Raw genomic sequence first — 57,021 nt, forward strand, 5'->3', positions numbered from 1 at the left:
TCGCCGCCTAAGGCGCACAACAAAATAGAAATGGGTTGGGTCATGGCAAATCTTGAAGGGTCTTTAAGCCGGTTGAAGCACGCGCACCACTTGGCCGCGCACCGAGGCCATGAAGCGTTCCCACAGCGACGCGTTTTGCACCACTTCTGCGCGGTAGAACGAGGGGCACAGCGTGGCCGCATGGGCGTTTTCGCCGCACAAGCCACAGCCCACGCAGCCGTCGATCACGGTGGCGACGGGGTCGACCTTGAGCGGATCGGGGTTGTCTTTGAGGGTCAGCGTGGGGCAGCCCGACAAGCGGATGCAGGCGTGGTCGCCGTTGCACACGTCTTCGTCCACACCGTATTTCACGCGTTGCACGCGCTCGCCTTTTTTGAGCAAGCTGGCAATCCACGGCTTGATGCGACGCTGGCGCTCCAGCTGGCATTCGCCCTCGGCGATGATGACTTTGAGGCCTTGAAAATCGGAGGTAAAGGCGTCGACCAAGGTCTCGCGCACTTTGGCCACTTCGTAGGTGTGCACCGTGCGCATCCACTTCACGCCCAAGCCTTGCAGCGTGCGCTCAATGGTTTGGTTGGTGTGGGCCAAGCTTTGCCATTTGTCGGCCGCGGCGAGTTTAGCTGCGTCATCGGGGGTGGAGATGATGTCTTGGGTGCCCGTGGCCGAGGTGTAACCGTTTTTGAAAATCAGCAGCACCGCGTCGTCACCGTTGAACAGCGCGCTTTGCACGCCGGTCAGCAAACCGTTGTGCCAAAACCCACCGTCGCCCATGATGGACAACACCCGCCGTTGCATGGCGGGCGAGACACCTGCGCGGCTGGCCAAGCTCATGCCGTAGCCCAAGATCGTGTGGCCGGTAGAGAAGGGCTCAAACGTGCCCAGCGCGTGGCAGCCAATGTCGGCGGCCACATGCACCGCGCCAATGTCTTGCTGCGCGAGTTTGATCGCCGAGAACACGGGCCGCTCGGGGCAGCCCACGCAAAAACCGGGCGGGCGCGCTGGCAGGGTTTGGCCCTTGTCGCTCAAGGTTTGGGTGACGGCGGTGCGGCGGTCACGGTTACCTTGCAGCCATTGCTGCACGCCGGAGGTGGCGGTGGCCGTGGTGTTTGCTGCGCTGGCTACCGAGGCATTGGGCGCCGAGCCATCACTTGCCGCTGCGGCCAAATACTGGTTCACAAACTGCAACAAGCCCTGCGCCATCACCTCGGCGGTGTACTCGCCGCCTTGGGGCAACCAGTCTTTGCCGTGCAAGGGCGTGGGCAGGTCGCGGCGGCGCAGCAGGGTGGCAATTTCTTGCTCGATGTACTCAGGTTGGCCTTCTTCCATCACCAACACGCCGCGTTTGCCAATGCAGAAGTTGGCAATTTGGTCGGGCACCAAGGGGCAGGTGACGTTGAGCACCAGTAGCGGAATTTTGGATTCGCCAAACGCGTCGGCCAAGCCGAACTGTTGTAGCGCACGAATCAGCGTGTTGTAGAGACCCCCTTGCACGATGATGCCGAGGTCGGCGTGCTCACCGTCAAAGTGCTCGTTCAACCCATGCGCTTCGATGTAGGCGCGTGCCGCGGGAATGCGCTCTTGGTGCTTGAGCTTTTCGTGGCCAAAGGTGACGGGCGGGTGGGCGAGTCGGCTGTAGTCAAACTTGGCCGGCTCGTTCATCAGATGCAGCGCTGAGATTGCTGGCGCTTGGTTGTCCTTGGCCACAAAGCTGCCACGCACATGGCAGGCGCGGATGCGCAGCTCCATCAAGGCGGGCATGTTGGACGCTTCGGACAGGCGAAACCCGTGCTCCACCATGTCCACCATGCGGCTCAGGTCGGGGCGGGGGTCGAGCAGCAACATGCCCGACTTCAGCGCATAAGCATGGGTGCGTTCTTGGATGACCGAGGCGCCCTCGCCGTAGTCTTCACCCACCACCACCAGCACGCCGCCTTTGACCCCAGGCGACGACAAATTGCTCAGCGCATCGGCCGCCACGTTGGTGCCGACGATGGACTTCCAGGTCACCGCGCCGCGCAAGGGGTAATGGATGGAGGCGCCCAGCATGGCCGCCGCCGAGGCTTCGTTGGCGCAGGCTTCGACGTGCACGCCCAGCTCTTGCATGTAGTCTTTGCCTTGCACCATCACGTCGAGCAAGTGCGACACCGGCGCGCCTTGGTAGCCGCCCACGTAGGCCACGCCCGACTGCAGCAAGGCCTTGGTGATGGCCAAAATGCCCTCGCCGTGAAACGTTTCGCCCGCGCCCATGCGCAGCATTTCCACTTCTTGGCTGAATGAAACTTCCACGGTGTGTCTCCTGTTATGACGCCAGTGTGCGTGGGCTTGGGTCATTCATCCATACAATGAAGTGACTAAGCATTATTAGTTTTATGCATATTAAAGACGTCGACCTCAACCTGCTGCGCCTGTTCGATGCGGTGTACCGCACCCGCAGCGTGAGCCGTGCCGCGCAAACCTTGGGCTTGACGCAGCCCGCTGCCAGCCAAGGGTTGACGCGTTTGCGCCTGCTCATCCAAGACCCGCTGTTCACCCGCGCCCCCGGCGGCGTGCAGCCAACGGCCAAGGCCGATCGCTTGTCGGCGGCGGTGGCCTCGGCCTTGACCACCTTGGAGCTGGCGCTCAACGAATCGGCCTCGTTTGAGCCGGCGGTGTCGGCTCAAACCTTTCGGTTGCATCTGAGCGACATTGGCGAAGCGCGGTTCTTGCCCGCCTTGATTTCGGCGGTCCGTCGCCAAGCGCCCAACATAAGGGTGGAGTCAGCGCCCTTGCCGCATGACGACATCGCCGCAGCCCTCAACAGTGGGCGTTTGGATGTGGCGATTGGCTTTTTGCCTACCGTCCAAGGCACACGCCAACACGCTTTGCTGCAAGACCGCTACATCGTGTTGCTGCGCAAAGACCACCCGTGGCTGAGCGCCTCAGACGCGCCGCCCACTGCGACGGGGGCGCCCATCACGCCCCTCTCGCGTTTGCGCCAACTCGACTACGCCGCCGTGCGCTCGCACGCCGAAACCTTGCATATCCTGCAATTGCTGCAACTCGAAGACCGGCTGCGCCTCACCGCTGCCCACTTTTTGGCCCTGCCCGACATCGTGCGCGACACCGATTTGGCCGTGCTCATGCCCCGCAACATCGCCCAAGGCTTTGCGCAAAGTGGCGACTATGTCGTGGTCGAGCCTCAATTGCCTCTGAGTGATTTCACGGTTTCGCTGCATTGGAGCGCGCGCTTCGAGAACGATCCCGCCAACCGTTGGCTAAGGGCGTGGGTCACCCGCCTGTTTGACGCGACGCTGGAACGCTCGACCGCGTTGTAGCCTTGGCGACGCTAGGGTGTTTCCCTAGAAAGGCAAGGACGTTGGGGCCGCATTAACATGCAGGCCAACTGCAATTGACCTTTAGGAGTTCTCTCATGGCCCACGCCGCATTCAACTGGCAAGACCCGTTTTTGCTCGACCAGCAACTGACCGACGAAGAGCGCATGATCCGCGAAGCCGCGGCCGCTTATTGCCAAGACAAGCTGCAACCCCGTGTGCTGAACGCGTTTCGCAACGAAAAAACCGACATCGAGATCTTCCGCGAGATGGGCGAGTTGGGCTTGTTGGGCCCCACCATTCCCACCGAGTACGGCGGCCCTGGCCTGAATTACGTGGCTTACGGCCTGATTGCCCGCGAAGTCGAGCGCGTCGATTCGGGCTACCGCTCGATGATGAGCGTGCAGTCGTCACTGGTGATGGTGCCGATCAACGACTTTGGCACCGAAGAGCAAAAACACCGCTTCTTGCCCAAGCTCGCCACCGGCGAGTGGATCGGCTGCTTCGGCCTGACCGAACCCGACCACGGCTCTGACCCTGCCAACATGGCCACACGCGCCCAAAAGGTGGCCGGCGGCTACATGCTCAAGGGCAGCAAGATGTGGATCTCCAACAGCCCCATCGCCGATGTGTTTGTGGTGTGGGCCAAAGAAGTGAGCGAAGGCGGCCAAGTGGGCCCCATCCGCGGCTTCATTTTGGAAAAAGGCATGAAGGGCTTGAGCGCCCCCGCCATTCACGGCAAAGTGGGCTTGCGCGCATCGATCACCGGCGAAATCGTGATGGACGGCGTGTTTGTGCCCGAAGACAACGCCTTCCCCGAAGTGCAAGGCTTGAAAGGCCCGTTCACTTGTTTGAACAGCGCCCGCTACGGCATCGCCTGGGGCGCTTTGGGTGCCGCTGAAGACTGCTGGCACCGCGCCCGCCAGTACACGCTGGACCGCCAACAATTCGGCCGCCCTCTCGCTGCCAACCAACTCATTCAAAAGAAGTTGGCCGACATGCAAACCGAGATTTCGCTGGGTCTGCAAGGCTGCTTGCGCTTGGGTCGCATGAAAGACGAAGGCACCGCCAGCGTCGAGATCACCTCCATCTTGAAGCGCAACTCCTGCGGCAAGGCGCTGGACATTGCCCGTATGGCCCGCGACATGATGGGCGGCAACGGCATCAGCGATGAGTACGGTGTGGCGCGTCATTTGGTCAACCTCGAAGTGGTCAACACCTACGAAGGCACACACGACATTCATGCCCTCATCTTGGGCCGTGCACAAACGGGCATTGCTGCTTTCGCCAACTGAGTGAGCACTTCACGTGAGTTGACACTCACGTGACCCGAATGCGGCGCGAGTGGGTGTTCTCACTAGGTGTGTTTAGCCGCAAATCGATTAATGTGTGGCTTTAGAGATTTTCTGGAGCCACACCTTGACCGACACATCTAAACCCAAAGCCTCGCTTGATCTGACACGTCGCCAAACGCTGCAAGGCCTTGCCGGTTCTTTGGCCAGCTTCGCAGCGCCTGCGTTCGTCAGCAGCGCGGCTCTGGCGCAAGACAAGTTCCCCAACAAACCCATCACCCTCATCGTGCCTTGGACGCCTGCCGGCCCCAGCGACGCGGTGTTGCGTGCGTTTGCCGAGAGCGCTAGTCGCATCTTGGGCGTGTCGGTGATTTGCGAAAACAAACCCGGCGCAGGCGGTGCTTTGGGCGCAGCGGCCATGATGAGTGCGCGCCCCGATGGCTACACGCTGACGCAATTGCCTTTGGGCATTTACCGCCAGCCGCACATGCAAAAAACCACGTATGACCCGATCAAAGACATCACGCACATCGCGTGCTTGACGGGCTACACCTTCTGCATCGCCGCGTCGCTGGACGCACCGTTCAAGACGCTCAAAGAAATGGTGGCCTACGCCAAAGCCAACCCCGGCAAGCTGGAGTACGGTCACACCGGCACGGGCACCACGCCGCATTTGGCGATTGAAGACTTCAGCCAAAAAGCGGGCATCGAGCTCAACCCCATTGCCTACAAAGGCGCCTCTGAAATCGTGCAGTCCATCTTGGGCGGTCACATTCGCATGGCCAGCAGCACCACCGAGATCATTCCCTTGGTCAAAGACGGCAAGCTGCGCCTGTTGGCAACCTTGGGCAGCAAGCGCACCAAAGCGTTTCCCGATGTCGCCACTGTCAAAGAAAACGGCTGGGACACCATTTCTGAATCGCCCTTTGGCATCGGCGGCCCCAAGGGCATGGACCCAGCCGTGGTGCGGGTGCTCAACGACACGTTCAAGAAAACCTTGGACGACCCCAAAGTCATCGAAACCTTGGACAAGTTCTACCAGCCTGTGATTTACATGAACAGCGAGGACTACACCAAGTACGCCATCCGCACGTTCGAGGCCGAAAAGTCCACGGTTGAGCGTTTGGGGTTGGCGAAAAAGGCCTGATCAGGCCTTTTTGTTCACCAACACGATGCCCGCCGCCACGGCCACCAAGGCGGCCAGCGTGAGGGCGGACACCGTTTCGCCCAACCACAGCGCGCCAAACACCATGGCAAACACAGGCGTCAAAAACACGAACGAGCCCAGGCGCGTGGCGGGGTAGTGGCGCAGCAGCCACATCCAGACCAAGTAGCTGGCAAACGCGCCCGCCACGGTTTGAATGGCCAGCGAGCCCCATGCAAAGGCGCTCAGGTTGAATTGCCACACCTCGCCCAATGACGACGATGCAAAAGGCAGTAAGACCGTGCTCATGGCCACTTGGTAGTACAGCAGCTTTTCAGGGCTGATGCTGGCCAGCCGCGTGGTGCGAATCACCACCGTGGTCAAGGCCCACAGCACGCCTGAGGCCAAAGCCAAAGCATCGCCCAAGCCAATGACACCCGTGGCGTTGTTGACCTGCAAGCCGTCTTGCAAGGCAAACGCCACGGCGGCGAATGCCAGCCCCAAGCCCGTCCATTGCACGGCCCGCAGACGCTCTGTCGGCACAAACAGGGGCAGCAGCAGCGACACCCAAAACGGTGAGGTGTACAAAAACAGCGTCAAGCGCGAGGCCGTGGTGTGTTGCAAGCCCACATAAATGCACACAAACTCCCCGCAAAACAACACGCCTGCCAGCAGCCCGGCCAGCAGCGTGCCATCACGCTCAAACAGCGCTACGCCGCGGTAGCGGCACCACATCCACAACAGCACCGTGGCGCCCATGAACCGAATGGCAGCTTGGAGCAAGGGCGCAACTTCGGGCAGCGTGGCTTTGACCAGCACTTGCTGAAAGCCCCAAAACAGGCAGCAGACCACCAGCAGCACAATGGCCAGGGCATCCAAATGGTCGCGACGTTGGGGCATAGGGGTCCTTCGAGTGTTCAGCTTTGAACTTAACATGCCGCATGTGTTTCCTGGCTGACAAGATCTATTTTTCATGAACCGACGCGACTTCAACCTTCACCTGCAACGCACCGCCATGGCGTTGGCCATGGCACCTTGGCTGACCCCCCTTGCAGCTCAGCCAAGCGACCCGACGCGTCGCTGGCGTGCCAACCCTTTCTCGTTGGGTGTGGCCAGCGGTCGACCCCGGCCCGACAGCGTGGTGCTCTGGACGCGATTGGTCATCGCTGACGACGATCGCGCCTCTAGTGCCCCTTATGCGTTGAGCGTGCAAGTGACGGTGTTTGCCGACGCAACCCTCAAACGTCGGGTACAAAAAATGGACGTGGTCACCGATGCCAGCCGAGGCCACAGCGTGCATGTGCATCTGCAAAACTTGCAGCCCGCCACCGACTATTGGTACCGATTCAGCCAAGGTGACGCCGTCAGCACTGTGGGCCACACCCGTACAGCACCTGCTGCTAACGCCGATGTGCAGCAACTGCGCATCGCTTTGGCGTCGTGCCAGCATTACGAGCATGGGCAATACATCGCGCACCAAGAAATTGCCCAGCAGTCGCTGGACTTCGTGCTGTTTGTGGGCGACTACATCTACGAAAGCACCAACCCCCAATTCATGGTGCGCCAACACAGCGGCGGCGAGCCCAAAACCTTGCCGCAATACCGCGAGCGTTACGCCCAATACAAACGCGACCCCCACCTGCAAGCCGCGCACGCCGCCCACCCGTGGGTGTTGATGTGGGACGACCACGAAGTGGTCAACGACTACGCCAACGACCAAGACCGCAACTACACCGACCCGCAACAGTTTTTGTTGCGTCGCGCCGCTGCCTACCAAGCCTACTTTGAGCACCAGCCGGTGTTGATCGGCCCCGACCCGCAGAGCCCGCAGCAAGCCTCGATGCGTTTGCACGAGCAATTCAACTGGGGCAAGCTGGCCGATCTCTGGACTCTCGACTGTCGCCAATACCGCAGCCCCCAAGCCTGCCGCGACCCCATTCGCGGCGGTGGTCGCATGGTGACGCAGTGCGACGAGCTCGACGACCCCAAGCGCAGCATGCTCGGCGCCGAGCAAGAGCGTTGGTTGGATCAAGGCTTGGCCGCCTCTAAACGCACCTGGCGTTTGCTGGCGCAAGCCACCTTGATTGCGCCCACCAGCATTCCTGCACCTGTGGGCCGCGCCTCCTATAACGACGCGTGGGATGGTTATGGCCCTGCGCGCCAACGTCTGCTGCAAAGCGTGATGGATCACAAGTTGAACAACGTGGTCACCTTGGGCGGCGACGTGCACATGAACGTGGCGTCGAACCTGCGCTTGGTGCCCAACGATCCGCAGTCGCCCATCGTGGCCAGCGAGTTTGTGACCACCTCCATCACGTCGCGTGGCATGGGCGACAAGGTGTTGGGCGTTATCAAAGCCAACAACCCCGATTTGCTGCACGCCCGCGCCGATGAGCGGGGTTACAGCTTGCTCACCGTCACGCCAAGCAGCGTGCGCTGCGATTTCAGAAGCACTGCGTTTCCTGCAGGCAAAGAGGCGGGGCTAAAGACGCAGGCGAGCTATGTGGTGCGCAGTGGCAAGGCGGGGCCAACGCCGGTTTAAACCACCACCGAAATTTTGGCCGCTGCGGCCCGAGCGCGCGCCAAGGCGTTGCCGTTCTTAGCCAGTGCCACCGCCATGCGGCGGTAGGGGCGAGTGGTCGGTTTGCCGAAGATGCGCACGTCCACATCGGGCTCGCTCAAGGCCTCGGCCACGCCGGTGTACGTGGGGTTGACGCCGTCTTGTGTGGCCAGTACCACGGCGCTGGCACCTTCGGTGCACACGATGTTGGCAATGGGCAAACCCAAAATGGCGCGGGCGTGCAAATCAAACTCGCTCAGGTTTTGGCTGATCATCGTGACCATGCCGGTGTCGTGCGGACGTGGGCTGAGCTCGCTGAAGATCACTTCGTCTTTCGTCACGAAAAACTCCACACCAAACAAGCCTGCGCCGCCTAAGTCGGCCGTCACTTTTTCAGCCATGTCTTGCGCGGCTTTAAGGTAACTCGGCAGCATGGGTTGCGGTTGCCAGCTGTATTGGTAATCGCCGCGTTCTTGCACATGGCCGATGGGCTCGCAAAACAAGGTGGGGCCCTTGCGTTGGCGGATGGTGAGCAGGGTGATTTCAAACTCAAAGTTGATGAACTCTTCGACGATCACTTTCTTGCGGTCACCGCGCATGCCCGCGCACGCGTAGTCCCAACTGGCTTGAATGTCGGCGGCGGTTTTGGCCACGCTCTGACCTTTGCCCGACGAGCTCATCACGGGTTTGATGACCACCGGGAAACCAATCGTTTGCGCCTGAGCCAACAGTTCGTCGGCCGACTCGGCGTAGTTGAACTTGGCGGTGCGCACGCCCAAACCCACCGCCACATCGCGGATGCGGTCGCGGTTCATGGTGAGGTTGGCCGCCTTCGCGCTGGGGATGACCTCAAAGCCTTCTTGCTCCACCTCTAACAACACCTCGGTGCGAATGGCTTCAATTTCCGGCACGATCAAATCGGGTTGGTGTTGTGCAATGGCTGCACGCAAAGGCGCCTCATCCAACATGCTGAACACACACGATTCGTCGGCCACTTGCATGGCGGGTGCGCCCGCATAACTGTCGCAGGCGACGACGTAGCAGCCCAAGCGCTTGGCGCTGATGACGAATTCTTTGCCCAGTTCACCTGAGCCCAAAAGTAAGATTTTTTTCATGCGTGACCCCGTGTGTGTCTAAATTTGGCGTGCTCGAATTGTCCCTGTTCGGGCACGGGTGGCGTATACAAACCTCGCACATCACGGCCTTATAGATTGATGACAAAAGGCACACGTATGCATACAATCGCTGACATGAAGCCATTTCGCTGGAACGCAGACAAAAACGAAACGCTCTTAAAAGAGCGGCATGTCTCTTTTGAAGCGATGGTGGTGGCGATAGATGCGAACGGATTGTTGGACGTGCTGGCGCATCCAAATCCAAAGAAATATCCGAACCAACAAATACTGGTGATTGCGCGAGATGGTTATGTGTATCTGGTTCCGATGGTTGAAGAGCAAGACTATTTCTTTCTCAAAACCATCATTCCCAGTCGCAAAGCAACGCGCGATTATTTAAACCCTGGAGTGCTTGATGAAAAAACTTGATGCTGACGAAGATGAAATTCTGAGTGCCTATGAAGCAGGCAAGTTGAAATCTGTTGCCAGTAAGTCGGAGCTTGCTAAGTTCAAGGCAGCAGCGCGAAGCACAGCGGTGAAGGACAAACGCGTCAACATTCGTTTGTCGTCGGTGGACTTGAGCGACATTCAAATTAAAGCGCTGGAAGAAGGCGTGCCATATCAGACGCTGATCGCCAGCGTGCTTCACAAATACGTCACAGGTCGCTTGTCAGACAAGCGAACCTGATTCAGATCACACCGGCGCGATCACACCGCGATCCAGCGCATAGCGGCGGTCGCTCACCCAGTTGGCGAAGTGGGTGTTTTGCTCGGACAGCAGCACGCTCACACCTTGGGCTTTGAGAGCCAAAATCATCTCGCCCATTTGCTCCACGATCACGGGTGCCACGCCCTCAGACGGTTCGTCGAGCAGCACCATGAGCGGGTTGCCCATGAGGGTGCGAGCCACGGTGAGCATTTGTTGCTCGCCACCGCTCATATGGCTGGCGGGGCGTTGTTGCATGTCCGCGAGATTGGGGAAGAGGGCAAATACTTGGTCGAGTGACCACTGTGGCGCGGGGCTGCCATCGGCAAAGCGGCGGGCGGCTTGTTGGCCGATGGTGAGGTTTTCCAGCACCGTCAAGTCGGTGAAGATGCGGCGGTCTTCCGGCACATAGCCCAGTCCCAAGCGTGCGGCTTGGTAAGGCTCGGTATTGGAGATGTCTTGCCCCGCAAACACCACGCGGCCCGTGCGACGTGGCATGAGGCCCATGATGGCCTTGAGCGTGCTGGACTTGCCCGCGCCGTTGCGCCCGACGAGGGCCACCACTTCGCCACGCTGGACGTGCAGTTGCGCATCGAACACGACTTGCGCAGCGCCATACCAAGCGTTGAGGCCTTGCACATCGAGCAGTGGCAACGTCGAGGCAGTCGGCGCAAAGGGTGTCGATGCTTGTTTCATGGCGCTGCGCCTGTTGTTGGGGCTGTGGCAGTTGTTGCATCAGCAGAAGCAATCGCCTGGGTCGTCTCTGAGGTCCGCGGTGCTGAGGCCTTGCCAAAGGTCTTGCCGCTGCCAAAGTACACGGCTTGCACCTGTGGGTCGGCTTGAATTTGTGTGGGTGTGCCTCCGGCAATCAGTGCCCCACGCGCCATCACCAGCACGCGGTCGGCATGCTCGAACACCACGTCCATGCTGTGTTCGGTGAAGAGCACGGCCACGCCGCGTTGGGTCACCAAGCGGCGGGTGAGGTCCATCAGCGCGTGCCGTTCGTCGGGCGCCATGCCTGCGGTGGGTTCGTCCATCAGCAACAGGCGCGGTTGGTTGGCCAGTGCCATCGCCAGCTCTAAGCGCTTTACGTCGCCGTAGGCGAGGGCGTTGCAAGGGCGTGATGCTTGGTCTTCTAAATGCACTTGGGCCAGCAAGGCCAGGGCCTCGTCGCGCCGATAGCGCGTGGCCCGTTGCCAAGGCGAAAGCGATTGGCCGTCCGCTGACAGCAGCGCCATTTGCACGTTCTCGGCCACGGTGAGCGAGCCAAACGTTTGTGCGATTTGAAAGGTGCGGCTCACGCCCATGCGCCACAAGTCATGCGGTTGGCGCCCCAGCAGCGACACGCCGTCCAAGGTGATGCCGCCGCTGTCGGGGGCGAGTTGGCCGTTGACCAAATTGAAGGTGGTAGATTTGCCTGCTCCGTTCGGGCCTATGAGCGCGAGCAGTTCGCCCGCTTGCAAATTGAACGACACATCGTTGACGGCTTGGTTGCCGCCAAAGGCTTTGTGCAGGTGACGAACTTCAAGCAACATATCGTCTCCAGGCCTTTTGTACCGACCCCGCAATGCCTTGCGGAAACACCAGCACCATCAACAACATGCTGCCGCCCAACACGGCGCGCCAATAGTCGGTGCTGCGGGCCAAGCTGTCTTGCAGCGCCGTGAAGGTCACCGCGCCGACCAAGGGGCCGACCAGCGTGTGCACGCCGCCCAAGAGCACCATCACCAAGCCATCGACCGACTTGCTCACACCCAACACATCGGGTGAGATGCTGCCTTTTGAGAACACAAACAACGCCCCCGCCAATCCCGCAAAACCAGCGGCCACCACAAAGCCTAGCCACTGCACACGCGCCACGTTTAAACCCATCGCTTCGGCGCGGCCCACCGAGTCGCGGCTGGCGCGCAGCGCGTAGCCTAGCGGCGACATCAGCACGCGGCGCAAGGCATACACGCTGGCGCTCACCAGCGCGAGGGTGAGCCAGTAATAAGAAGATTTGTCTTGCCACCATGCACTGGGCCACACGCCGGTGAGGCCGTTGCTGCCGCCCGTGAAGTCGTCCCACTGAAAACAGATGGACCACACAATTTGCGCAAACGCCAAGGTGAGCATGGCCAAGTACACGCCCGACAAGCGCACCGCAAACCACGCGATGGGCGCAGCCACCAAGGCGCTGACCAACGGGGCCAACAGCAACGCAGCTTCGGTGGTAAAGCCGGCACGCAACACCAGCAGCGCCGCTGCATACGCGCCCACGCCAAAGTAAGCCGCGTGGCCAAACGAGTGCATGCCCGCCGGCCCCATGATGAAGTGCAAGCTGGCGGCAAACAAGGCAGCCACCAGCAAGTCAATGCCCAGCACCAAGGTGTATGAGGCGTCACCAGTGACCAGCGGCAAGGCTAACAAGGCCGCACCGAGCACCAGCCACAGTCGCTGCGTGCGAGCGCCGCCCAAAGCAAACGGCGCCTCTTGTTCGGTGTTGGCACGAGGCGCGCTTTGTGGTTTACCCAACAAACCCCAAGGCCGCACCATCAACACCGCCGCCATCACCAAAAATTCGGCGACCAGTGTGAGTTTTGAAAACGCAAACGACACACCCAACATGTCGACCGTGCCCACTGCAATGCACAGCGCTTTGATTTCTGCAATCAAAAGGGCCGCGACAAACGCCCCGGGGATGGACCCCATGCCGCCCACCACGACCACCACAAACGCGTCGCCAATGGTTGCCATGTCCAGCCCCAAGTGCGCGGGCTCGCGGGGCAGTTGCAGTGCACCGCCCAAGCCTGCCAACGCGCAGCCCAGTGCAAACACGGCGGTGAACAAGTGGCGCTGGTTCACCCCCAGTGCGCCCAACATCTCGCGGTCTTGCGTGGCGGCGCGCACCAGCACACCAAATCGCGTGCGCTGCAAAGTCCACCACAGCATGGCCAACACCAGTGGGCCGATGGCGATCAACAACAAATCGTAGGTGGGGAAGCGACGGCCCAAGATATCGACCGCGCCGCTCAGACCCGGTGCGCGTGGCCCCAGCAAGTCTTCCGCGCCCCACACCCACAGCGTGCCGTCTTGGATGACCAAGACCAAGGCAAACGTCGCGAGCAGCTGAAACAATTCGGGCGCTTGGTAAATGCGGCGCAGCAGCAGCACTTCGACCAACGCACCCAATGCGCCGGTGACGAGCGCGGCGCACAGCAACAGTAAAAAGTAAGCGGCGGTTTGGCTGGCCGCATCGCCAAGCACAAGGCCCAACGCTGAAGAGACTGCTGGCGCGGCGTGCGACACCAGCGCATAAGCCACATAAACACCCAACATGAAGAACGAGCCGTGTGCAAAGTTGACGATGCGCGACACCCCAAAAATCAGCGACAGGCCTGCTGCCACTAAGAACAAAGACGACGCGCTGGCCAGCCCGTTGAGGGCCTGCACAAGAAAGCTAGCGATGTCCATGGGGTGTTTGAGGGCTCAAATTAAAACGCCCGCAAGAGGCGGGCGTTGTGTTGGGGTTGGAACGGCGCTTAGTTGGTCGGCCGGAGTTTCTTCACAACGTCATCGTTGGGTTGCACCGTGGCGCCATCGATGTAGCGGTAGTCTACCAACACGCCTTTGCCATTGTCGTTTTTGGTGCGACCCAAAAACGCACCCATGGTGGACTGGTTGTCTTGTTTGCGGAAGGTGGCATTGCCAAACGGCGTGCTGAAACTCAAGCCGCTGAAGGCAGTGATCAGCTTCTCAGTCTCGGTGCTCTTGGCCTTGCCAATGCCTGCGGCCAAAGCCTGAATCATGCTGTAACCCACGACCGAGCCCAAACGGGGATGGTCATTGAACTTGCGGTGGTAGGCCAAGAAAAAGGCTTTGTGCTCCGGCGTTTGCACGCCGTACCACGGGTAGCCGGTGACGATCCAGCCGTTGGGCGTTTCGTCTTTCAGCGGCTCTAAATACTCGGGCTCACCGGTTAAGAGGCTCACCACCTCGCGGCCTTGGAACAAACCGCGCGTGTTGCCTTCGCGCACAAACTTGGACAGGTCGGTGGCAAACAACACGTTGAAGATGGCGTCGGGTTTGGCATCGGCCAGCGCCTGCGTCACCGAGCCTGCGTCGATCTTGCCCAACGCTGGCGCTTGCTCGCCCACAAACTCCACATCAGGTTGCGCGGCCTTCAGCAGTTGCTTGAAGGTGGCGGCGGCTGATTGGCCGTATTCGTAGTTGGGGTACACCACAGCCCAGCGTTTTTTCTTGAGCTTGGCCGCTTCCGGCACCAGCATGGCCACTTGCATGTAGGTGCTGGCGCGCAGGCGGTAGGTGTAGCGGTTGCCGTTTTGCCAGACCATTTTGTCGGTCAGCGGCTCGCCCGCGAGGAAGAACACTTTGCGTTGCTTGGCAAAGTCGCCCAGCGCCAAGCCAATGTGCGAGAGGAAGGCACCCGAGAGCACATCCACCTTTTCGCGGCTCAGCAGCTCTTCGGCGGCACGTACGGCGTCGCCGGGTGAGGCGTTGTCGTCGCGCGTGATGAGTTGCAGCTGCTTGCCGTTCACGCCGCCCTTGGCGTTGATTTCTTCCACCGCCAATTCCATGCCTTTTTTGTACGGATCGAGGAAGGCAGGCTGGGCTTTGTAGCTGTTGATTTCGCCAATTTTGATGACGTTCTGAGCGAAGGCGGGTAGGGCGGCCATGCTGAAAAGCAGGGCTGCGGTGCGTAGGGCGGAAATGAGGGTGGTGTTCACGAGCGTGGCCTTTGAAAGCGGGTGTTGGCATGGTCTGCCAGCACCTGAAAAATGTGAAGCTTGGATTGTCTTGCAAACCTTGCGCGTGATTGCATACGCTCAGAAAAGCCATAGAAACAGCTGTGCTAGCCTTTGTTCATGCCCATCGTCCGCCGCGTATCGCCCCCAAAATTTGAAGCCCGTTGGCCCGCCACGGTGATTTGGTTGTGCGCGTGGGCCTTGTTGTGGCGTTTGGACGGTGTGCTCAATTTGGGAAACTTGGCGCTTTTGCTGGTGTTGGCCAGCGCCATGGCGGGTGTCTGGCTATCGACGTGGGTGTCTGTGGGCTGCAGTGCGTTGTCGGTGCTGATGTTCAATTGGTTTTTTGTCGAACCGCGCTTGACCTTCAGCGTGCATTTGCACCAAGACATGCTGCTGCTCGTCACCATGATGGCGGTGAGTTCGGTCGTCAGCTATTTGATGGCGCGCTTGCGCATGGCTGCTGCCTTAGAAAGCCAAAATGCCTACGCCTCCGAGCAACTGCGTGTGTTGGGCGAAACCTTGCGCGAAACCCGCGAGCTAACGGCACAAGGTGTTTTGTTGCAATCCGTTTTGGTTGAAAACAGCGGCTCCGATGTCTCGGTGCTGCTCCTTCAAGATGCTGTGACTGCGCCTGCCATGGCGGACGGCCAGTGGGTGGGCCAGCCCCAAGCGCAAGACGTGCAAGGTTTGTGGGCGTGCGCTCAACAGATGGGTGCCATGGGTCCTGGCACGGGGCGGCATGAAAATCAGTCGACGGTGTTTTTGCCCTTGCGTGGCCACGTTCGTGCGTTTGGGGCGGCAGCCTTGCACGGCGCAGGCCCCAAGCCGTTGACGGCCCTACAGCGGGATGTTCTGCAACAGGCGTGTGATGTGTTGGGCCTAGAAATGGAGCGCGCCCAAACCCTGCGACTCGCCCAGCAAGCCAAAGACGACGCGCAAAGCCAAAGCCTGCGCAACACCTTGCTCACCTCTATTTCGCATGACTACCGCACGCCGCTGGCCAACCTCATGGGGGCAGCTTCTGTGATTCACACCCAAGCCCCGCGCTTGAGCACCGACAAAGTGGCAGGCTTGGCCCAAACCATCTTGGATGAAGCGCAGCACCTCAACCGCATGACCACCAACACCTTGCAGCTGGCGCGTTTAGATGCAGCACCTTTGCAGATTCAAAAAGACTGGGAGTCGTTGCAAGAAATTTTGAGTTCTGTGCTGGCCAAAGCCCGTCAGCGTTACCCGCAGCGTGAGATCGTGGTGACGGTGCCCGATGGCTTGCCCCTCATTCACTGCGATGCCATTTTGTTGGTGCAGTTGTTTGATAACTTGATGGAAAACGCCATCAAGTACAGCCCAAGCCACACGCCGATTGAGATTCAAGTGCTGGCCACAGCCAGCGCCCTAGAGGTGCGAATGATCGACCAAGGCACAGGCATTGTGGATGCCTGGAAAGACAAAGTGTTTCAGGCCTTTGAGCGCGTGCATGCTGACACAGCCCAGGCCGATGCCACGGACAACACACAGCTGCGCCGTGGCATGGGCGTAGGCTTGGCTGTGTGTCAGGCGATTGCCAAAGTCCATGGCGCCACGATCTGGGTAGAAGACCACCAGCCGCAAGGCGCGGTGATGTGCCTGTCCTTGCCCGTGGTGCAGCAGCCCGACGTGCGCGTGGAGGCTTGAAGCGTATGGCCCTCAAAGTGTTGTTGGTCGAAGATGACCGTGAATTGCGCCAAACCTTGCGCGATGCCTTGAGCGTAGAGGGCTATGAGGTCGTGGCCAGTGGTAGCGCCGCCGATGCCAGTGCGGTGCTGCGTCACAGCATGGCCTCAGACCGCCCCTTGGACGTGTTGCTTTTAGATTTGGGTTTGCCCGATGGCGATGGTGGCGACTTGTTGCGCACCGTGCGCGCGCAGTACGCCTTGCCCGTGCTGATCATCTCAGCGCGTCATGACGACGCCAACAAAGTCGCCTTACTCGATGCGGGTGCTGACGATTACTTGGTCAAACCCTTCAGCATCAGCGAGTTGCTGGCGCGCATGCGTGTCACGTTGCGACACCGGGGCACGGTTGTGCTGGCGCCGCAAACGCATTACCGCGCCGGTGCGTTAGAGATCGATTTGGCCAAACACGCCGTGCATTTAGCCGGTGAGCCCGTGCATCTGACGCCCACCGAGTTCAAGTTGTTGGCGCGCTTGGTGCGTCAAGCGGGTCAGGTGGTGACGCACCGCCAATTGCTGGTGGATGTGTGGGGCCCTGAGCATGTGGACCAAACCCATTATTTGCGTCTGTATATGGGCCAGTTGCGCGCCAAACTCGAAGCCAACCCGACCGAGCCCGTCGTGCTGTTGAACGAACCGGGTGTGGGCTATCGCCTGACACTTATGCCTTCCTAACACGCTTGCTGGCAGCCTTGAGGCACTTAAACAGGAGTGCTTTATGTCGGCCATAGATTTAGACAATCCCTCGGCGCACATCAAACGCCAGTCAACCGCCGCGTTGACCTTGGGCGCCATTGGTGTGGTGTACGGAGATATCGGGACCAGCCCGTTGTACACGGTCAAAGAAGTGTTCTTGCCCGCCACGGGCGTGGCGCTCACACCAGAAAACTTGATTGGGGCGGTCTCCGCTATCTTTTGGGCGCTCATGCTCATCGTCACCTTGAAATATGTGATTTTGATTCTGCGTGCCGACAACCGTGGCGAAGGTGGGGCGTTGGCGCTGACGGCATTGGCGGCCAATGCCGTGAAGCACAACCCGAAGTTGCGTCATTTTCTGCTCATGCTGGGCTTGTTTGGCGCTACCTTGTTTTATGGCGACAGCGTCATCACCCCAGCCATTTCGGTGTTAGGTGCCATGGAGGGTTTGCAAGTCATTGCCCCTAGCCTAGAGCCTTTCGTGGTGCCTGCTGCACTGGTGGTGCTGGTGATGTTGTTTTTCATGCAGCGTTGGGGCACCCACTTAGTGGGTAAATTTTTTGGCCCCATCATCGTGCTTTGGTTTGTGGTGTTGGGTGCGACCGGCGTGATGCAAATTGTGCAAACACCCGACATCTTGTCGGCTTTGAACCCACTGCGCGGCATGAACTTCTTGATCGACCGTGGCCCCCTTGTGCTGGCTGCGGTGGGCGCGATTGTGTTGGCATTGACAGGTGCAGAGGCCTTGTATGCCGACATGGGCCACTTTGGCCGCAAGCCGATTCAAATGGCGTGGATGGGCTTGGTCATGCCCAGCTTGGCTTTGCACTACATGGGCCAAGGCGCCTTGCTGATGCGTGATGCCAGCGCAATTGAAAACCCTTTCTTTCGCATGTTCCCCGACGAATGGATGATCGCCGCCGTGGTGTTGGCCACGATGGCGGCCATCATTGCCTCGCAAGCGGTGATTTCGGGCGCCTATTCCATGACCAAGCAAGCCATTTTGTTGGGCTTCTTGCCGCGCATGGACATCAAGTACACCTCGGAACAAGAGGTGGGGCAAATCTACATGCCTAGCGTCAATTGGATTTTGCTGGCCGGTGTGTTGATCGCGGTGTTGACTTTCAAAAGCTCATCGGCACTGGCCGGCGCGTACGGCATTGCGGTGACCTTGACCATGGTAATCACGACCGTGATGACCTTTTTTGTGGTGCACGACGCTTGGAAGGTTCGCACCCCTTTGGCGGTGGCCGCTACGCTGTTTTTCTTAACCATCGATGGCTTCTTATTTGCCGGTTGCATCATCAAATTCTTTGACGGCGGCTGGTTGCCGATCGCTATGGGTTTGACGCTTTACATGGTGATGACTACCTGGTCGCGTGGCCGTGAGTTGGTGGTGGACACCATCCGTCGCGATGGCTTGGACTTGGGCTCCTTCATCCAACACATCGACTCGGGTGGTTCACACTTGGCCAAGCGCACCGCCATTTATGCGGTGGCCAACCCCGAAACTGTGCCCCAAGCCTTGCTGCACAACATGAAGCACAACCAAGTGCTGCACGAGAAAAACATCATCTTGACGGTGGAGTTCGATAACGTGCCTTGGGTGTCCGACAAACAACGCGTCCGCGTGGAGCGTTTGAGCGAACACTTCTGGCAAGTCTGGATCAAGTTCGGCTTCATGAACACGCCTGATGTGCCCAAAGCCTTGACCCATTGCCAAGCGCATGGCCTTGAGATTCCTGTGTTTGAAACCTCTTACTTTTTGAGCCGAGAAACGGTGGTTTCAACACCAGGAGGTGGCATGTCGCAGTGGCGAGAAAAACTGTTCGCCGCCATGACGCGCAACTCAGGGGGTGTGGTGGAGTTCTTCCACTTGCCCGACAACTCGGTGGTTGAACTGGGCACGCGGGTGCAAATATAAAAATCCCCCGCAAGCTTTGCAGCTTGCGGGGGATTTCATATCTTGAGTCTTCGCGTGCAGCACCCAGCGTAAGCCAAGTGCTGCTGGGGCCAATTACGCTTCGAGACGCGCAGCCAAAGCCACTTTGGTGGCGGTCATCTCAACGGGCAGGTGGTAAGCCAGTTGGGTGAACAACTCTTCGTGCAGCTTCAACTCCTCCACCCACGCCGCTTTGTCGATGTTGGTGACGGTCTTGAATTGGTCTGCTGTGAAGTTCAAGCCGGTCCAGTTGATTTCTTCGTACGTGGGGCTCACGCCGAACACGTTTTCAGCGCCTTGGGCCTGGTCTTCAAGACGATCAATCATCCATTTCAAGACGCGCATGTTCTCGCCGTAGCCAGGCCACACAAACTTGCCGTCGTCACCTTTGCGGAACCAGTTCACGCAGTAGATCGAGGGCAGCTTGGCTTTGGCGGCTTCTAACTTCTCGCCCATGTTGAGCCAGTGTTGGAAGTAGTCGCTCATGTTGTAGCCGATGAAGGGCAACATGGCGAACGGGTCGCGGCGCACCACGCCTTGTTGGCCAGCGGCCGCAGCGGTGGTTTCAGAGCCCATGGTTGCGGCCATGTAAACGCCTTCGGTCCAGCTGCGTGCTTCGGTCACCAAAGGCACGGTGGTGGAGCGACGGCCGCCGAAGATGAAGGCGTCAATGGCCACGCCGTTGGCGTCGTCCCACTGGCTGTCCAGCGCGGGGTTGTTGGTGGCAGCCACGGTGAAGCGGGCGTTGGGGTGGGCGGCTTTGGCGCCGGTTTCTTTGGCAATGGTGGGTGTCCAGTCCTTGCCTTGCCAGTCGATCAAGTGGTCGGGCATTGAGCCGGTGTCTTTTTCCATACCTTCCCACCACACGTCACCGTCGTCGGTCAGCGCGACGTTGGTGAAGATGACGTTCTTGTCCAAGCTGGCCATGCAGTTGGGGTTGGTGTGGAAGTTGGTGCCGGGGGCCACGCCAAAGTAACCCGCTTCTGGGTTGATGGCGTACAACTTGCCGTCTGCGTTGGGCTTGATCCAAGCGATGTCGTCACCGATGGTGGTGACTTTCCAGCCGTCAAAGCCTTCGGGCGGCACCAACATCGAGAAGTTGGTTTTGCCGCAAGCGCTGGGGAACGCGGCCGCGACGTGGTACTTCTTACCTTGAGGGTTGGTCACGCCCAAAATGAGCATGTGCTCGGCCAACCAACCTTGGTCGTTACCCATGTTTGACGCAATGCGCAAGGCAAAGCACTTCTTGCCCAACAACGCGTTGCCGCCGTAGCCCGAGCCGTAAGACCAGATTTCGCGGGTCTCGGGGTAGTGCACGATGTACTTGGTTTTGTTGCAAGGCCACTTCACGTCGGCTTGGCCAGCGGCCAAAGGTGCGCCCACGGTGTGCACGCAAGGCACAAACGCGCCGTCGGTGCCGATCACGTCGTACACGGCTTTGCCCATGCGGGTCATGATGCGTTGATTCACCGCCACATAAGCGCTGTCTGACAACTCAATGCCGACGTGCGCAATGTGCGAGCCCATGGGGCCCATGCTGAAGGGCACCACATACATGGTGCGGCCTTTCATACAGCCGTCGAACAAAGGGTTCAAGGTGGCGCGCATCTCGGCGGGGGCCATCCAGTTGTTGGTGGGGCCGGCGTTTTCTTTTTTCTCTGAACAGATGTAGGTGCGGTCTTCCACGCGGGCCACGTCGGTGGGGTCAGAGCAGGCTAAGAACGAATTGGGGCGCTTGGCCGCGTTCAGTTTGGTGAAGGTGCCGGCGTCGACCAATTGCTGGCAGAGGCGGTCGTACTCTTCTTGGCTGCCGTCACACCAGTAGACGGTGTCTGGTTTGCACAGGGCGGCCATCTCAGCCACCCAAGCGACCAGCTTGGGGTTCTTCACATATGCGGGTGCATTCACGTTCATCTCAAACTCCTAAGTCAAAAAATTGAGATCAGAGCCCAGCTGCGTTGGCGCGAGGCGCTGACCTCAATGCATTGCCGTGGTGTGACACGGGTCGGCTATTTTAAGAATCGTACCCCTTACACAGCCTTTCAAAGGGGCATAAATATGGGTAATGCATCAAAAAGGTAACAAAAAAGCGCCTGGGCAGGCGCTTTTTTGGGGCGACGCGTCACAAATCGGTGCGCATCGTGATGGCTTAGGCCATGAACACGGCGATGAACGCCAACAAGAAAATCAGCACCGCGCCAGCCGCAGGCAACACGATGGGCATGAGTGGCACGAGGGATTCCACCACGTCTTGTTCGCCGGTGTGGGGGGTGTTGTGCGGATTGGACATGTTCAGTTCCTCAAAAAATTAACTGGCGAAATTTTAAGCTAATTCATGCTCGCCAGTGTCATGGTGGATACGGTCAGTGCCGGGTTGAGGGAAATGCCTTGGCGCGCCAGCTGATTTTTGAGCAAACCTTGGTAGCGCGTGTTGTGCACCGGCGTCACGGAATGGTAGGCGGCGGCACCAAACCAGGTGTAGCCGTGGCGCTCGAGCCCGCGCTTCAAAAACCACGCCGATACATAAGCACCTTTGCACGCGTCAAGCAAATGCTTTTCGGTCACGCCGTAGCGTTGCAACTCTGGCAAATGCATGGAGTTGATCTGGCCAATGCCCAAGTCCACCGTGCCATTTGTGTTTTTGCCCACCGCGCGTGGGTTGAGCCCAGATTCCACTTGCAGCACCGCCAGCAGCAAATGCGGGTTCACACCGTGAAACTCCGCCGCCGACTGCAAGCACGACGGTGCGTTGGTGGCCCAAGTGGCGCGTGTCAAAACCAAAAAAATCAAAGCGAGTAACCATTTAACAGTCATGATTGAATCCAAATTCGTTTATTTAGTAGTACTTTATCACGACAATGTAGTTTTTAATGTCAAAATTAACTGAAATATGAAACCTGAGGATTTTTACTTGTATGGATAACTTTCTGATCTTCGCCTTGGCCATCTTGGGCCTTCAATTGGGCAGCTTCTTGAATGTGGTCATCTACCGCCTGCCCAGGCAGTTGCAGCGGGAATGGCGAGCCGACTGCGCTGCCTATCTAGAAGTGACAGTCCCCCACGAAGAAGCCTCGCCACTCATGAGTTGGCAAACGCGCTCGCAATGCCCGCACTGCGGCACCACCCTGCGCGCCCGCGATTTGGTGCCGGTTTTGAGCTTTTTGGTGTTGCGTGGCCGCTGTGCCCATTGCCAGCACTCGGTGTCTTGGCGCTACCCCGTGGTGGAGTTGGCCGTCATGGCCGCTTGGGGTTTGTGTGCGGCGCATTGGGGGCCAAGTGGCGCGGCCGTGTTGTGGGCCTGCTTTGTCACCACCCTCATCGCGTTGGCCTTCATTGACGCCGACACCCAGCTGTTGCCTGACCAACTCACTCAGCCTTTGTTGTGGGCGGGGTTGATCGTCGCCGCCCTCGGTTGGACGGCGCAGCCCTTTTTTCCCGCTTTTTGGGGTGCCATTGCGGGCTACATGAGCTTGTGGCTGGTGGCCAAGCTCTTTGAAAGGGTCCGTGGCCAACCGGGTATGGGCGCCGGTGACTTCAAGTTATTTGCAGCTTTGGGTGCTTGGTTAGGCGTTGGGGCGCTTCCCTTGCTTGTGCTGGGCGCCAGTGTGTCGGCCGTGCTGGTGGCCGTGGCGATGCGCCTCTCGGGGCGTGGCACTGCCGAACAACGCATGCCCTTTGGACCTTCTTTGGTGCTGGCAGCCTTGGTGATCTTGGGGCTCAACACCCAAGGTTTTGACGTCACAAGGGCTTGGATGGTTTAAAAAAACAACAAACATGAATCATTAAATAAAAACTTTTTGTTAATTTTGTTGAAAAGTAGTACTAAATAGTATTTTTGGTTGTATAGTTCACAACGCATCATTTGATGTACTACTAATTGAAACAAAGGTAACAAAATGAAGATGAATCACCCAATCAAATCACTCGGCAAGCAAGCGGGTTACACCTTGATCGAACTGTCGATCTCCGTCGCCATCATTTCGGTCTTGATCATGAGCGCCTTGTTTGGCGTGCAAAAAATCTTGGAAAACAACAACGCTGACACAACAAGTCAGCAAGTGACCTTGGCAACAGCGAATGTCAACAAGTTCACCACGATGTTGTCTGAATCCAGCTTTCTTGATACAGCCGGTACTGCGGCGACTTTGGGAATCTGGCCTGAGAGCATCGTCTCAAAGGGCGGAACACCGGTCGTCACCACGATCAAGAACCCATTTGGAGGTTTTTATCTCCTCGGAAAAACGTCAGCGACTGCAACGACATACAACATGGGTATTACAAACTTGTCGACCAATGCATGTGTTGCTCTTGGAGCCGCACTGAGCAATGCCGCCCTGACCGTGGGAACGGATGAAGCCACCACCTATCTCGCAGACACGCTCAAGCCAACGACTGCAGTAACCAATATCAAGGCTGTAGGCGCTAAAGCAACGAGTGCTAACTTAGCAACAGCTTGCGCATCGGCGACCAACGCCAAGAAAAACCTTTGGTTGACGTACACCCTGTAATTCAACCGTTTTCTGAATCATCCTTTCTACAACGCCGTTCATGTTTTCATTCAAGGTTGCGTGAAACGGCGTGTAGTTGGGGTGTCAGAAAGCAAAAAACAAAAGTCTCCAGCATGTCTCAATCCAACCGTTGGTGCTGCTTTGCGCTGTGCGCCTTCGCCGCAGCTGCCAGTGCCCAAACTCAAGACCACTCAATTTCTGCAACGCGTGTGGCCCTCGACGTCGAGTGGATTCGCTCCCCGCGTGCCGTCTTGAGTTTGGACCCTGGTCTCACCACCCAGCAACAAGGCGTGGCAGCCACTCATGCAGCCAAACCCGTGATGCTCGAAGCCAACACGCATAACAACACCACCCGCGTCGGTGCGCGTCAGGTGTGGAGCATTGAGCAATCAGAAAAACGTTTGTCCCACGCCTTAGAGCGCTGGGCCCAGCTCGCAGGTTGGCAACTGGTGTGGGAAGCCGAGCGCGACTTTGTCATCGAGTCCAACCTGCACTTGGAAGGCGAATTTTTGAAGGCGGTGGGCACGGTCATGCAATCGCTGGGCAGTACCGACTACCCGCTGCAAGCCAAGGCCAACCGCACGACATTGACCCTGCGCATTTCAAGGTACCAAGATGCTGGCGTTCAATAAGCTTTGCGCTGCCTTGTGCCTCACCCTGTTGACGGGCTGTGCCCAAGAGCTGCACCAAAAAATCTCCAAAGAACAAATGGAGATTCAAACGCGGGGCGAAGTGGCCCAAACGCTGATGCGCAAAAAACAACTGGCCAGCCCTTATTTGGTCGAAGAAAGCCTGCCGCGTTTCACCACCCGTTCGGTGCCCTACGAGCGCATTGACCCATTGCCCGCCCATTTGGGCAGAGTGACCATGCGCGTACCCGGCCGTCACAGCCTGAGCAGCGTGGGCGAGATGGTGCAGCGCTTGATCGACATTCCCGTGGTGCTAACCCCCGATGCTTTGCTCGATGCGGCGCTGTTTGCGCCGGGACAGGCGACCGGTGCAGCCACGCCTGGCGGTGTGATGCAGGCTGGTCTGCCGATCGGCGTCGGTCATGGCGGCTTGCAAACGGGGCTGAATCAGGGTGCAGGCGCTGGCGTTACCAGCAAAGCGATGCAAGATAACCATGACATCAAACAGCGAGCCGTCGACGCGGGGGCCAATCAGCCGGCGTTCACAGACAAAGAACTGAGCAACACGTTTGAGCTGAACTACAGCGGCACCGTCACAGGATTGTTGGACTACATCGCCATCCGCGCAGGTTTGCAGTGGCAGCATCAGCAAGGGCGCATCACGTTCTCGCGTGTGGTCACGCGCTCTGTGCCGGTCAAAGCTTTGGCCGGTGGTTTGAAAACATCGGGCGCTGTCAGCATGGGTGGTGGCATGACTGCCACAGCCGCTGCTGAAAGCGATGTGTGGCCCATGTTGGAAGCCACGTTGAAAAACTTGGTGTCCCCACGCGGCCGCATTCAGGTCGACTCCAAAAACGGCACGGTCACCGTCACCGACGCTTTGCACAACGTGAACACCGTGGCCAAGTTTCTCGACAAACAAAACGACACCATGCTGCGCCAAATCGTGCTCGATGTCGAAGTGCTGCAAATTGACTTGAAGCAAGAACACGCTTCCGGCATCGACTGGAGCGTGGTGAGCCGAGGCTTAGGGGGCGCGTTGAGTTTGAACGCGCCTGGCTCAGTCGGTGTGTTCAGCGGGTCCACGGGTGGGTCTGTCGGCGCCGCGATTTCGCGTAACGACGGTGGCTCGGTCAAGGCCTTGGTGAATGCGCTGGAGCAATACGGCCGCGTCACCTCGACTTACTCCACCGTGGTAGCCACCACCAACCGCCAACCCGTGCCGTTGGGCGTGCAAAGCAGCGAGTCGTATCTGGCGCAAGTCACAGCGGGAGCCAGCAATGCTGTGACTGGTGCGGCAACAGGTGCCACCTTGACGCCAGGCACCGTCAGCACCGGGTTCAGCATGGTGTTGATGCCCGTCATCATGGACTCCAACCGCGTGCTGATTGAAAGCACGTTGCAAGTCAGCGCCTTGCGTGAATTGAAAGACTTCTCCAGCGGCTCGGGCGCGACCCTCAACCGCATTCAGTTACCCAGCGTAGACAGCTACAGCACCATGCAGCGCATCAATGTGGCCTCGGGTGACACGATGGTGATGTCGGGCTTTGAGCGGGAAACCAACCTGCGCGACGAAAACGACATGGTGCGTGGCGTGGTGCCCGGCAGTCGCCGTGGCAAAAGCAGCAAGCAGAGCACCGTGATCTTGATCACGCCGCGTCTTCAGTGAGCACGACGATGTTGGTGAATGGCAAGCATTTGGTGTTCGGCGGGATGTGGACGCCCGCCAGCGAAGGGGCGGGTTGGAAAAAAATCCTGAACACCGCCTTCAACGAGGGCTACACCCACCACGCGCTCAACGAGTACGAGAGCACGGTGGGGCTGTTTGGTGGATTGCCCAAAGACGCTAAAAATACCCACGCCGCAGCGTTGGTGTTCGCGCAGCATTTTTCGGCGGGCGGCACTGAGTTGTTTGTGTTTCAAAGTGGCGAGCAGTGCGGCTTGGTCTGCTTGATGGAGTACGCCCCGATTCCTGGCTACGACGTCATAGGGACGCAAGAAGAGATTCAGCAACTCATTCAAGAGTTCAACGACATCAACACCTCACAACTGGTGCACAGCTACGGTAATGTGAACTGGCTGGCAGGAATTGAACCCCTAGAGCTGCACAAGGTGGCTTACAAGGCCGATGCCAAGTCCAAGCTCAAGCGCATTCCCAACGTCAAGTTGCGCATGGTGATGGGGTCGGTTGGGGCACTCTGCGTCGCAGCCGGTTTGTACGGGTTTCAGCAGTACCTCGATATGCGCCAAGCGCAAGAAGCAGCCATGGCGGCAACGGCACAAAACCCGAACTTGCTGTATGAGCAAACTTTGGCCGTCGCCCTCAAAACCACAGGCGAACCAGGTGGGCGTAACCTGAAGGTTTGGGGTCAGTTTTTTGCCAAACTGCCTTTGAACGTGGGGGGCTGGACGTTTAAAACCCTCGAATGCAAACAGCGGGTGTGCGACGTCGTTTGGTCGCGTTCGTCGGGCACCTTCCAAAGCTTTGAGGCCGCATTGCCAGCCGAATTGAAAGCTTTAACCAGCCTGAAACTCGAAGGTGACCTGGTCAGAGCTGAAGTGCATACGCAGCACAAGCTCAGCGAGCTGTTTGCGCCAGATGCCAAACATGTCATCGACCACAAAGCCTTGCCTGTTGAAAAAGACGTGCAAAAGCTGTGGGGCAGTCAGTTGCAAGACCTCTCGCTGCTGAAAAATTTGAATGTGAATTTGGGTAAATCAAGTTTGTTTGGCGGGCAAGGCAGTGCGCTCGAATTGATGCGCCCCATCGTCAAAGGCGCTTGGAGTATTGACCACGACATTTGGAGTCTGCCCGAACTGCCGATGCCCGACTATGTTGTGCCCGAGAACTTGAAGGTTGCCCTCAGTGACGCGCGCGAATTCCGCTACAAGATGGAAGGAAGCTACTATGCCAAAGCTAAATAAATGCCTCGCCATTTGGTTGCTAGGCACGGTGTGTGCAACTGCCGCCCACGCCCAAATGACCGGCAGCACCCTCGAACAAGCCATTGAAATCGCCCGAGCCAGCAAGTCGGGTGAATTGGGCTTGCGTCCATCCCATCGTGGGAACAACGAGCCCATCGCCTTGCCCAAGCCTGTCCGCACAGAGGTGACGCAACCCAAGGTGTGGAGCATCACCGGCCTAGACCGAGACTTGTCGGTCGAGGTGGTCTATGAAGGCAAGGTGTATCCCTTGTCTGTGATGAGAAACCAACTGCGCGCAGGTCCTTGGATGTTGGTGCGTTTGAGCGCGCATTCAGCTGATTTCGCGTATCTACCCAACGGCCAGCGCATGCGTGAGAAGACCCAAGTGGTGCAAGCCTTCCCGCCTGGATCACACGCGCAAATGCAGGGCTACTTTGACGCACCTGTACTGCTGGCTGCGCCTGTTGCTGGGGCTGTTTCTGGTGCTCATGCGCTAGGCGCTCGACCACCGCTGCCTCCTGAATTAATGCGCCCAGCGATGCAACCATGAGTATCGCCAGCATCATCACCCCGATCAGTGTGACGGGGCAATTCATCAGCAACTTCAAGGATGTGCCTTCGTTCAGTCATTTGCTGACGCACGGGCACGAGGCGATCACCACCGTGCCCAAAGACAAAGAGCGCACTTTGGTGGCGCTGGGCTTGCAAGACAAAGGCTACTTTTTGTTGTGCACGCCTGAAGAGCAAAACAAGGTGGCGTGGTTTGCGTTGCGCGAGCGTTTGAAAGCCCGAGGCTACTCGCCACGTGGCCACGCCACCTGCAGTGAAGAAGTGATGAACGTGCTCTTGCGCGACGTGGGGCGTATCAGCAAAGAAACAGCGCGACAAATGGAGGAAGACGCCGAAGTGCTCAGCGACATCGTCAAGGAGTCGCAGCCCATTGGTTGGTTTCGCGATGTGCTGGCCAGTTGCATCAACTTAGGCGCGACCGATTTGCATTTCGAGCTGCGTGGTAACCGCGCCATGGTGCGCGTGCGGTTGGACGGCTTGATGCGTGTGCTGACTGCGGTGCCGCACCAAATTGCGCTGGACGGTATTTCGGCGGTCTACAACATCATTGCCGAAGAGCGTTCGCGTTCGGAAGGCGTGTTCAACCAAGCGCTGGCGCAGCAAGCCATGATCCCTTTTGTGTTGGGCTCGGAGACGGTGAACCTGCGCTTTCAGAGCCATCCGGCAGTGTCGGGCATGGATGTGATCATGCGGATTTTGCGCACCAACAAAGACAGCAAAAAGAAGCTGAGTTTGGACACCTTGGGCTATACCCCGTCACAAATTGATGCCTTGCAAACAGCGGTGGGCAGCTCGTGGGGCGGCATCTTCATTGCGGGCATCACGGGCTCGGGCAAGACCACCACCTTGAACACCTTGCTCACGCAGCTGGCCCAAGAAGGAAACCGAAAAATTGTGTCCATCGAAGATCCGGTGGAGTACCACGTCAATGGCGTATCGCACCTGTCCATTCAGCGCAGCGTGAATGGCGATGAGTCGGCCAACCCGTTCAAGGGCGCCATGATGGCGTTCTTGCGGATGGACCCCGACGTGGGCATGTTTGGCGAGATCCGCGATGCGTTCTCAGCCGAGATGGCCTTAGGAGCGATTCAAACGGGCCACAAAATTTTGACCACGGTGCACGCCACGTCTGCCTTGGGTGTCGTGGACCGCCTGACTTCCAAGTCGCTGGGGTTGTTGCGCGACAACGTGTGCAACCCTGAGTTTTTGTCAGCCTTGGTCTACCAAGTGCTGACGCCCATCAACTGCCCCGCGTGCAAGGTGCGTGCCATGGATGTGATGTCGCCTGCTGCGTTGATTCCGTATCAAACGATTTTTGGCTTGGATGTGCGCGATATTTATTGTGCGAGCGATTGTGGGTGCGAGGAATGCCTGAAGCCCAATATCGACTATTCCAACAGCAAGCATGCGGGTGTGAAAGGCGTGAAGGTGAGCGCAGAAGTGATCTTGCCGGATGAAGAGATGTTCTTGCTGCTCAAAGACGGCAAAGGCATCGAAGCCCGCAAAGCATGGCGCGCCAAGCGAACGGCCAAATTCAACGAGTCTGACATGACGGGCAAAGAGGCGTGGGGCCATGCGCTCTACGACATGTCGCGGGGCTTGATTGACCCGTATTACTTTGAGATGAACTTCGGCTTGCCCAAGTTGTTTGCGCCCAAGGTGTAACCCAGCATGTTGAATTCGTGGACAGATGCGATCTTGTTGCGCAGCGCGCGCCATGCTTTGCGCGCGCGCCGCGCTGAGTTTTATTACGACTTGGCGTCGTCGCTGACCGACAAAGTGCCGTTGTTTTCAACGCTGAAAGACTACGAAGCCCGTGCCCGCAGGCGTAACCGTGGCGACGCCTTGATGTACTTGGAGATGCTGCAGGCCACGGAGGTAGGTTCGCTGTCGGACGCTTTGATTCCCATTGTGTCGCCCACCGAGTTGATCTTGCTGGATGCGATCCAACGCGGCGGTGATGCCGAGTTGGCCAAGGGTTTGTTTTTCTTGGCTGAAACCGTTCAGAAAATCGACATGATGCAAGCCGCTGCGCGTAAGGCCGTGGTGTATCCCGTGATGTTGCTGGTGGTTTTTTCCATGATGTTGGTGGGCTTTGCTTTGTTTACCGTGCCCATCGTGGCCCAGTTGTTTGACCCTGCTTTGTGGCCGTTCATGGGGCGTGTGTTGTATGGCGTGTCGCAGTACCTCTTGCATTACGGCATCTGCACCTTCTTGGCGTTCCTCAGTTTGGCGACGGCGTTCGCCTACTCACTGCCGCGTTGGCAAGGGCCGGTGCGCCGACGCTTGGACCGTTTCATGCCTTACGGCATGTACCGCGTCTACACGGGTTCGATGTTGATCGTGTCACTCTCGGTGTTGCTCAAGTCGGGGGTGTCCTTGCGCTCAGCCATTGAGCGCGCCATGAAATACAGCAGCCCTTGGTTGCGCTGGCATTTGAAAGAAATTTTGCGTGGTCTTTCCGATCAGAGTGCGGCCAAGTTTGGCACCGCATTTCGCACAGGGTTGTTAACCCAAATGATCGAAGACCGCATTGAAGACGCCGCCAAGCGCCGCGATCCCGTGACCGCCTTTGTGAAGATTGGCGTGGGCTCGATTGACAAAATCGTGCGCAACGTGGAGGACGCATCGAGCAAGGTGAACACCACCATGCTGGTGATGGGTGGCCTGATTCTGGGCGGCATGATGCTCGGTTTCATGCAAACCACCATGGAAATTCAAAGCGCCATCAGACCCACATGACCGCAACACGCATTCCCTCATTTCGCCGCACACAGGGCTTCATCTTGATCGAGGTCATGATCGCCATGGCTATTTTTACGGGCATGGTGACCTATGGGCTGTACTTGCAAAACTTGGCTGTGAAGGGTGAGCAAGGCCGCGCGGTCGGTCAGCAATACGCCGCCATCAACAGCGCAGTGGGTAACTACATGGTGACCCACTATGCGGCGCTGGAGAAACTGCCTGTGGCTTGCAGCACCACCACCTTCAAGATCGGAACATCGGGATCGTTCACGCCGGTGGCTTGTGGTTTGCAGATTTCCAGCACGGTGAGCATGGTCAATGGCATGCAACCCACCGTCGCTGAATTGGTTGCCGCAGGTTACTTGCCTTCCGACAAAGCTGGTGCGGCCGTTGGCGTGCCGTCGCTGCCCATGGACTTGGTGGTGGCCGAGGCCAATGCCAGCACAGGCGCAGCATCAACCACCAAAGCGGTAGGGCGTTTGTTCATCAACATCGACCGCGTGTGCTTGGCGACGCATTCCGCCAACCCTGGCTCGGTGATTGCATCACAGCTTCCCGGTGCGGGTGGTTGCGACCCACAGACCACCACCAGTTTGACCAGCGTGGTGTTCAACACCCAGCCTTACACATTCAGCAGCTCGGCAAACGTGGGCTATGCCAACCGCATCAACGCTGCGTGGCGTGAAATTGGTGCGGATGCGGCCATGTCCAACATCACCAAAGGCGGGGAGTTGAAGGGGGCGAACTTTGAAATTCCTAACCCTGTGCGCAGCGCCACCAACGTGGGGATGGCGGGCATTGTGGCCGTGCGCAATGGCTACGGTGCGTCCTACGCCAACAACCACGCGCGCGTAGATGGCAGCAACCCACCGACCGCAGATTGGAGCTTTGCCAATAACAGCATTTCAGATGTGGGCAAGCTGACAGCTCAGTCGGTGGATGTGCAAACTGTGAAGGCCAACGTCGTCAACGCCCAAGTCCTGAAGTTGGGAGACCGGGTTGAAGGCGATGCTTGTAATGGGAGCAAAGAAAACGTGTCGTATGGCAACGACACAATTTTGATGTGCAAGTCCGGCAAGTGGGCCGCCTTAGGCGCAAAGGGGACGGTGAATGGCCTCGAATACTACGAGTTTGTGCTGAATAAAAACAAAGGTGAATACATGTCGCTTAGCCTCACCCACTGTCCGAAGTCGGGGTGCTCTGTAGGCTATTCATACAGCAATGGTGGCCCCGTTGAGCTCATCACCTCGCTGAAAAAAGACGAATGGCATCCTGTGTTGGTTCGTGTTGTGGATGAACCGAACGGCCCAATTGGCGTGATGCGGGCGAATTACGGGTTTGAGGTGGACGGTTATGGCTATTACAAATTCATGTTTTATTCGGGCGCCGGTCTTCTTTCCCAAATCTTTAATGCCGAATTTGCCTACTTTACTATCCGGTTTTACCGCATCAACCCATGATCAATCACGTTTCATTCGGGCCTTCAAATTATTTGGGCCCCGTCATTAGCGCGCATTACGACCACGTGGAAGTGCTGGCCAACCTACATGCACAGCCCGATACGCAAGGGTTGACGCGTGGCAGTTTTGTGGTGATGGTGCGTCACACGCATGCAGGCACGCCGTTTCAGGAGGCGCTGCAAGCGCCTCACACAGAAGATGTCAGTCGCGCCGAGTTCACCGTGTTGCGTTTGCGTGATGTGAAGTCGACGCTTGAATTGAGCGAGCCCCCCTTGCGCCACTGCCATCGGTTGGTGGCCGCCACGCCGGGTTGCGACGCACTCAGTTTGAGCGTGTTGTCGTTTGAGGTGTTGGGCACTTTGTTGTTGGATGCGACGGGCGCCAATGGCTTTCGTTTTTCTGGCGATTCAGGACGTCTTGGCCATGCCAGTCGTTACTGCGCGTTCATGCCGTGTCAGCTGATGCTCGCCATCATTTTGAATGGCACGGTGCCAAGCGGTCAGCGCATCAACCTCGGTGTGCTGCGAGAGAGCGAGACCCATGTGCACACACAACAGCCGCAGCCGATTTATCTGTCCATGGGCGATGTGCGCGGCAAACGCACAGCCATGTTTGGCAAAACCCGCTTGGGTAAAAGTAACGTGGTGAAGTTGTTGGTGCAGGGCATGTTGGACATCACGGTTCACGACCATTCGGTGGGCCAGTTGATTTTTGATGTGAATGGTGAATACGCCAACGACAACCCGCAAGATGGGGGCTCCATCGCGTCGTCGTACCGTGACCGCAGTGGGGTGTATTTCTTGACGGACCGAGGTGGCAATGCCGACGGTAAGTTGCTGCGCTTTAACTTCTTTGAGCAGACGGACAAAGCGCTTGAGATCATGCGCGAGTTGTTGCCAGAGTCGACGGTGGCCACCGACTATGTGCGTACTTTGCTGAACTGTCGTTTGCCCGAGTTGGTGCGCGACCCGCGCATGAGCGAAGACTTGGCGCTGCGTGTGCTGCGCAAGATCATGTTGTTTTGGACAATCTTGCATGAGGCGGGCTTCGACCACGACGAGTCGCGCTTGCTGCAAATCTTGAACCAGACGGGTTTCAAAAGTTTGCTCAACCCTTGCTTCCCGCAAGCTTTGCGTTTGGCGGCCTATCAAGCGATCAATGGCCAACCGGCACCTGCTCCCCCGAAGTCGTTTGTGGACATGTGCGCCGAAATGCGCGTGATCGCCAAGTTCGCTCTTTCGTATGGCAACGACCCATGCCTGATGCGTAATGGCGTGTTCTTGTTTGAGTTGGACGAAATGATCATGGCGAGGTTCTTGTCGCCCAACACCTCAGATGGCCCGTTTGTGTTGCGTCCTTGTATGCCGTTTCATGCGCCGATGGCCGACGGGTTCACCGACGAAATCTTGCAGGCACTGCATGTGGGCAAAACGGTGATCGTGGACTTGGGCGGAGCGAATGAAAAGATCATTCGTTACTTTGCCAAAACCTTGTCGGTGGCGGTGTTTCATGCGCAAGAGCAAAAGTTTGTGAACAACGCCTTGAACGATCGGTATGTGCAAATCTATTTCGAAGAGGCGCACATGATTTTTCCGTCCAGTGCGTCCAACGTGATCGACGTGTATTCGCGTTTTGCCAAAGAGGGCGCGAAGTTCAATATTGGCATTGTTTACTCCACGCAGTCGCCATCCACGGTGAATGAGGACTTGCTGGCCCAGACTGAAAACTTCTTCATTGGCCACTTGTCCAGCGATCGCGAAGCGGCCCGATTGGCCTCGGTTCAAGTGGCGTTCAAAGGCTGCGAGCAAGACATCATGCGCATGCGAACTCCAGGTTTGATGCGCATGCTGGCGTACTCGAACCGGTATTTGATCCCCGTGCAAGCGGGGCGGTACAACGGGCAAACGCGTTTGGTGGATGCGTCTTGAGCGAAGTCAGACGCTGCTTTAAGCCACCACGCGCAGCACTTCTTCGCCGTAGGCTTCGAGCTTTTTAGCGCCAATGCCGGCAATGCCTTGCAGGCTTTCCAAGTCGTGTGGTGCGGCTTGGGCAATGGCGGCCAAGGTGGCATCGTGAAAAATCACATACGCGGGTAGGTTGTGCGCGCGTGCCACTTCGCCGCGCCAAGCCTTGAGGGCCTCGTAGCGTTGTTGGCCGTCGTCGTCCAATGCAATCGGTGCAGCCTTGGTGGTTCCGCTGGCGGTGCCCTTTGCTTTGCGGTCGCCCTTGCGGTCCGCAGGGGTGGACACCGAGGCGCGCAAGCGCACGCTGACTTCGCCTTTCAGCACGCCGCGTGATGCCTCGGTCAGGTAGAGCGTGTTGAAGGCCTGCGCGTCCACGCCCAACGCACCAATGGCAATCAATTGGCGTAGCACGCCGCGCAATTGCACTTCGCTGAAATGCGCGCCGATGCCAAAGGTGCTGAGTTGGTTGTGGTTGTATTGCGTGACTTTTTCGGTCACCTTGCCGCGCAGGATGTCCATCGCGTGACCCGCGCCAAACGACATGCCGCTTTGTTGCTTGATGCGGTAAATGGTGGACAGCAACATGCGGGCAGCCTCCGTGCCGTCCCAAATGTCGGGTGGGTTGAGGCAGTTGTCGCAGTTGCCGCAGGTGTAGCGGGGTGCACCGTTTTCGGGCGATTGGTAGGTTTCGTCAAAGTAGCCCAGCAAACGAACACGCCGGCAATCGGTGGCTTCGGCCAAGGCCAGCAGCGCATCGAGTTTGCCGCGCATGGCTTGTTTGAATTCTTCGCTCGCTGGGCTTTCGTCGATCATGCGGCGCTGGTTCACCACGTCGTTGAGGCCGTAGGCCATCCACGCGTGCGCAGCTTGGCCATCGCGGCCGCCACGGCCGGTTTCTTGGTAATAGCCTTCAATGTTTTTGGGCATGTCCAAGTGCGCCACAAAGCGCACATCGGGCTTGTCGATGCCCATGCCAAACGCCAGGGTGGCCACCATCACCAAACCGTCTTCGCGCAAGAAACGGTTTTGGTGCGTTTGGCGAATGGCACCGTCCAAGCCCGCGTGGTAGGGCAACGCGGCAATGCCCGCCTCGCACAAATTCTTGGCCACTTCTTCCACCCGCTTGCGCGATTGGCAATAGACGATGCCGCTGTCTTGCCAGTCTGGGCCCGTGTGCTCGCGCTGGATAAAGCGCAGCAGTTGGGTGGACGCGTCTTTCTTTTCAACGATGGTGTAGCGGATGTTGGGGCGGTCAAAGCTGCTGACGAATTGCTGCGCATCTTCGAGTTGCAAGCGCTCCACGATGTCGGCCCGCGTCAGCGCATCGGCCGTGGCCGTGAGTGCCATGCGCGGCACGCCGGCATAGCGCTCGTGCAGCACAGTCAGCGCCCGATATTCGGGGCGGAAGTCGTGGCCCCACTGACTGACGCAATGCGCTTCGTCAATCGCAAACAGGCTGAGCTGGCCTTGCTCGTGCAATGCATCTAATTGCGCCAAAAAGCGCGGCGTGGTGATGCGCTCGGGCGCGGCGTACAGCAGGGTGATCTCGCCACGGCGCAGGCGTTGCTCCACCGCGTTGGCTTCTTCGCCGCTGAGGCTGGAATTTAAAAATGCCGCTTCAACACCGGCTTCGTGCAGCGCGCCCACTTGGTCGTGCATGAGTGCGATGAGCGGTGACACTACGATGGTGATGCCATGGCCCGCCCGCTGGCGTGCAATGGCCGGAATTTGGTAACACAGCGATTTGCCGCCACCCGTGGGCATGAGCACCAGCGCATCGCCACCGTTGCACACATGGTTGACGATGGCTTCTTGGGGGCCGCGAAACGCGCTATAGCCAAACACTTCGCGCAGGATGTCTTGCGGATTCACGGGTGTGGACACGGCAGCTTTCGGCGCGCGCAAATGACGCTGGCGTGTAAATAAGTGGGGATGAACGGAAGCATGAACCGGCTATTGTCCCTGCTTCTTACAATAGACACATGACCCAAGCCTACACACGCGCAAAAGAATTACCCACCATTTTGGCCAACCGTATCGCCATCCTCGACGGTGCGATGGGCACCATGATTCAGCGCTTCAAGTTGACTGAAGCGCAATACAGGGGCGAGCGTTTCAAAGACTTCCACAAAGACGTGAAAGGCAACAACGAGTTGCTCAGCCTCACGCGCCCCGACGTGATTCGTGACATCCACGAGGCTTATTTGGCCGCTGGCGCTGACCTGATCGAAACCAACACCTTTGGTGCCACCACCATCGCCCAGGCCGATTACGACATGGCAGATTTGGCCTACGAGATGAACTTGGCCTCGGCTCGCATCGCGCGCGCAGCCTGCGACAAATACAGCACGCCCGACAAGCCTCGCTTCGTCGCGGGCGCGGTCGGCCCCACGCCCAAAACCGCCAGCATCAGCCCCGATGTGAACGATGCAGGCGCACGCAATGTCAACTTTGAAGAACTGCGCGCCGCCTATTACGACCAAGTCAAAGCCTTGGTCGAAGGCGGCTCGGATGTGCTGTTGGTCGAAACCATTTTTGACACGCTCAACGCCAAAGCCGCCTTGTTTGCGATTGAAGAATTCTTTGAAGCCTCGGGCGAGCGTCTGCCCCTGATCATCAGCGGCACCGTGACCGATGCATCAGGCCGCATTTTGAGTGGCCAAACCGTCACCGCGTTTTGGCACAGCGTGCGCCACGCGCAGCCCCTGGCCGTTGGCCTGAACTGCGCTTTGGGCGCCACGCTGATGCGCCCCTACATTCAAGAGCTCAACAAGGTCGCGGGCGATACGTTCATCAGCTGCTACCCCAATGCGGGCTTGCCCAATCCCATGAGCGACACCGGCTTTGACGAAACGCCGGATGTCACCAGCCGTTTGTTGCACGAGTTTGCAGCCGAAGGTTGGGTCAACATCGTGGGCGGCTGCTGCGGCACCACGCCAGAGCACATCGCCGCCATTGGCCATGCGGTGGCAAACGAAAAAGTACGTGCGCTGAGCGCGGGGCCTTTTTACCGCGAGGCGGCGTAAACGCAGTTGACTGCGGCTGAGCGTCAGCCATAGCAGAATGGGGTTTTGTTTGTGTTGAACCGGAGATTCACCCCATGTCAAAGCTTCCCTTGAGCGCCTGCGAGGCCGCCCAGCAACTGGCCCAACGCACCTTGCGTGCCGAAGACTTGGTGCGCGATTGCCTAGAGCGCATCGACGCTCGCGAGCCAGAAGTGCAAGCCTGGACCCATGTGGCGCGTGATGCTGCCTTAGTCAGGGCCAAAGCCTTGGACCAAGGCGCTCACCAAGGCTTGTTGCACGGTCTGCCGATTGGCGTGAAAGACCTCATTGCCACGGCAGACATGTCCACGTCGTATGGCTCGCCCATTTATGCTGGCCATCAACCCGCGAATGACGCCAGCTGCGTGGCACTGGCGCGTGCTGCAGGTGCGGTGGTGCTGGGCAAAACGGTGACGACCGAGTTCGCCACATTTCAGCCCAACCAGACGCGCAACCCACACAACCTAGCGCACACGCCTGGGGGCTCGTCTTCAGGCTCGGCCGCTGCGGTGGCTGACGGCATGGTGCCGCTGGCGCTGGGCACACAAACCGCAGGCTCGCTCACGCGTCCTGCGTCCTATTGCGGTGTGGTGGCCTTCAAGCCCAGCTTCGGCGGCATCAACCGCGCAGGGGCCAAGCCTTTGTCCGACACCTTGGACACTGTGGGCACCCTCGCCCGAAACGTCCCCGACGCGGCGTTGTTTGCCGCGGCCTTGAGTGGCCGCTCGTCGTGGTTGGTGCGCCCCATGGCTGAGCATCTGTCGCGCCCCTTGCGGGTGGGCATTTGCCATACTTACGAGTGGGGGCAGGCGCTGCCCGAGACCCACGCTGCTTTGCAGCAGGCAGCCGCCGGCCTCAGCGCTGCGCACGGCATCGTGGTGCAGGACGTGCATTTGCCTGTGAGCTACCAGCAGCTGGTGCAAGCGCAAACCTACATTCAATTGGCAGAGCAAGCCCAGTGCTTGTCCTTCGAGCGCTTGCAGCACTTCGCCAGTTTGAGCCCTCGCTTGCAAAGCATTCTGCAGGCGGGCGTGGACGTGACGATTGAGCAATACGACCAAGCCCAAGCGCTGGTGGCGCTCTGTCGCGCGCAATTGGCCGATGTGTTTCAAGACGTCGATGTGCTGCTGGCGCCCAGCGCACCTGGCGCAGCCCCGCTGGGGCTAGACAACACGGGCGACCCCGTGTTTTGCCGCATTTGGACGGTGTTGCAAACACCGACTGTCAACATTCCTGCGGGCTTGGCGCCCAACGGCATGCCTGTCGGCTTGCAGGTGGTGGGGCAGGTGGGGGCGGATGGGTTGACGTTGGCTTCGGCGCACGCCTTGCATCAGCATTTGAGCGTTTTTTGAGGTGAGCGCCTGCCTGATCCAACAGGCGGGTCTTCCCCTAGGCCGAAGGTGATTGATCCAGACCTAAGGCCTGCACAATTGAGCTTCATTTTTACTTCGATCTGAGAGCTCGAAGCGCCCAAGCTAACAAGGAGACCTCCGTGTCCAGAACCTGCAAGATGCCTTCATGGGTCAAAGCATCGCTATGTGTCATCGCTTTGACCGCCAGCATGACCAGCCAAGCGGTAGAAACCGTCAAGGTTGGATTCATTGATTTGTTGTCGGGCCCGTTTGCCTTGACGGGACAGAACTCGCTCAAGCAATTGCGCGAGGTGGTGATTCAGCTCAATGCCAAGGCCGGACCCAAAGACCCGCTGCTGGAAATTGTCGAGTTTGATAACAAGGGCTCGCCACAAGAAAGCCTGAGCGCCTTGAAAGCTGCGAACGACCGCAACATCCGATTTATCACGCAAGGCGGTGGATCAGGCGTCGCATTGGCCCTGGTGGATGCGTTGAACAAACTCGCGGAGCGTGAGCCTGAGCGTGCTACGGTTTACCTCAACTACTCGGCCATGGACCCTCTGTTGACCAACGAACGTTGCAGCTTCTGGCATTTCCGTTTTTATCCGTCGAGTGAGATGAAGATGGAGGCCTTGTCGACCTACATGCAAGGGCGCAAGGACATCAAGAAGGTGTACCTGATCAATCAGGATTACACCCACGGTCGCCAAGTCTCAAAGGCTGCCAAAGAGTACTTGGCGCGCAAACGTCCAGACATTCAGATTGTGGGCGATGACTTCATTCCGATCGCGCAAACCCGTGACTTTGCGCCCTATGTGTCCAAAATCGCGGCGACGGGTGCGGACACCGTCATCACCTCTAACTGGGGCAGTGACTTGACGCTGATGTTCAAGTCGGCGCGCGATTTCGGGCTGAACATCAACTACTTCACGCTGAATGCGAACAATCCAGGTACCCCTGCTCAGCTGGGTCCGTGGGGTGAAGGCAAAGTGGGCGTGATCTGGAACTGGGTACACAACGCGCCCACCCCTGAGCTTGAAAAAATTTATGTGGACTACAAGAAGAAATACAACGACGATTTCATCTTTGCAGCGCACTGGAACACCATGAACATGCTGCGTGAAGCCATACGCAAAGCCCAATCGACCGACCCGAAAAAAGTGGCTTTTGCACTGGAGGGCATGACCTACAAGAGCCCCATGGGCGACGTCAAAATGCGTCAAAGCGACCATCAGCTTGAAGCCCCCTTGTATTTGGGTATTTGGGCCAAAAAAGGCAGCAAAGGCGTGAAGTACGACGCTGAAAACACGGGTTACGGTTTCCGTACTGAAGTGGTTTGGGACTCCTACATCAGTGCCCAACCCACGTCATGCCAGATGAAGCGTCCCAGTTAATCCATCCACCCTCAGGCTTGCAGCAGCCAGTCGCGCAAGCCTTGCACTTCGTGGGTGTCCAAACCAATAGGGCCATGCAAGTACGCTTGCATGCCGCCTTGTTGGTCCACCGCTTCAAATGCGGCATGCAAAAAAGCCGGTTGCACTTGCCAGAGCACTTTCATGACATGCGCAGGGCCTTTGCCTTCCATATTCGGGTCGCGACGATACAGCTGGTTGGTGAGCAGGTAGTCGTGTTCGATGGTGGCACGGTCCACGCCAAGGGCTGACAGCAGCAGTGCTGCGGCAAATCCTGTGCGGTCTTTGCCTGCGGTGCAATGGAAAACTTGAGGGGTGTCATGCGCCAACAAGTGTTTCAAGAAGCGACCAAAGGTGGCGGCGTTGTGGTTCACAAAGTCACGGTAAGTCTCGCGCATCAAGTCCACCGTTTCTTCGGTGGTCGGCTCAATGCCTTGGGCCACCAGTGCCTGCATGCGTGCAATCACCGTGGGCTCGATCGCCAAAGGCACGCGCTCGAGACCGGGAATGTCATAGGGCGTCGCCGTGGATTCAGCGACACCTCGGAAATCTAGGCTGTGCCGCACGCCCAGCGCTTGCAAGGATGCCAAATCGGCTGGTGTCAGCGTGGCCAGATGGTCAGAACGGAACACCTGTCCAGATTTGATACGGTAGCCGTTTTGCGTGGCGTAGCCGCCTAGGTCTCGGAAATTGGAAGCGCCTTGCAGCAGTGAGGGTGTGACCAGAGACATAGAGTTCCAATGATTGATCGATGTGGGTATTGTGGATGGCTTCACCCAGCTAAGCCAACCCAGCCCAGCCCGCCTATTCCGCGGGCTTTGTGCTTTGGGTTGCAGGTGTTTGTGGGCAGGCCCCGTTTGAAACCCAAGTGCCACCTTGGCTGAGCATCACGCAACGGGTGGGGAATGTTTTGATTTCTTGTCCCAGCTGACCGCAAACAGGCGCGTATTCGCGGGTGCAGATTGGGGTGGGCGTTTGGGTTTGGGCCTGTGCTTGTGTCGACATGACGAGAAGTGAGGTCAATAGGAAGCGAGTGAACATGGTGTGCTCTTTGGGGGATTGGGTTTGATTAACGCTTTGGCTTGAGGAAAGGTGCACAAAATGATTAAAAATACAAACATCACCCCATCGCGCCGATCATCCAGCGAGAACCCCTTTTGGATAAAAAACAACTCTCCGAAATCGACATCTGTGAAAAGTTCATCAGCCCCGCCATAGCGCGGGCAAGCTGGAACATTCACGACCAGATTTACCGCGAATATCCGCTGCGCGTAGGCCGCGTGACGGTGCGGGGCAACAAATCGCACCGCGATCAAAGCACGGTCTTGCGCGCCGACTATGCGTTGTTCTACAAAGCCAACATTCCCATTGCGGTGGTCGAGGCCAAGGACAACAACAAGGCCATGGGCGCAGGCATGGCCCAAGCCATTAACTATGCCGACTTGCTGGGCGTGCCCTTTAGCTTTGCCAGCAATGGCGATGGCTTTGTGTTTCGTGATGCCACCTTGGCCGATGGCGTGTTGGAGAAAAACCGCGTTTGGTGACGCTGTTGCAAAAAGACTTCCCGGACTTGCGCCACGTCGGTCTGACGCTGCATGGCATGGGCGTCGATGCTTCTTGGGAACAGCGAGCTTGGTGAGCGGCCAAAGAAAAACCCCCAAGCAGCTTGACGCCGAAGCGTTTTGCCGAAGGGGGCCGTGTTGGGAACAGTTTACCAAACTCACCCAAATTTTTTTAAAACCTGTTTTCTAAAACCTTTAAATTTGTTATCTATCTCGCTGGATAACAACTCGTGCACGGGTTAAATACATATAAAAATCAATGGTTTGCAGGCTTAGTTGTTATCTTTATGTATCTAGCGAGGGCGTTTTTATTGCCCGTTAAATTGAGCCAGCCTATGACTCTAAAAGTTGATTAAAGTTGATTTTTTGGCTGCTTAATGCATAATCCAGCCCCTATGCAAAAAGTTATCCACAGCGAAAACATAAAGCAAGCGTTGCAACTGCGGGGCTGGAAGCAAAAAGATTTGGCCACTGCCCTTGGCGTGACAGCACAGTCAGTCACCAACTGGCTCAGGGGTTCAGACTTTCCGCGCCCCGACAAACTGCTCAAGCTCGCAACCACTTTGCAAATGGGCTTTACAGACTTGGTCAAGCTCGAAGCCGCAGGCCAGCCCGTGGTGGCTTTCCGTAAAAAAGCAGGTACCAAAACAACCGATGGCCACATCAGCAAAGCTATGGTGATGGGCGAGTTGCTCAAAGCACTGGTGCCTTTTTTGCCAGAGCTGCCCGTACTCCGCTTGCAGCTACAGCAGCCAAGCACCGATTACGAGCAGCTACAAACATTGGCTAGCCAAGTGCGCCATCGTTTGGGCTTGGGCGAGCAAGCTGCAATTTCATACAAAGATTTGCTGGGTGAGTTTGACAACAACGGCGCAGTGGTGGCTCCAGTGTTGTGGGGGCAAAAGCAAAACCACAAAAATGCGCTGCACATCCTGCTGCCGCAAGAACGGGTGACCTTCATCTTCCTCAACTTAGACACACACCAAGAAGACTTCAAGTTTTGGATGGCGCACGAACTGGCGCACGTGTACACGCCAGAGCTTGCAGGTAAGAACGAGGGCGAAGATTTTGCCGATGCGTTTGCAGGTGCTTTATTGTTTCCTAAAGCCGTGGCGAAAAAAACGTACGAAGAGGCCAGCACTAGTAACAAGACAGGCGAGAAAAAACTGTTAGAGGCGCAAGCACAGGCGTATGGCATTTCTCTCTACAGTGTGTTTTCCGAAGTAAATCGCTACGCCAAATCGCAAGGGCTCACGTTGCTAAAACACACAGATGCACAAATTCACGCTATATGCTCCATGCAGCGTGGCGGCACTGTGAGCGAAACATTGTTTACACCAGTACCCGCCGAGCCCAGCGCCTATGTGGCAGCTGTGAAGAACGTGTTTAGAAGCTCGTTCTTTGAATCGCTGCAACGCATGATTAAAAGCAAGCAGACAGGGCCCGGCTATATCCAGCAGGTGATGGACATACCCATGCAAGACGCGATAGCACTGCATGGAGAGTTGAGCCATTGACAACGCTGGTCCTGCTCGATACCAACACCTATTTGCGCCTCGCCAAGCGAGTGCGGCCTTTTGTGGGGCTGGAATTCGGGCAGGTGCCATATTTGCTGGCCATTCACAAAGTGACCGAGGACGAGGTGCACTGCAGCGCGCACCTCAAGTTTACAAATCCTTGGTTTGATGGGCCAGAGTTTGCCAACGAGCGCTTGGCTAAACAGGTGCGATTGACCAAAGATGAAAAGGCTCAGATTGAGGCCGCGCAAAGTGTGCTGATGGGCTGGGTGCAAATGGATGTGAGCAGGTTCACGTCGTTTGGCCGATCACCGCCAGGCTATGCCGATTGTTGGTTGTTAGCGTTTGGGCAGGTCAGGCCTGCTGTTGTGGTGACAGATGACTTGGGCATGCACGAGCTGGCCAAAGACTTTAAAGACATCAAGGTTTGGCACGGATATGAGCTGTTAGCCAAGCTCAAGACGGCCAAGGTTGTGGACGATGCGTTGATTCGAGACATTTACCAAGCACTTGAAGCCAATGGCGATATGACCAAGACTTGGGAAGACGCAAAACACAAGGTTTTCAAAAAAATCTTCGGTCCAGCGCCTGCTGAGTGAGCGGTTAAAATAAGCACTCCCAAGGAGCGTTGCAGCTTCACCCGTCCTCTCAGGACTCGCGCGTGAAGTCAGGCTTGGGGCCGAATCTTTTGCAACGACGCTCACCTGTTTTGTTAGCCCCCAGGTGAGTACCCCCATGAATTCCACTGCAGTTCCCCCCATGAAGCTGTCTGGCCTTGAGCCAGTGTCTATTGGCGAGGGCAGTTTGTTTGTCAACGTTGGCGAGCGCACCAACGTCACGGGCTCTAAAGCCTTTGCGCGCATGATTTTGAATGGCGAGTACGAGCAAGCCTTGGCCGTGGCGCGTCAGCAAGTGGAAAACGGCGCGCAGGTGATCGACGTCAACATGGACGAAGCCATGCTGGACAGCCAAGCGGCGATGGTTCGTTTCTTGAACCTGATGGCGGGCGAGCCCGACATTGCGCGCGTGCCAGTGATGGTGGACTCATCCAAGTGGTCGGTCATTGAGGCGGGTTTGCGTTGCATCCAAGGCAAGGGCATCGTCAACTCCATCAGCATGAAAGAGGGCTTGGACGAGTTCAAGCGTCAAGCCACGTTGGTCAAGCGCTATGGCGCGGCAGCGGTGGTGATGGCGTTTGACGAAAAAGGCCAAGCCGACACTTACGCACGGAAGATCGAAATTTGCGAACGCGCTTACCGCGTGTTGGTAGACGAAGTGGGCTTTCCCCCTGAAGACATCATCTTCGACCCCAACATCTTCGCCATTGCCACCGGCATTGAAGAGCACGACAACTACGCGGTGGACTTCATCAACGCCACGCGCTGGATCAAACAAAACCTACCCGGTGCCAAGGTGAGTGGCGGTGTGTCGAACGTGAGTTTTTCATTCCGCGGCAACGACCCCGTGCGCGAAGCCATTCACACCGTGTTTCTGTACCACGCCATCCAAGCGGGCATGGACATGGGCATCGTCAATGCGGGCATGGTGGGCGTGTATGACGATCTCGAGCCCACACTGCGTGAGCGCGTGGAAGACGTGGTGCTGAACCGCGTCCCTCAATACAAAGAAGGCGAAGCGCACCTCACCCCAGGCGAGCGCCTGATTGAAGTGGCCGAAACTGCCAAAGGCGCGGCCAAAGACGACAGCCAAAAACTCGCCTGGCGCGGCACACCTGACGCGCCAGTCAGCGTGGCGCAGCGCCTGAGTCATTCGCTGGTGCACGGCATCACCGACTTCATCAACGACGACACCGAAGAGGCCTACCGCGAGATTTTGGCCAAGGCGGGCCGCCCCTTGCACGTCATCGAAGGCCCGTTGATGGACGGCATGAACGTGGTGGGCGATTTGTTTGGCCAAGGCAAGATGTTCTTGCCGCAGGTGGTCAAGAGTGCCCGCGTGATGAAGCAAGCCGTGGCGCATTTGTTGCCCTACATCGAAGCCGAAAAGCTGGCGCAAGAAGCCGCCGGAGAAGACGTCAAAGCCAAAGGCAAGATGGTCATCGCCACGGTCAAGGGCGACGTGCACGACATTGGCAAAAACATCGTCACCGTGGTCTTGCAGTGCAACAACTACGAGGTGGTGAACATGGGCGTGATGGTGCCGTGTCACGAAATTTTGGCCAAGGCCAAAGAAGAAAACGCAGACATCATTGGCTTGTCGGGCCTCATCACACCGTCGCTAGAAGAAATGCAATACGTAGCCAGCGAGATGGAAAAAGACCCGTATTTCCGCGACCGCCAAATGCCTTTGCTGATTGGTGGCGCCACCTGCAGCCGCGTGCACACCGCTGTGAAGATTGCCCCCAATTACAGCGGCCCCGTGGTGTACGTGCCCGACGCGTCGCGTAGCGTGAGCGTGGCGCAAGGTTTGTTGTCAGACCAATCCGCCAAATACATTGCCGAGCTGAACGCCGACTACGCCAACGTGCGCGAGCAGCACGCCAACAAAAAGCAAACACCCTTGGTCACGCTGGCGCAAGCGCGTGCCAACGCCACGACCATCAGCTGGGACAACTACACACCCGCCAAGCCAAAGTTCATTGGCCGTCGCGTGTTCAAAAACTTCGACTTGGCCGAGCTTGAGAAATACATCGACTGGGCCCCGTTCTTCCAGACTTGGGATTTGGCGGGCCCGTTCCCTGCGATTTTGGAAGACGAAGTGGTGGGCTTAGAAGCCAAGAAGGTTTACGCAGACGGTCAAGCGATGTTGAAAAAAATCATCGCCAACCGCTGGCTCACGGCCAACGCGGTGGTGGGTTTGTATCCCGCGCAGCGCGTGGGTGACGACATTGTTTTGTACGCCGACGAGACCCGCCAACAGCAAGTGATGACGTGGTACGGCTTGCGCCAACAAACCGAAAAGCCCACCCGCGATGATGTGCGTAACCCCAACCGTTGCTTGTCCGACTTTGTGGCCGACCAAACCCAAGCCGCCGACTACGTGGGCCTCTTTGCCGTGACCGCAGGTTTAGGCGCCGAGAAGCAAGAAAAGCGCTTCATCGAAGCGCATGACGATTACTCAGCCATTTTGTTCAAAGCCTTGGCCGACCGCTTGGCCGAAGCTTTTGCCGAGTGCATGCACCACCGCGTGCGCACCGACTTGTGGGGCTACGCCGCAGACGAAGCCTTGAGCAACCAAGACCTCATCAAAGAAAAATACCAAGGCATCCGCCCCGCACCCGGCTACCCTGCGTGCCCTGACCACAGCGCCAAGCAAGACATGTTTGCCTTGCTGCAATGCGACGACATCGACATGGGCTTGACCAGCAGTTTGGCCATGACGCCTGCAGCCAGCGTGAGTGGTTTTTATCTGGCCCACCCCGATGCCACCTACTTCAACGTGGGCCGCATTGGTGATGACCAAGTGCACGACTTGGCGCAACGCCAAGGCGTGGCGGTGAAAGACCTAGAGCGTTTGCTGGCGCCTAATTTGTAAGCGTTCACCAGCGCAGGAGGCGGCGTCCAAGCAGGGCGCCGATGGCGGGCATCAAGCTCATGCCGAGTAAGTAGCCCAGTGTTTCCAAGGGGCTGGCCGAGACGCTGGCGTGCAGCGAGTACAGCAGCGCCGACAAAGCCCCCGCCATAAACCCGGCGCTGGCACCTGCCCAAGCCGGTTGTGTGGGGGCCATGCTGCGCAGCGTCCACAGCAGCGCTGCCAGCCAGGGGAGGGCCAAGGCCGAAATGCTGGCGGCGGTATGCCACACCCCTCGCCACGCTTGCGCCGTGCCTGCCCAGCCGTGATCGACGCTCGCCAACATCCAAGGCGCGGCTTGGGCTAGTAGGTGTTGCTCTTCGGGGCTGCCGGGGGCGAAGGGCGAAATCGTGATGGCCAGCAAACCGGTCATGGACGCACCTGCACTCCAAACCATAGGGCCTGCCGACTCCCCAGGCCGCGCCAACCGCAGCACCATGACCCACGCACTGGCGCACAGCCACAGCATCAGCCCTAGCTTGACCCAAAACGCGGGGGTGTCCATCAGCGACACGATGCGCAGATCAATGCCCCAAAACACCAGCAGCATGGCCCCGCTGACGACACTGGCCAGCAACACTGCGTGTGTGAACATCAGGTGAATGCGCACGGGGGCCACGGCTTGGCTGTCTGCGACCAGTTGGGCAATGAAATCATGGGTCTTCAAAAGATACCTCCGTAGAGTTTGGCCAGCGCTTTGAGCCCTCGGTGGATGTTCACCTTCACGGCCGACTCGGACTGCCCCGTGAGTTCGGCCGCTTCAGCCACGGTGTGCCCCTCGAGCTTGGTGTGCTCAATCGGGCGGCGTTGTTTGTCGGGTAATTGGCTGAGCATGTGCGTCAGATGGACTTTGGAGGCATCGGCGTCCTCGGTGCTGGCCATCCAGAGTTGGTCGTGCCAGTCGTCAATCGGGTCGTTTTTGTCGTCATGTCGTGCTTGGGCGCGCAGGTGGTCGATCAGCTTGTAGCGGGCGATGGCGTAAACCCATGCCGTGAGCGGTTGCTTGGGATCGTAAGTATGACTCTTTTGATGTATTGATAATAATATTTCTTGTACTAAATCTTCCACATCTTGGGGTTTATCCCGTAATCGACGCCTTAAAAACAGCCGCAAGTGCTGGCTCAATCGCGTCAAAACGTCTTGGTAACACCTGGCATCCCCGGCCAGCGCTTCCCGCCAAGCGGCGTGCAGGTCCGCTTCAATAATTTGGAGTCGCGCATTCATGATTTTTTAGTATTGGGGGCTTTGATTACAAAGTTTGTGATTTGCGTTCCATGACGTAACGAAAGTGGTCCTCGCATCGAATTTAGTCACTCAGGCCCATCGATCGGCTACCCCTTGCTACAAAACGAGCTATGAACAATCACAGAATCACAGGCATTGGCTTGGCGTTAAAGCCAGTGGCCATTGCTGTTCACCCCGCCAGCGACGCTGACACCACCTTGCGCGATGGTTTCGCGTCGCGTCAGTCCGAGGATCTTCAATTCATTGAAGTGGCGGCCGAGCAGTGGTTGGGCATGGGCGGGCCGTGGGGCCAGCATTTGCGTGAGGCCACGCAGCGGTGGCCCAGTGTGTGTGTGAGTCAAAGCCTTTCGCTCGGAGGACCTGGACGTTTGGACATGGCGCTGGTCCATCAACTCGCGACCTTCGTGCGCGGCCATGAGATGGCGATGTTCTCAGAGGCCCTCAGTTGGAGCGATGACGACGCCCCGTTGTTCACCTGCTTGCCAATTCCCGCCACAACCGCGGCATTGCAATGGACCGCAGATCGCATCATGCGTGTGCAAGATGCGTTGGGTCAATCGATCGGTATTCGCAACGTGTCGCACCACGCGGTGCCGCCCATGTCGGCCATGCATGAGGCGGCTTTCATCAGCGCGTTAGTGGCCCAAACGGGTTGCCATGTGCATTTAGACATCACGGCATTGGCTGAAAACAGCCATCGCTTCGGTTTCGACGCGCTGCAGTTCTTGGCTGCGTTGCCCATGCAGCGCGTGAATTACGTGCGTTTAGGTGGCGCAGAGGCCAGTCCTATCGAACCATCCTTGAACTCGGCAGCTGCGCGATTGCTTCCTGCTGTGTTGTCACACCTGCACCCCGAAGTTCCCGTGTGTGTGGATGATTGGGCGCAACTCAAGCGCTGGTCTGATGCGGCCGTGTCGACTTCTAAAAAGACTGTCGCATGTTGAACGATTCCCGCGATTTCCAGTTTGCGTTGGCCCGTCATTTGCGTGACCCGCACAGCATGCCCTTGCCTGCGGGCGTGTCTGCTGAGCAGGCCGCCACGTATGAGCGTGCCATGTTTAAAAACTTGTGCGACATCCTCAATCCCGCCTATCCGCTCACGCGTGGGCTCTTGGGTGACTGGGCTTGGCGCGCGGCGGTCCGTTACTTTCTGCGCGACTATCCAGCGACAGCACCTTGGCCTCGTACCGTCTTGTTGGAATTTGCGCGCTATTTGCGTGAGAGTCCTGAGACACAAACCTTGCCCGCCTGGCTCAACGATGTGTCGCATTTCGAATGGCTCAAAGGCGCGGTGGCAACCTCCGCTGTGGTCTTGCCGCAAGCGGGCGTGGCGGTGGATGTCACCGCTGATTTGATGACGCATGTCGTGGTGCTGAACCCGACCTATGTCGAGGTGTCGTACGACTGGCCCGTGGACGACATCGACTTGGATCACCGCCCCGATGAGAGGCAGGCCACTTACTTGTCTGTGTTGCGGGATGTGGATGGCGCAGTGCAAGTGGTGACGAGCAACTTGTTTCGTGCGCAGTTGCTGGCCTTGTTCAATGATGGGATGACGGGCCGTCAAGCATTCAACGCCATGGCTGTCTGGTTGCAACACCCGAACACCGAAGACCTGTTGCGCTATGGCCCCGATTTGCTGGCGCAATACCAAAACGAAGGCGTGATTCTGGGCGGGAAGGTGGCAGCTGGCCTTTAACGGCTGACTAAAACCCGTCGGTACTGCACCGCCTCTGCCACATGCGCCACCTGAATGTGGGTGGCGTCGGCCAAATCGGCGATGGTGCGTGCCACCCGCAGGGCTCGGTGCGTGCTGCGCCCCGACCACCCCAACTTGCTCGCCGCGCTCTGCAAAAACTGCGCGGCTGCCTTGTCGATGTGCACATGATCGTCGAGGGCTTGGCCCACCAGTGATTGGTTGGGTGCACCTTGACGCGCCATGGCTTTGGCATGGGCCGCTGCGCAACGTGCCCGCACAGTGGCCGTCGACTCGCCTGGACCTGCCTGCAGCAGAACCTCCGGCGCGAGGGTGGGCACTTCAACTTGTAAATCAATGCGGTCCAACAACGGGCCACTGAGCTTGCCTTGGTAGCGCGCCACTTGGTCGGGTGTGCAGCGACACGCTTTCAGCGTGGAGCCCAAATAGCCACAGGGGCAGGGGTTCATGGCCGCAATCAGTTGAAACTTGGCCGGAAAACGCGCTTGCCGCGCCGCCCGTGAAATGGTGATGTGGCCGTTTTCCAGCGGTTCGCGCAAGGCTTCCAATGCACTGCGGTTTACCTCGGCCAGCTCGTCCAAAAACAAGACCCCGTGGTGCGCCAGCGAAATCTCGCCTGGCCGCGGCGGGGTGCCACCCCCTACCAAAGCCACTGAGGTTGCGGTGTGATGGGGGCTGCGTGTGGGCCGTTGCAGCCATTGACTCAGCTCAAAGCGCCCCGCCAAGCTGGCGATGGCGGCACTCTCCAGCGCCTCGTCCAGCGTCATGGGCGGCAGCAGGTCGGCAAAGCGTTGCGCCAACATGGATTTGCCGGTGCCGGGTGGCCCTACTAAAAGAAGAGAGTGGCCACCTGCCGCTGCAATTTCTAGGGCACGTCGCGGTGCGGCTTGGCCTTTTACATCCGACAAATCGGGCCCACGCAAGGGCGTGGTGCTTTGACCCACTGGCGATGCAATGCGGCACCAACCGCTGGCGTCGCTCTCGGGTGCTGTGGCGTTGCTCAGCCCTGGTTTGGCAAAGCGCGCCACCACGTCGCTCAAATGGTTCGCGCGGTACACCTCGGCCGTGGGCACCAAAGCCGCCTCTTCGGCGCTGCCCGGCGGCAGCACCAAGCGCGTGCGTAGACCAGCGCTGTGCAGTGCTAGCCCCATGGCTAAGGCACCGCGCACGGGGCGCAGCTCGCCGGACAGTGACAGTTCACCTGCGAATTCGTGAAGTGCCAGCGCCGCCTCGTCGAGCTGGCCATGCGCGGCCAAGATGCCCAAGGCAATGGGCAAATCAAACCGCCCTGAGTCTTTGGGCAGATCGGCGGGCGCAAGGTTGACCGTGATGCGCTTGTTGCTGGGAAAGTCCAAGCCTGAGTTTTGAATGGCGCAGCGCACCCGCTCGCGCGCCTCTTTGACTTCGGTGTCCGCCAATCCCACCAAGCTGAAACTGGGTAGGCCGTTGGCCAAATGCACCTCAACGGTCACGGCAGGCGCCTGCAAACCTAAAAGTGCGCGGCTGTGAATCAAGGCTAAGGCCATAAATCTTCTCTTTCTGCGTATTTGTCCCCAAGTTGGGGCGGTTTCTAAATGTTTACGCACCAGTCTTGTGCGAAAAAATAAGCCGTCGTTCAGACTACTGCATCACTTTGGTTCTCGGGGAGGGTGTTTGCTCAACTTTTGTTCTATTAAGAGCTGGCACGGACCCTGCTTAGTAGGTGTGTCCTTTTCAATTTATCAATGGAGAAAACAATGAAACTCAAGTCCAAACTTCTGCTGGCTCTCTTGGCCACTTCTTCTGCTGCTTTCGCTCAAACTGCACCTGCTGCGCCTGAGTCGACACTGGCTTACAACGTGGGTGTGGTGTCTGAATACCGTTACCGTTCTATTGGCCAGTCCAAAGGTGCGCCTGCGTTGCAAGGCGGCGTGGACTATGCCAATGCCAACGGTTTCTACGCTGGCGCTTGGGGTTCGACCATCAAGTGGATCAAAGAAGCGGGTGCTACTGATGGCTCCACAGAGCTGGACCTCTACGGCGGTTACAAATTTGAAGCTGCTGGCCTGGCATACGACGTGGGTTACTTGCGTTATGAATACCTGGGCAACAAGCTCAAAAACGTGTCGGGCTTTACCAACGCCAATACAGACGAAGTCTATGGCGCTGTGACAGCAGGCCCAGTGACTGCCAAGTACTCTTATTCACTGTCTGACTTGTTCGGAAACATCAATTCCAAAGGCAGCTCTTACCTCGATCTGAGCGCTACCTTCGATTTGGGCGACGGCTACTCTCTGGTGCCTCACGCTGGCCGTCAAGTGATCAAAAACAGTACGACAGGCAGCTACACCGATGTGTCATTGACTTTGAACAAAGATTTGGGTGATGGCTTGTCTGCTAGCTTGTCAGCGATCAGTACCAACGCCAACAAGTCCTTCTACACCTACAACAACTATTACCAAGGCAAAAACATTGTTGTTGCCGGCGTGAAATACAGCTTCTAAGCCCCAAGCGCAACGTCTTCTATTGGAGCAACCATGAAACTCATCACCGCCATCATCAAACCCTTCAAGTTGGACGAGGTCCGCGAGGCCTTGTCGCAAATTGGGGTGCAGGGCATCACTGTGACCGAAGTCAAAGGCTTTGGTCGTCAAAAAGGTCACACCGAGTTGTATCGCGGTGCTGAGTACGTGGTTGACTTCTTGCCCAAGGTCAAGATCGAAGCTGCGGTCGACGCCGAGCATGTGGACCGTGCCATCGAAGCCATCGAGGGTGCAGCCCGCACCGGCAAGATCGGCGACGGCAAGATTTTTGTTTACGACCTCGAACAAGTGGTTCGCATCCGCACCGGTGAAACCGGCCCGGAAGCCCTCTGATCGCAGCGCCCTCATCGTCCTTTCGAAAGAAGATCCATCATGAAAAAAATGCTCGCTTCCCTTGCCCTAGGCTTGGGTCTGCTGTTTGGCGGCGCTGCCGTCATGGCACAGACCGCTGCCCCGGCGGTGGCTGTCGCTGAGGCCAAAGCGGCTGCTCCCGCAGCCGCTGCTGAAGCCCCCGCTGCTGCTGCGCCTGTCGCCGTCCCTAACAAGGGCGACACCGCTTGGATGACCATCTCCACCATCCTGGTGATCTTGATGACCATCCCAGGTCTGGCCTTGTTCTACGGCGGTTTGGTCCGCAGCAAGAACATGTTGTCTGTCTTGATGCAAGTCTTTGTGGTCACCGCGATGATTTACGTCTTGTGGGTCATCTACGGCTACTCGTTCACCTTCACGGGCGGTTCACCGTTCATTGGTGGCATGGACAAGCTGTTCTTCAAAGGCATCACGCCTGACTCCATTGCTGCCACGTTTAGCAAAGGTGTTGTGATTCCTGAGTTGACCTTTGCGGCCTTCCAAGCCACGTTCGCAGCCATCACGTGCACCTTGATCGTGGGTGCTTTCGCTGAACGCGCGCGCTTCTCTGCTGTGTTGTTGTTCTGCGCTCTGTGGTTCACGTTCAGTTACATGCCTGTGGCTCACATGGTTTGGTACTGGGACGGCCCAGATGCGATCACCGACGCTGCTTCTCTTGACGCTGTGACTGCCGCTGCTGGCTGGTTGTGGGCCAAAGGAGCACTCGACTTCGCTGGCGGTACTGTGGTGCACATCAACGCTGCTGTGGCAGGTTTGGTCGGCGCTTATGTGATCGGCAAACGCACCGGCTACGGCAAAGAATCGATGGCGCCTCACAGCCTGACATTGACCATGGTGGGCGCTGCCTTGCTGTGGGTGGGTTGGTTCGGCTTCAACGCTGGCTCTAACCTGGAAGCTAACGGCGTCACCGCACTGGCCTTCATGAACACCTTGGTCGCGACTGCTGCTGCTACCCTGAGCTGGATCGCCGGCGAAGGCCTCTCCAAAGGCAAAGCCTCCATGTTGGGTGCTGCTTCCGGTGCTGTTGCTGGTTTGGTGGCTATCACCCCAGCGTGCGGATTCGTGGGACCCATGGGTGCCATCGTGATCGGTTTGTTGGCAGGCTTCATCTGCTTGTGGGGCGTCAATGGTCTCAAGCGCATGTTGGGTGCTGACGACTCCTTGGACGTCTTTGGTGTCCACGGCGTAGGCGGCATCTTGGGTGCGTTGTTGACCGGCGTGTTTGCTGCGCCATCGTTGGGCGGCACTGGCGTGTATGACTACGTTGCCAACGCTGTGAACCCTGAGTACTCGATCTCTGGCCAAGTTTGGATCCAATTCCAAGCAATCGCCACCACCATCGTGTGGTCGGCTGTGGTCTCCTTCATCGCTTACAAGTTGGTTGATCTGGTGATCGGTCTGCGTGTGACGGAAGAAGAAGAGCGCGAAGGCTTGGACATCAGCTCACACGGCGAAACCGCCTACCACCGTTAAAAATCAAGGTTTATTTCAAGTTTTCCTTGGACTTTCAGCCCGCCTCACGGCGGGCTTTTTTTCGTCTGAAGTTCACTGCGCCTCAGGCGCAGTGAATGCGAGCAAGTTGCAGCCAGCGTGCCCTGAACAGCGTGGTTTTGGCGCAGCGATTTTTGACGGGAGTGTTCAAAAAATTCAAAGCTCGCACGAACCTCAGCGGCTAACATGTTGTTCATGCAAGACACCGCGCACCAGACCCTCCAACACTTCACCGACCGCATCCTTCACGCGGCTCAATCTGGCCAGCCTTTGCGCTTGCGCGGCGGCGGCACCAAAGACTTTTTAGGCCAAAGCCTGCAAGGCGAGGTGCTGGACACCACTGCCTACAGCGGCATCTTGAGTTACGAGCCGAGCGAGTTGGTCATCACCGTACGTTGTGGCACACCCTTGGCTGAGGTGGAAGCTGCCTTGGCTGAAAAAGGCCAGAGCTTTGCCTTCGAGCCGCCACACTTTGGTGCGGGCGCGACGATTGGCGGCATGGTCGCTGCGGGCTTGAGCGGCCCATCGCGTGCGAGTGTGGGCACCGTGCGCGACTTTGTGCTGGGTGCACGCGTGATCAACGGCAAAGGCGAGCACCTCACCTTCGGCGGTCAAGTGATGAAAAACGTGGCGGGCTACGACGTGTCGCGTTTGCTCGCAGGCAGTTGGGGTCAGTTGGGCCTCATCACCGAAGTGTCTTTGAAAGTGCTTCCCGTTGCGCCCGGCGAAGCCACCTTGGTGTGCGCGGGTGTGAGCCAAGCGCAAGCCTTGAAGCTGATCAACCAATGGGGCGGCCAGCCGCTGCCTCTGAACGCCAGCGCTTGGGTGTACGACACCACCGCATCCCCCGCGCAAGATTTTTTCTTTGTGCGTTTGCGCGGTGCCATCGCAGCGGTGGATGCAGCTGTGATCAAGATGCGTGCTGACGTGAACGCCTTGGGCGCACAGGTCACGCGCCTGAGTGCCGCCGACGTGGCCGCCGATTGGAAAGCGAGCGGCGAGCAAACCCTAGACTTTTTCAAAGCCCCCACCGAGCAAGACTGCTTGTGGCGACTCAGCGTGCCGCAGACCGCCCCTGTGCTCGACGTGCGTGTGAGCGGCGCACCGCGCGCGCAATACATCGAGTGGCACGGCGCACAGCGTTGGTTGTGGGCACCTGCCTCAGCCGCTGTCCAAGTGCGCGAAGCGGCGGTGAAAGCGGGTGGCCACGCCACCTTGTTCCGCACCAGCGCCGCCAGCCGCCAAACGTCGGGCGATGTGGACAAGCAAGTGGGCGTCTACACCCCGCTCAATGCCGTGCAGCAACGCATTCAAAACGAACTCAAAAAGCAGTTTGACCCAGCGGGCATCTTCAACCCCGGTCGCGCTTAAACCACAGCTTCACATTCAAAGCCCCACATGCAAACCAACCTGGCCCCCCAATACGTCGGCACACCCGAGGGCGAAGCAGCCGAAGCCATCTTGCGCAAGTGCGTGCACTGCGGTTTTTGCACCGCGACGTGTCCCACCTACCAACTCTTGGGCGACGAGTTAGACGGCCCACGCGGCCGCATCTATTTGATGAAGCAAGTGTTTGAAGGCGCCACGCCCACGCGTAAGACGCAGCAGCATTTAGACCGCTGCCTCACCTGCCGCAACTGCGAAAGCACCTGCCCCAGCGGCGTGCAATACGGCCATTTGGTGGATGTGGGCCGCAAAGTGGTCGATGCGCAAGTGCCGCGTCCCATGGGCGAGCGCATGCTGCGTTGGGCCTTGAAAGAAGGCTTACCCTCACCGCTGTTTGCCCCCGCCATGAAGCTGGGCCAAGCCGTGCGCGGCGTGTTGCCGGCCAAGCTCAAAGCCAAAGTGCCTGCGCCACAAGCTGCTGGCGCGTGGCCGACGCAAACGCACGCCCGCAAAGTGCTGATGTTGGCAGGCTGCGTGCAGCCCGCCATGATGCCCAATGTCAACACCGCCACCGCACGCGTGTTGGATGCCGCAGGCATTCAAACCGTGATTGCCGCGAAAGCGGGCTGCTGCGGCGCTGTGAAATTCCACTTGAACGACCAAGACGGTGGCAAGGCCCACATGCGCGCCAACATCGACGCGTGGTGGCCCTATGTGGAACAAGGCGTGGAGGCGATTGTGATGAACGCCTCAGGCTGCGGCGTGATGGTGAAAGACTACGGCCATGTGCTGAAAGACGATACCGTTTACGCCGCCAAAGCTAAGCGCATCAGTGAACTCACCCAAGACCTGAGCGAACTTTTGCCCGACTTGGTGCCGGTGCTCAAACCCAAACTCAATGCCACCGCCTTGGCCAACGCCGGCATGCAAGCCTTCCACCCGCCCTGCACCTTGCAGCACGGCCAGCAACTCAAAGGCGGTGTTGAAAAGCACTTGGCTGATTTGGGCTTCGCCATTCAAGTGGCCAACACCGAAGCGCATTTGTGTTGCGGCTCGGCGGGCACTTACAGCGTGCTCAACCCCGAAATCAGCATCACCTTGCGCGACCGCAAATTAGGCCATTTAGATGCGCTGCAACCCAAGGCCATCCTGAGCGCCAACGTGGGCTGCATCTCCCATTTGCAAAGCGGCACCGATGTGCCGGTGAAGCATTGGGTCGAGGTTTTGGACGTGGCGTTGAACTCGTCGATTTAATGATGCGCTTCTGGCCAGCCGCGCCAGATCTGTTGGTGACTGGGTTGAAAGCTTTGCGAGATTGTCAGGCGTCCTAACGCTATGTCAGGAAAAGGATTTTTCCAATTTCAGCAAGATTTTTTGCGAGATTAAATGCAACTTACTTTGCCGCCTTTAAGTCGCCCGTTTCAACCCGCCAAAGCCGCCTCAATATCCCCCGCCAGTTTGGCGGGTGCATCCATCGACGCATAGCGTTTGATCACCTGGCCGTCTTTGCCCACCAAGAACTTGGTGAAGTTCCATTTGATGCCTTCGCTGCCCAACAGGCCTGGCGCTTCTGCTTTCAGCCACTTGAACAGGGGGTGTGCGTTGTCGCCGTTGACCTCTACTTTTTCCATCATCGCAAAGCTCACGCCGTAGTTCTTTTGGCAAAACGCGCCAATCTCGGCGTTGGTGCCCGCGTCCTGTGCGCCAAACTGGTTGCACGGAAAACCGATCACAGCCAAGCCTTTGTCGCCATAAGTTTTGTGCAGGGCTTCTAAGCCTTCAAACTGTGGTGTGAACCCGCAGGCACTGGCGGTATTAACGATCAGCAAAACTTGGCCTTGCA

Annotated in this window: 50 protein-coding genes, 1 pseudogene and 1 riboswitch (2 of these 52 only partly in view); of the genes and pseudogenes, 33 read left to right on the forward strand and 18 right to left on the reverse strand. The window is 58.0% G+C overall.

The window, feature by feature from the left end:
- Positions 1–44: the beginning of an indolepyruvate oxidoreductase subunit beta family protein gene (locus B9Z42_RS11980; RefSeq protein ID WP_100133625.1), read on the reverse strand. 1,588 nt of this gene lie to the left of the window's left edge; only the first 44 of its 1,632 coding nucleotides appear in the window; the start codon lies at positions 42–44; its stop codon lies beyond the left edge, outside the window.
- 19 nt (positions 45–63) lie between these two features.
- On the reverse strand, positions 64–2,286 hold the full coding sequence (locus B9Z42_RS11985) for an indolepyruvate ferredoxin oxidoreductase subunit alpha (protein ID WP_100133690.1): 2,223 nt from the start codon (positions 2,284–2,286) through the stop codon (positions 64–66).
- 83 nt (positions 2,287–2,369) lie between these two features.
- On the opposite strand from B9Z42_RS11985, the gene B9Z42_RS11990 reads away from it, so the two are divergent.
- The 3 genes from B9Z42_RS11990 to B9Z42_RS12000 all read left to right on the forward strand — a co-directional run bounded on the left by B9Z42_RS11990 (position 2,370) and on the right by B9Z42_RS12000 (position 5,750).
- The gene (locus B9Z42_RS11990; protein ID WP_199172048.1) at positions 2,370–3,314 is read left to right on the forward strand and encodes a LysR family transcriptional regulator; all 945 of its coding nucleotides are present in this window, start codon (positions 2,370–2,372) and stop codon (positions 3,312–3,314) included.
- Between the two features lie 95 nt (positions 3,315–3,409).
- Entirely contained in the window at positions 3,410–4,606 is a 1,197-nt protein-coding gene (locus tag B9Z42_RS11995; protein ID WP_100133627.1) for an acyl-CoA dehydrogenase, read from the forward strand.
- Positions 4,607–4,730: 124 nt separating this feature from the next.
- Entirely contained in the window at positions 4,731–5,750 is a 1,020-nt protein-coding gene (locus B9Z42_RS12000; protein WP_100133628.1) for a tripartite tricarboxylate transporter substrate binding protein, read from the forward strand.
- Here the strand turns inward: B9Z42_RS12000 and B9Z42_RS12005 are convergent, their stop codons facing one another.
- Complete coding sequence (locus B9Z42_RS12005) at positions 5,751–6,647, reverse strand: DMT family transporter (protein ID WP_100133629.1); 897 nt, start codon at positions 6,645–6,647, stop codon at positions 5,751–5,753.
- A gap of 73 nt (positions 6,648–6,720) precedes the next feature.
- Between B9Z42_RS12005 and B9Z42_RS12010 the strand changes: the two genes are divergently transcribed.
- Positions 6,721–8,289 (forward strand): alkaline phosphatase, encoded by a 1,569-nt coding sequence (locus tag B9Z42_RS12010; RefSeq protein WP_100133630.1) that lies wholly within the window; start codon positions 6,721–6,723, stop codon positions 8,287–8,289.
- On the opposite strand, the gene purT is transcribed toward B9Z42_RS12010, so the two are convergent.
- Positions 8,286–9,422 carry a formate-dependent phosphoribosylglycinamide formyltransferase gene (gene purT / locus B9Z42_RS12015; protein ID WP_100133631.1) on the reverse strand — a complete coding sequence of 379 codons (1,137 nt, stop codon included), beginning with the start codon at positions 9,420–9,422 and terminating at the stop codon, positions 8,286–8,288. The two genes, B9Z42_RS12010 and purT, sit on opposite strands and share 4 nt — an antisense overlap.
- Before the next feature lie 117 nt (positions 9,423–9,539).
- Here purT and B9Z42_RS12020 point away from each other — a divergent pair, with 117 nt between their 5' ends.
- Positions 9,540–9,851, forward strand: coding sequence for a hypothetical protein (locus B9Z42_RS12020; protein ID WP_233203634.1), 312 nt, complete (start codon positions 9,540–9,542; stop codon positions 9,849–9,851).
- Positions 9,838–10,110, forward strand: coding sequence for a hypothetical protein (locus B9Z42_RS12025; RefSeq protein WP_100133633.1), 273 nt, complete (start codon positions 9,838–9,840; stop codon positions 10,108–10,110). Before B9Z42_RS12020 ends, B9Z42_RS12025 begins: the two co-directional genes overlap by 14 nt.
- A gap of 6 nt (positions 10,111–10,116) precedes the next feature.
- Here the strand turns inward: B9Z42_RS12025 and B9Z42_RS12030 are convergent, their stop codons facing one another.
- The 4 genes from B9Z42_RS12030 to B9Z42_RS12045 form a co-directional block, all read right to left on the reverse strand.
- Positions 10,117–10,824, reverse strand: coding sequence for an ABC transporter ATP-binding protein (locus tag B9Z42_RS12030; RefSeq protein WP_100133634.1), 708 nt, complete (start codon positions 10,822–10,824; stop codon positions 10,117–10,119).
- Positions 10,821–11,663 carry an ABC transporter ATP-binding protein gene (locus B9Z42_RS12035; protein WP_100133635.1) on the reverse strand — a complete coding sequence of 281 codons (843 nt, stop codon included), beginning with the start codon at positions 11,661–11,663 and terminating at the stop codon, positions 10,821–10,823. Before B9Z42_RS12035 ends, B9Z42_RS12030 begins: the two co-directional genes overlap by 4 nt.
- Positions 11,653–13,581: an ABC transporter permease gene (locus tag B9Z42_RS12040; RefSeq protein WP_100133636.1), complete on the reverse strand. Its 1,929-nt coding sequence runs from the start codon at positions 13,579–13,581 to the stop codon at positions 11,653–11,655. The genes B9Z42_RS12035 and B9Z42_RS12040 overlap by 11 nt, the downstream gene beginning before the upstream one ends.
- Before the next feature lie 68 nt (positions 13,582–13,649).
- Positions 13,650–14,804 (reverse strand): ABC transporter substrate-binding protein, encoded by a 1,155-nt coding sequence (locus B9Z42_RS12045; RefSeq protein ID WP_100133691.1) that lies wholly within the window; start codon positions 14,802–14,804, stop codon positions 13,650–13,652.
- A 189-nt stretch (positions 14,805–14,993) separates the two neighbouring features.
- Here B9Z42_RS12045 and B9Z42_RS12050 point away from each other — a divergent pair, with 189 nt between their 5' ends.
- Genes B9Z42_RS12050 through B9Z42_RS12060 form a run of 3 tightly spaced genes read left to right on the forward strand, consistent with a single transcriptional unit; the run spans position 14,994 to position 19,208 of the window.
- Positions 14,994–16,550 carry an ATP-binding protein gene (locus B9Z42_RS12050; protein WP_100133637.1) on the forward strand — a complete coding sequence of 519 codons (1,557 nt, stop codon included), beginning with the start codon at positions 14,994–14,996 and terminating at the stop codon, positions 16,548–16,550.
- 5 nt (positions 16,551–16,555) lie between these two features.
- Positions 16,556–17,263 carry a response regulator gene (locus B9Z42_RS12055; protein ID WP_100133638.1) on the forward strand — a complete coding sequence of 236 codons (708 nt, stop codon included), beginning with the start codon at positions 16,556–16,558 and terminating at the stop codon, positions 17,261–17,263.
- A gap of 43 nt (positions 17,264–17,306) precedes the next feature.
- Complete coding sequence (locus tag B9Z42_RS12060; protein WP_100133639.1) at positions 17,307–19,208, forward strand: potassium transporter Kup; 1,902 nt, start codon at positions 17,307–17,309, stop codon at positions 19,206–19,208.
- A gap of 93 nt (positions 19,209–19,301) precedes the next feature.
- Here B9Z42_RS12060 and B9Z42_RS12065 read toward each other — a convergent pair whose 3' ends face one another.
- The 3 genes from B9Z42_RS12065 to B9Z42_RS12070 form a co-directional block, all read right to left on the reverse strand.
- On the reverse strand, positions 19,302–21,140 hold the full coding sequence (locus B9Z42_RS12065; protein ID WP_100133640.1) for a phosphoenolpyruvate carboxykinase (GTP): 1,839 nt from the start codon (positions 21,138–21,140) through the stop codon (positions 19,302–19,304).
- A gap of 235 nt (positions 21,141–21,375) precedes the next feature.
- Positions 21,376–21,516, reverse strand: a complete 141-nt coding sequence (locus B9Z42_RS16370) for a hypothetical protein (RefSeq protein ID WP_199172050.1) — start codon at positions 21,514–21,516, stop codon at positions 21,376–21,378.
- A 38-nt stretch (positions 21,517–21,554) separates the two neighbouring features.
- Positions 21,555–22,040, reverse strand: coding sequence for a transglycosylase SLT domain-containing protein (locus tag B9Z42_RS12070; RefSeq protein WP_100133641.1), 486 nt, complete (start codon positions 22,038–22,040; stop codon positions 21,555–21,557).
- A 101-nt stretch (positions 22,041–22,141) separates the two neighbouring features.
- Between B9Z42_RS12070 and B9Z42_RS12075 the strand changes: the two genes are divergently transcribed.
- From B9Z42_RS12075 to B9Z42_RS12120, 10 genes are all read left to right on the forward strand, one after another.
- The gene (locus B9Z42_RS12075; protein ID WP_100133642.1) at positions 22,142–22,987 is read left to right on the forward strand and encodes an A24 family peptidase; all 846 of its coding nucleotides are present in this window, start codon (positions 22,142–22,144) and stop codon (positions 22,985–22,987) included.
- A 141-nt stretch (positions 22,988–23,128) separates the two neighbouring features.
- Positions 23,129–23,734: a Tfp pilus assembly protein FimT/FimU gene (locus B9Z42_RS12080; protein WP_255408004.1), complete on the forward strand. Its 606-nt coding sequence runs from the start codon at positions 23,129–23,131 to the stop codon at positions 23,732–23,734.
- A gap of 113 nt (positions 23,735–23,847) precedes the next feature.
- Positions 23,848–24,366, forward strand: a complete 519-nt coding sequence (locus B9Z42_RS12085) for a TcpQ domain-containing protein (RefSeq protein ID WP_143474083.1) — start codon at positions 23,848–23,850, stop codon at positions 24,364–24,366.
- Positions 24,350–26,032 (forward strand): hypothetical protein, encoded by a 1,683-nt coding sequence (locus tag B9Z42_RS12090; RefSeq protein WP_100133645.1) that lies wholly within the window; start codon positions 24,350–24,352, stop codon positions 26,030–26,032. Before B9Z42_RS12085 ends, B9Z42_RS12090 begins: the two co-directional genes overlap by 17 nt.
- Positions 26,029–27,288, forward strand: a complete 1,260-nt coding sequence (gene pilO2 / locus B9Z42_RS12095) for a type 4b pilus protein PilO2 (protein WP_143474084.1) — start codon at positions 26,029–26,031, stop codon at positions 27,286–27,288. The genes B9Z42_RS12090 and pilO2 overlap by 4 nt, the downstream gene beginning before the upstream one ends.
- Entirely contained in the window at positions 27,272–27,838 is a 567-nt protein-coding gene (locus tag B9Z42_RS12100; RefSeq protein ID WP_143474085.1) for a hypothetical protein, read from the forward strand. Before pilO2 ends, B9Z42_RS12100 begins: the two co-directional genes overlap by 17 nt.
- On the forward strand, positions 27,835–29,523 hold the full coding sequence (locus B9Z42_RS12105) for a GspE/PulE family protein (RefSeq protein ID WP_100133648.1): 1,689 nt from the start codon (positions 27,835–27,837) through the stop codon (positions 29,521–29,523). Before B9Z42_RS12100 ends, B9Z42_RS12105 begins: the two co-directional genes overlap by 4 nt.
- Before the next feature lie 6 nt (positions 29,524–29,529).
- Positions 29,530–30,600, forward strand: a complete 1,071-nt coding sequence (locus B9Z42_RS12110) for a hypothetical protein (RefSeq protein WP_100133649.1) — start codon at positions 29,530–29,532, stop codon at positions 30,598–30,600.
- Positions 30,597–32,063, forward strand: a complete 1,467-nt coding sequence (locus B9Z42_RS12115) for a type II secretion system protein (RefSeq protein WP_100133650.1) — start codon at positions 30,597–30,599, stop codon at positions 32,061–32,063. Before B9Z42_RS12110 ends, B9Z42_RS12115 begins: the two co-directional genes overlap by 4 nt.
- Complete coding sequence (locus tag B9Z42_RS12120) at positions 32,060–33,991, forward strand: ATP-binding protein (RefSeq protein ID WP_100133651.1); 1,932 nt, start codon at positions 32,060–32,062, stop codon at positions 33,989–33,991. Before B9Z42_RS12115 ends, B9Z42_RS12120 begins: the two co-directional genes overlap by 4 nt.
- Positions 33,992–34,009: 18 nt before the next feature.
- On the opposite strand, the gene recQ is transcribed toward B9Z42_RS12120, so the two are convergent.
- Complete coding sequence (gene recQ, locus B9Z42_RS12125) at positions 34,010–35,932, reverse strand: DNA helicase RecQ (protein WP_233203635.1); 1,923 nt, start codon at positions 35,930–35,932, stop codon at positions 34,010–34,012.
- Between the two features lie 77 nt (positions 35,933–36,009).
- On the opposite strand from recQ, the gene B9Z42_RS12130 reads away from it, so the two are divergent.
- The 3 genes from B9Z42_RS12130 to B9Z42_RS12140 all read left to right on the forward strand — a co-directional run bounded on the left by B9Z42_RS12130 (position 36,010) and on the right by B9Z42_RS12140 (position 39,817).
- Positions 36,010–37,053 carry a homocysteine S-methyltransferase family protein gene (locus B9Z42_RS12130; protein WP_100133652.1) on the forward strand — a complete coding sequence of 348 codons (1,044 nt, stop codon included), beginning with the start codon at positions 36,010–36,012 and terminating at the stop codon, positions 37,051–37,053.
- 74 nt (positions 37,054–37,127) lie between these two features.
- Positions 37,128–38,423, forward strand: coding sequence for an amidase (locus B9Z42_RS12135; protein ID WP_100133653.1), 1,296 nt, complete (start codon positions 37,128–37,130; stop codon positions 38,421–38,423).
- A gap of 209 nt (positions 38,424–38,632) precedes the next feature.
- Positions 38,633–39,817: a branched-chain amino acid ABC transporter substrate-binding protein gene (locus B9Z42_RS12140; protein ID WP_233203639.1), complete on the forward strand. Its 1,185-nt coding sequence runs from the start codon at positions 38,633–38,635 to the stop codon at positions 39,815–39,817.
- 11 nt (positions 39,818–39,828) lie between these two features.
- Here the strand turns inward: B9Z42_RS12140 and B9Z42_RS12145 are convergent, their stop codons facing one another.
- Entirely contained in the window at positions 39,829–40,566 is a 738-nt protein-coding gene (locus B9Z42_RS12145) for a tyrosine-protein phosphatase (protein WP_100133655.1), read from the reverse strand.
- Positions 40,567–40,992: 426 nt separating this feature from the next.
- Between B9Z42_RS12145 and B9Z42_RS12155 the strand changes: the two are divergent.
- From B9Z42_RS12155 to metH, 4 genes and pseudogenes are all read left to right on the forward strand, one after another.
- A pseudogene (locus B9Z42_RS12155) lies at positions 40,993–41,367 on the forward strand (type I restriction endonuclease); the annotation flags it as partial.
- A 425-nt stretch (positions 41,368–41,792) separates the two neighbouring features.
- On the forward strand, positions 41,793–42,914 hold the full coding sequence (locus B9Z42_RS12160; RefSeq protein WP_100133657.1) for an XRE family transcriptional regulator: 1,122 nt from the start codon (positions 41,793–41,795) through the stop codon (positions 42,912–42,914).
- Positions 42,911–43,513: a hypothetical protein gene (locus tag B9Z42_RS12165; RefSeq protein WP_100133658.1), complete on the forward strand. Its 603-nt coding sequence runs from the start codon at positions 42,911–42,913 to the stop codon at positions 43,511–43,513. Before B9Z42_RS12160 ends, B9Z42_RS12165 begins: the two co-directional genes overlap by 4 nt.
- 15 nt (positions 43,514–43,528) lie before the next feature.
- Positions 43,529–43,623: riboswitch (S-adenosyl-L-homocysteine riboswitch) on the forward strand.
- A 50-nt stretch (positions 43,624–43,673) separates the two neighbouring features.
- Positions 43,674–46,409 carry a methionine synthase gene (gene metH / locus B9Z42_RS12170; RefSeq protein ID WP_369806873.1) on the forward strand — a complete coding sequence of 912 codons (2,736 nt, stop codon included), beginning with the start codon at positions 43,674–43,676 and terminating at the stop codon, positions 46,407–46,409.
- Between the two features lie 4 nt (positions 46,410–46,413).
- Here metH and B9Z42_RS12175 read toward each other — a convergent pair whose 3' ends face one another.
- Together B9Z42_RS12175 and B9Z42_RS12180 are read right to left on the reverse strand one after the other, a co-directional pair.
- Entirely contained in the window at positions 46,414–47,112 is a 699-nt protein-coding gene (locus tag B9Z42_RS12175; protein WP_100133660.1) for an NrsF family protein, read from the reverse strand.
- Positions 47,109–47,669, reverse strand: a complete 561-nt coding sequence (locus B9Z42_RS12180) for a sigma-70 family RNA polymerase sigma factor (protein WP_100133661.1) — start codon at positions 47,667–47,669, stop codon at positions 47,109–47,111. Before B9Z42_RS12180 ends, B9Z42_RS12175 begins: the two co-directional genes overlap by 4 nt.
- 131 nt (positions 47,670–47,800) lie before the next feature.
- On the opposite strand from B9Z42_RS12180, the gene B9Z42_RS12185 reads away from it, so the two are divergent.
- Both B9Z42_RS12185 and B9Z42_RS12190 read left to right on the forward strand, forming a co-directional pair.
- Positions 47,801–48,634: a DUF692 family multinuclear iron-containing protein gene (locus tag B9Z42_RS12185; RefSeq protein WP_100133662.1), complete on the forward strand. Its 834-nt coding sequence runs from the start codon at positions 47,801–47,803 to the stop codon at positions 48,632–48,634.
- Complete coding sequence (locus B9Z42_RS12190) at positions 48,628–49,389, forward strand: DUF2063 domain-containing protein (protein ID WP_100133663.1); 762 nt, start codon at positions 48,628–48,630, stop codon at positions 49,387–49,389. Before B9Z42_RS12185 ends, B9Z42_RS12190 begins: the two co-directional genes overlap by 7 nt.
- Here B9Z42_RS12190 and B9Z42_RS12195 read toward each other — a convergent pair.
- The gene (locus tag B9Z42_RS12195; RefSeq protein ID WP_100133664.1) at positions 49,386–50,933 is read right to left on the reverse strand and encodes a YifB family Mg chelatase-like AAA ATPase; all 1,548 of its coding nucleotides are present in this window, start codon (positions 50,931–50,933) and stop codon (positions 49,386–49,388) included. The two genes, B9Z42_RS12190 and B9Z42_RS12195, sit on opposite strands and share 4 nt — an antisense overlap.
- Before the next feature lie 210 nt (positions 50,934–51,143).
- Here B9Z42_RS12195 and B9Z42_RS12200 point away from each other — a divergent pair, with 210 nt between their 5' ends.
- From B9Z42_RS12200 to B9Z42_RS12210, 3 genes are read left to right on the forward strand one after another with little or no spacing between them, the layout of a single operon-like run.
- Positions 51,144–51,890 (forward strand): TorF family putative porin, encoded by a 747-nt coding sequence (locus B9Z42_RS12200; protein ID WP_100133665.1) that lies wholly within the window; start codon positions 51,144–51,146, stop codon positions 51,888–51,890.
- Between the two features lie 33 nt (positions 51,891–51,923).
- Positions 51,924–52,262 carry a P-II family nitrogen regulator gene (locus B9Z42_RS12205; RefSeq protein ID WP_100133666.1) on the forward strand — a complete coding sequence of 113 codons (339 nt, stop codon included), beginning with the start codon at positions 51,924–51,926 and terminating at the stop codon, positions 52,260–52,262.
- Between the two features lie 39 nt (positions 52,263–52,301).
- Complete coding sequence (locus B9Z42_RS12210) at positions 52,302–53,774, forward strand: ammonium transporter (protein ID WP_100133667.1); 1,473 nt, start codon at positions 52,302–52,304, stop codon at positions 53,772–53,774.
- Positions 53,775–53,818: 44 nt separating this feature from the next.
- Here B9Z42_RS12210 and B9Z42_RS16285 read toward each other — a convergent pair whose 3' ends face one another.
- The gene (locus tag B9Z42_RS16285) at positions 53,819–53,989 is read right to left on the reverse strand and encodes a hypothetical protein (RefSeq protein WP_158235955.1); all 171 of its coding nucleotides are present in this window, start codon (positions 53,987–53,989) and stop codon (positions 53,819–53,821) included.
- On the opposite strand from B9Z42_RS16285, the gene glcE reads away from it, so the two are divergent.
- Both glcE and glcF read left to right on the forward strand, forming a co-directional pair.
- A complete protein-coding gene (gene glcE / locus B9Z42_RS12215) occupies positions 53,988–55,163 on the forward strand; it encodes a glycolate oxidase subunit GlcE (protein ID WP_100133693.1) in 1,176 nt (391 codons plus the stop codon). The genes B9Z42_RS16285 and glcE overlap by 2 nt on opposite strands.
- A gap of 27 nt (positions 55,164–55,190) precedes the next feature.
- Positions 55,191–56,432: a glycolate oxidase subunit GlcF gene (glcF, locus tag B9Z42_RS12220; RefSeq protein WP_100133668.1), complete on the forward strand. Its 1,242-nt coding sequence runs from the start codon at positions 55,191–55,193 to the stop codon at positions 56,430–56,432.
- 167 nt (positions 56,433–56,599) lie between these two features.
- Here glcF and B9Z42_RS12225 read toward each other — a convergent pair whose 3' ends face one another.
- Positions 56,600–57,021 carry the 3' portion of a glutathione peroxidase gene (locus B9Z42_RS12225; RefSeq protein WP_100133669.1) on the reverse strand. Its footprint extends 64 nt past the window's final position, so only the last 422 of its 486 coding nucleotides appear in the window; its start codon lies beyond the right edge, outside the window; it ends in the stop codon at positions 56,600–56,602.

This window comes from Limnohabitans sp. B9-3 (assembly GCF_002778325.1).
In the GTDB taxonomy this organism is placed as follows: domain Bacteria; phylum Pseudomonadota; class Gammaproteobacteria; order Burkholderiales; family Burkholderiaceae_C; genus Limnohabitans; species Limnohabitans kasalickyi.

Coding starts and splice junctions, on each gene's coding strand:
- B9Z42_RS12075 (WP_100133642.1), top strand. CDS start 22,142: ATGGATAACTTTCTGATCTTCGCCTTGGCCATCTTGGGCCTTCAATTG.
- glcE (WP_100133693.1), top strand. CDS start 53,988: ATGCAAGACACCGCGCACCAGACCCTCCAACACTTCACCGACCGCATC.
- B9Z42_RS12080 (WP_255408004.1), top strand. CDS start 23,129: ATGAATCACCCAATCAAATCACTCGGCAAGCAAGCGGGTTACACCTTG.
- B9Z42_RS12030 (WP_100133634.1), bottom strand. CDS start 10,824: ATGAAACAAGCATCGACACCCTTTGCGCCGACTGCCTCGACGTTGCCA.
- B9Z42_RS12190 (WP_100133663.1), top strand. CDS start 48,628: ATGTTGAACGATTCCCGCGATTTCCAGTTTGCGTTGGCCCGTCATTTG.
- B9Z42_RS12105 (WP_100133648.1), top strand. CDS start 27,835: ATGAGTATCGCCAGCATCATCACCCCGATCAGTGTGACGGGGCAATTC.
- B9Z42_RS12160 (WP_100133657.1), top strand. CDS start 41,793: ATGCAAAAAGTTATCCACAGCGAAAACATAAAGCAAGCGTTGCAACTG.
- B9Z42_RS12035 (WP_100133635.1), bottom strand. CDS start 11,663: ATGTTGCTTGAAGTTCGTCACCTGCACAAAGCCTTTGGCGGCAACCAA.
- B9Z42_RS12205 (WP_100133666.1), top strand. CDS start 51,924: ATGAAACTCATCACCGCCATCATCAAACCCTTCAAGTTGGACGAGGTC.
- B9Z42_RS12045 (WP_100133691.1), bottom strand. CDS start 14,804: ATGGCCGCCCTACCCGCCTTCGCTCAGAACGTCATCAAAATTGGCGAA.
- B9Z42_RS12195 (WP_100133664.1), bottom strand. CDS start 50,933: ATGGCCTTAGCCTTGATTCACAGCCGCGCACTTTTAGGTTTGCAGGCG.
- B9Z42_RS12115 (WP_100133650.1), top strand. CDS start 30,597: ATGACCGCAACACGCATTCCCTCATTTCGCCGCACACAGGGCTTCATC.
- B9Z42_RS16370 (WP_199172050.1), bottom strand. CDS start 21,516: ATGTCCAATCCGCACAACACCCCCCACACCGGCGAACAAGACGTGGTG.
- B9Z42_RS11995 (WP_100133627.1), top strand. CDS start 3,410: ATGGCCCACGCCGCATTCAACTGGCAAGACCCGTTTTTGCTCGACCAG.
- B9Z42_RS12140 (WP_233203639.1), top strand. CDS start 38,633: ATGACCAGCCAAGCGGTAGAAACCGTCAAGGTTGGATTCATTGATTTG.
- B9Z42_RS12065 (WP_100133640.1), bottom strand. CDS start 21,140: ATGAACGTGAATGCACCCGCATATGTGAAGAACCCCAAGCTGGTCGCT.
- B9Z42_RS12070 (WP_100133641.1), bottom strand. CDS start 22,040: ATGACTGTTAAATGGTTACTCGCTTTGATTTTTTTGGTTTTGACACGC.
- metH (WP_369806873.1), top strand. CDS start 43,674: ATGAAGCTGTCTGGCCTTGAGCCAGTGTCTATTGGCGAGGGCAGTTTG.
- purT (WP_100133631.1), bottom strand. CDS start 9,422: ATGAAAAAAATCTTACTTTTGGGCTCAGGTGAACTGGGCAAAGAATTC.
- B9Z42_RS12010 (WP_100133630.1), top strand. CDS start 6,721: ATGAACCGACGCGACTTCAACCTTCACCTGCAACGCACCGCCATGGCG.
- B9Z42_RS12040 (WP_100133636.1), bottom strand. CDS start 13,581: ATGGACATCGCTAGCTTTCTTGTGCAGGCCCTCAACGGGCTGGCCAGC.
- B9Z42_RS12100 (WP_143474085.1), top strand. CDS start 27,272: ATGCCAAAGCTAAATAAATGCCTCGCCATTTGGTTGCTAGGCACGGTG.
- glcF (WP_100133668.1), top strand. CDS start 55,191: ATGCAAACCAACCTGGCCCCCCAATACGTCGGCACACCCGAGGGCGAA.
- B9Z42_RS12200 (WP_100133665.1), top strand. CDS start 51,144: ATGAAACTCAAGTCCAAACTTCTGCTGGCTCTCTTGGCCACTTCTTCT.
- B9Z42_RS11990 (WP_199172048.1), top strand. CDS start 2,370: ATGCATATTAAAGACGTCGACCTCAACCTGCTGCGCCTGTTCGATGCG.
- B9Z42_RS16285 (WP_158235955.1), bottom strand. CDS start 53,989: ATGAACAACATGTTAGCCGCTGAGGTTCGTGCGAGCTTTGAATTTTTT.
- B9Z42_RS12120 (WP_100133651.1), top strand. CDS start 32,060: ATGATCAATCACGTTTCATTCGGGCCTTCAAATTATTTGGGCCCCGTC.
- B9Z42_RS12185 (WP_100133662.1), top strand. CDS start 47,801: ATGAACAATCACAGAATCACAGGCATTGGCTTGGCGTTAAAGCCAGTG.
- B9Z42_RS12050 (WP_100133637.1), top strand. CDS start 14,994: ATGCCCATCGTCCGCCGCGTATCGCCCCCAAAATTTGAAGCCCGTTGG.
- B9Z42_RS12060 (WP_100133639.1), top strand. CDS start 17,307: ATGTCGGCCATAGATTTAGACAATCCCTCGGCGCACATCAAACGCCAG.
- B9Z42_RS12025 (WP_100133633.1), top strand. CDS start 9,838: ATGAAAAAACTTGATGCTGACGAAGATGAAATTCTGAGTGCCTATGAA.
- B9Z42_RS12130 (WP_100133652.1), top strand. CDS start 36,010: ATGACCCAAGCCTACACACGCGCAAAAGAATTACCCACCATTTTGGCC.
- B9Z42_RS12090 (WP_100133645.1), top strand. CDS start 24,350: ATGCTGGCGTTCAATAAGCTTTGCGCTGCCTTGTGCCTCACCCTGTTG.
- B9Z42_RS12020 (WP_233203634.1), top strand. CDS start 9,540: ATGCATACAATCGCTGACATGAAGCCATTTCGCTGGAACGCAGACAAA.
- B9Z42_RS12210 (WP_100133667.1), top strand. CDS start 52,302: ATGAAAAAAATGCTCGCTTCCCTTGCCCTAGGCTTGGGTCTGCTGTTT.
- B9Z42_RS12135 (WP_100133653.1), top strand. CDS start 37,128: ATGTCAAAGCTTCCCTTGAGCGCCTGCGAGGCCGCCCAGCAACTGGCC.
- B9Z42_RS12110 (WP_100133649.1), top strand. CDS start 29,530: ATGTTGAATTCGTGGACAGATGCGATCTTGTTGCGCAGCGCGCGCCAT.
- B9Z42_RS12180 (WP_100133661.1), bottom strand. CDS start 47,669: ATGAATGCGCGACTCCAAATTATTGAAGCGGACCTGCACGCCGCTTGG.
- B9Z42_RS12005 (WP_100133629.1), bottom strand. CDS start 6,647: ATGCCCCAACGTCGCGACCATTTGGATGCCCTGGCCATTGTGCTGCTG.
- B9Z42_RS12085 (WP_143474083.1), top strand. CDS start 23,848: ATGTCTCAATCCAACCGTTGGTGCTGCTTTGCGCTGTGCGCCTTCGCC.
- B9Z42_RS12055 (WP_100133638.1), top strand. CDS start 16,556: ATGGCCCTCAAAGTGTTGTTGGTCGAAGATGACCGTGAATTGCGCCAA.
- B9Z42_RS12145 (WP_100133655.1), bottom strand. CDS start 40,566: ATGTCTCTGGTCACACCCTCACTGCTGCAAGGCGCTTCCAATTTCCGA.